General features: G+C 70.8%; 52 protein-coding genes, 2 tRNA genes and 2 pseudogenes (1 of these 56 only partly in view). 26 read left to right on the top strand and 30 right to left on the bottom strand.

The features are described from left to right. A protein-coding gene (locus ESP57_RS06030; RefSeq protein WP_022894322.1) for a response regulator transcription factor crosses the window boundary here: on the bottom strand, positions 1-372 show its 5' portion. 321 nt of this gene lie to the left of the window's left edge; 372 of the gene's 693 nt are visible here — the first part of the coding sequence; it begins with the start codon at positions 370-372; the stop codon falls past the left edge of the window. 118 nt (positions 373-490) lie between these two features. Here ESP57_RS06030 and folP point away from each other — a divergent pair, with 118 nt between their 5' ends. Continuing rightward, positions 491-1,363 (top strand): dihydropteroate synthase, encoded by an 873-nt coding sequence (gene folP / locus ESP57_RS06025; RefSeq protein ID WP_115962968.1) that lies wholly within the window; start codon positions 491-493, stop codon positions 1,361-1,363. Then, the gene (locus ESP57_RS06020; protein WP_158556789.1) at positions 1,360-2,082 is read left to right on the top strand and encodes a pyrimidine reductase family protein; all 723 of its coding nucleotides are present in this window, start codon (positions 1,360-1,362) and stop codon (positions 2,080-2,082) included. The genes folP and ESP57_RS06020 overlap by 4 nt, the downstream gene beginning before the upstream one ends. A gap of 24 nt (positions 2,083-2,106) precedes the next feature. Here the strand turns inward: ESP57_RS06020 and ESP57_RS06015 are convergent, their stop codons facing one another. The 3 genes from ESP57_RS06015 to ESP57_RS06005 form a co-directional block, all read right to left on the bottom strand. Further along, the gene (locus ESP57_RS06015; RefSeq protein ID WP_056004852.1) at positions 2,107-3,750 is read right to left on the bottom strand and encodes a DNA repair helicase XPB; all 1,644 of its coding nucleotides are present in this window, start codon (positions 3,748-3,750) and stop codon (positions 2,107-2,109) included. 162 nt (positions 3,751-3,912) lie between these two features. After that, positions 3,913-5,775 (bottom strand): helicase-associated domain-containing protein, encoded by a 1,863-nt coding sequence (locus tag ESP57_RS06010; RefSeq protein ID WP_115962962.1) that lies wholly within the window; start codon positions 5,773-5,775, stop codon positions 3,913-3,915. Positions 5,776-5,784: 9 nt separating this feature from the next. After that, positions 5,785-6,057 carry a multidrug ABC transporter ATPase gene (locus ESP57_RS06005; RefSeq protein WP_115962959.1) on the bottom strand — a complete coding sequence of 91 codons (273 nt, stop codon included), beginning with the start codon at positions 6,055-6,057 and terminating at the stop codon, positions 5,785-5,787. Between the two features lie 109 nt (positions 6,058-6,166). Here ESP57_RS06005 and ESP57_RS06000 point away from each other — a divergent pair, with 109 nt between their 5' ends. Further along, positions 6,167-6,547 carry a cold-shock protein gene (locus ESP57_RS06000; protein WP_056007446.1) on the top strand — a complete coding sequence of 127 codons (381 nt, stop codon included), beginning with the start codon at positions 6,167-6,169 and terminating at the stop codon, positions 6,545-6,547. Next, a complete protein-coding gene (locus tag ESP57_RS05995) occupies positions 6,540-7,355 on the top strand; it encodes a DUF3027 domain-containing protein (protein ID WP_129230918.1) in 816 nt (271 codons plus the stop codon). The genes ESP57_RS06000 and ESP57_RS05995 overlap by 8 nt, the downstream gene beginning before the upstream one ends. Here the strand turns inward: ESP57_RS05995 and ESP57_RS05990 are convergent. Both ESP57_RS05990 and serC read right to left on the bottom strand, forming a co-directional pair. Next, positions 7,331-7,594, bottom strand: coding sequence for a DUF2530 domain-containing protein (locus tag ESP57_RS05990; RefSeq protein ID WP_115962953.1), 264 nt, complete (start codon positions 7,592-7,594; stop codon positions 7,331-7,333). The genes ESP57_RS05995 and ESP57_RS05990 overlap by 25 nt on opposite strands. Positions 7,595-7,599: 5 nt before the next feature. Continuing rightward, entirely contained in the window at positions 7,600-8,715 is a 1,116-nt protein-coding gene (gene serC / locus ESP57_RS05985) for a phosphoserine transaminase (RefSeq protein ID WP_129230917.1), read from the bottom strand. Between the two features lie 70 nt (positions 8,716-8,785). Here serC and ESP57_RS05980 point away from each other — a divergent pair, with 70 nt between their 5' ends. The 5 genes from ESP57_RS05980 (at position 8,786) to ESP57_RS05960 (ending at position 13,693) form a co-directional block, all read left to right on the top strand. Beyond that, positions 8,786-9,478, top strand: coding sequence for an iron-dependent transcriptional repressor DtxR (locus tag ESP57_RS05980; protein ID WP_056004841.1), 693 nt, complete (start codon positions 8,786-8,788; stop codon positions 9,476-9,478). A 204-nt stretch (positions 9,479-9,682) separates the two neighbouring features. Next, a complete protein-coding gene (locus tag ESP57_RS18825) occupies positions 9,683-10,540 on the top strand; it encodes a C40 family peptidase (RefSeq protein ID WP_115962947.1) in 858 nt (285 codons plus the stop codon). 363 nt (positions 10,541-10,903) lie between these two features. Beyond that, positions 10,904-11,401, top strand: coding sequence for an HNH endonuclease (locus ESP57_RS05970; RefSeq protein ID WP_056004837.1), 498 nt, complete (start codon positions 10,904-10,906; stop codon positions 11,399-11,401). A 114-nt stretch (positions 11,402-11,515) separates the two neighbouring features. Beyond that, complete coding sequence (locus ESP57_RS05965; RefSeq protein WP_115962944.1) at positions 11,516-12,619, top strand: DUF998 domain-containing protein; 1,104 nt, start codon at positions 11,516-11,518, stop codon at positions 12,617-12,619. A 102-nt stretch (positions 12,620-12,721) separates the two neighbouring features. Beyond that, positions 12,722-13,693, top strand: a complete 972-nt coding sequence (locus tag ESP57_RS05960; RefSeq protein ID WP_129230916.1) for a CHAP domain-containing protein — start codon at positions 12,722-12,724, stop codon at positions 13,691-13,693. A 52-nt stretch (positions 13,694-13,745) separates the two neighbouring features. Here ESP57_RS05960 and ESP57_RS05955 read toward each other — a convergent pair whose 3' ends face one another. After that, positions 13,746-14,786, bottom strand: a complete 1,041-nt coding sequence (locus ESP57_RS05955) for a lactonase family protein (RefSeq protein ID WP_129230915.1) — start codon at positions 14,784-14,786, stop codon at positions 13,746-13,748. Positions 14,787-15,032: 246 nt separating this feature from the next. Here ESP57_RS05955 and ESP57_RS05950 point away from each other — a divergent pair. After that, a tRNA-Arg gene (locus tag ESP57_RS05950) sits at positions 15,033-15,107 on the top strand. Between the two features lie 7 nt (positions 15,108-15,114). Here the strand turns inward: ESP57_RS05950 and ESP57_RS05945 are convergent. The 4 genes from ESP57_RS05945 to ESP57_RS05930 all read right to left on the bottom strand — a co-directional run bounded on the left by ESP57_RS05945 (position 15,115) and on the right by ESP57_RS05930 (position 20,972). Next, positions 15,115-18,540 carry a DEAD/DEAH box helicase gene (locus ESP57_RS05945; RefSeq protein WP_129230914.1) on the bottom strand — a complete coding sequence of 1,142 codons (3,426 nt, stop codon included), beginning with the start codon at positions 18,538-18,540 and terminating at the stop codon, positions 15,115-15,117. Between the two features lie 79 nt (positions 18,541-18,619). After that, the gene (locus ESP57_RS05940) at positions 18,620-19,315 is read right to left on the bottom strand and encodes a TMEM175 family protein (RefSeq protein WP_165877389.1); all 696 of its coding nucleotides are present in this window, start codon (positions 19,313-19,315) and stop codon (positions 18,620-18,622) included. 15 nt (positions 19,316-19,330) lie between these two features. Next, positions 19,331-20,377: an ATP-dependent DNA ligase gene (locus tag ESP57_RS05935; RefSeq protein ID WP_165877388.1), complete on the bottom strand. Its 1,047-nt coding sequence runs from the start codon at positions 20,375-20,377 to the stop codon at positions 19,331-19,333. A 79-nt stretch (positions 20,378-20,456) separates the two neighbouring features. Then, entirely contained in the window at positions 20,457-20,972 is a 516-nt protein-coding gene (locus ESP57_RS05930; RefSeq protein WP_056004818.1) for an Lrp/AsnC family transcriptional regulator, read from the bottom strand. A 146-nt stretch (positions 20,973-21,118) separates the two neighbouring features. On the opposite strand from ESP57_RS05930, the gene ald reads away from it, so the two are divergent. Continuing rightward, complete coding sequence (gene ald / locus ESP57_RS05925; protein ID WP_056004816.1) at positions 21,119-22,216, top strand: alanine dehydrogenase; 1,098 nt, start codon at positions 21,119-21,121, stop codon at positions 22,214-22,216. A 65-nt stretch (positions 22,217-22,281) separates the two neighbouring features. On the opposite strand, the gene ESP57_RS05920 is transcribed toward ald, so the two are convergent. The 3 genes from ESP57_RS05920 to ESP57_RS05910 are packed head-to-tail and all read right to left on the bottom strand — an operon-like array spanning position 22,282 to position 24,643. Then, a complete protein-coding gene (locus ESP57_RS05920; RefSeq protein WP_129230912.1) occupies positions 22,282-22,572 on the bottom strand; it encodes a metal-sensitive transcriptional regulator in 291 nt (96 codons plus the stop codon). Beyond that, positions 22,569-22,877 (bottom strand): rhodanese-like domain-containing protein, encoded by a 309-nt coding sequence (locus ESP57_RS05915; RefSeq protein ID WP_056004812.1) that lies wholly within the window; start codon positions 22,875-22,877, stop codon positions 22,569-22,571. Before ESP57_RS05915 ends, ESP57_RS05920 begins: the two co-directional genes overlap by 4 nt. A gap of 44 nt (positions 22,878-22,921) precedes the next feature. Further along, positions 22,922-24,643, bottom strand: a complete 1,722-nt coding sequence (locus tag ESP57_RS05910; RefSeq protein WP_424219365.1) for an FAD-dependent oxidoreductase — start codon at positions 24,641-24,643, stop codon at positions 22,922-22,924. Between the two features lie 96 nt (positions 24,644-24,739). On the opposite strand from ESP57_RS05910, the gene ESP57_RS05905 reads away from it, so the two are divergent. Continuing rightward, a complete protein-coding gene (locus ESP57_RS05905) occupies positions 24,740-28,513 on the top strand; it encodes an AAA family ATPase (RefSeq protein ID WP_424219363.1) in 3,774 nt (1,257 codons plus the stop codon). After that, positions 28,510-28,719, top strand: coding sequence for a hypothetical protein (locus ESP57_RS05900; protein WP_056004805.1), 210 nt, complete (start codon positions 28,510-28,512; stop codon positions 28,717-28,719). The genes ESP57_RS05905 and ESP57_RS05900 overlap by 4 nt, the downstream gene beginning before the upstream one ends. Here ESP57_RS05900 and mscL read toward each other — a convergent pair whose 3' ends face one another. Continuing rightward, positions 28,720-29,142 (bottom strand): large conductance mechanosensitive channel protein MscL, encoded by a 423-nt coding sequence (gene mscL, locus ESP57_RS05895; protein ID WP_129230910.1) that lies wholly within the window; start codon positions 29,140-29,142, stop codon positions 28,720-28,722. It abuts the gene before it with no gap. 48 nt (positions 29,143-29,190) lie between these two features. Here mscL and ESP57_RS18880 point away from each other — a divergent pair, with 48 nt between their 5' ends. Beyond that, positions 29,191-29,433, top strand: coding sequence for a hypothetical protein (locus ESP57_RS18880; protein ID WP_341539086.1), 243 nt, complete (start codon positions 29,191-29,193; stop codon positions 29,431-29,433). A gap of 14 nt (positions 29,434-29,447) precedes the next feature. Here the strand turns inward: ESP57_RS18880 and ESP57_RS18875 are convergent. Continuing rightward, positions 29,448-29,588, bottom strand: a pseudogene (locus ESP57_RS18875) (FmdB family zinc ribbon protein); the annotation flags it as partial. A 42-nt stretch (positions 29,589-29,630) separates the two neighbouring features. After that, complete coding sequence (locus ESP57_RS05885; protein WP_056004799.1) at positions 29,631-30,209, bottom strand: 5-formyltetrahydrofolate cyclo-ligase; 579 nt, start codon at positions 30,207-30,209, stop codon at positions 29,631-29,633. 63 nt (positions 30,210-30,272) lie between these two features. Here ESP57_RS05885 and ESP57_RS05880 point away from each other — a divergent pair, with 63 nt between their 5' ends. The 4 genes from ESP57_RS05880 (at position 30,273) to ESP57_RS05865 (ending at position 33,068) form a co-directional block, all read left to right on the top strand. Next, positions 30,273-31,172, top strand: a complete 900-nt coding sequence (locus ESP57_RS05880; protein WP_056004797.1) for a UTP--glucose-1-phosphate uridylyltransferase — start codon at positions 30,273-30,275, stop codon at positions 31,170-31,172. Positions 31,173-31,174: 2 nt separating this feature from the next. Further along, positions 31,175-31,837, top strand: a complete 663-nt coding sequence (locus ESP57_RS05875) for a GNAT family N-acetyltransferase (protein WP_129230908.1) — start codon at positions 31,175-31,177, stop codon at positions 31,835-31,837. Positions 31,838-31,889: 52 nt separating this feature from the next. Beyond that, positions 31,890-32,933, top strand: a complete 1,044-nt coding sequence (locus ESP57_RS05870; RefSeq protein ID WP_129230907.1) for a hypothetical protein — start codon at positions 31,890-31,892, stop codon at positions 32,931-32,933. Between the two features lie 62 nt (positions 32,934-32,995). Next, positions 32,996-33,068, top strand: a tRNA-Ala gene (locus ESP57_RS05865). A gap of 86 nt (positions 33,069-33,154) precedes the next feature. Here ESP57_RS05865 and surE read toward each other — a convergent pair. Continuing rightward, positions 33,155-33,910: a 5'/3'-nucleotidase SurE gene (surE, locus tag ESP57_RS05860; protein WP_129230906.1), complete on the bottom strand. Its 756-nt coding sequence runs from the start codon at positions 33,908-33,910 to the stop codon at positions 33,155-33,157. Beyond that, the gene (locus ESP57_RS05855) at positions 33,907-34,887 is read right to left on the bottom strand and encodes a 1-phosphofructokinase family hexose kinase (protein WP_207904494.1); all 981 of its coding nucleotides are present in this window, start codon (positions 34,885-34,887) and stop codon (positions 33,907-33,909) included. Before ESP57_RS05855 ends, surE begins: the two co-directional genes overlap by 4 nt. A gap of 111 nt (positions 34,888-34,998) precedes the next feature. Here ESP57_RS05855 and ESP57_RS05850 point away from each other — a divergent pair, with 111 nt between their 5' ends. Then, positions 34,999-36,495 carry an MFS transporter gene (locus ESP57_RS05850; RefSeq protein WP_165877387.1) on the top strand — a complete coding sequence of 499 codons (1,497 nt, stop codon included), beginning with the start codon at positions 34,999-35,001 and terminating at the stop codon, positions 36,493-36,495. Between the two features lie 31 nt (positions 36,496-36,526). Here the strand turns inward: ESP57_RS05850 and ESP57_RS05845 are convergent, their stop codons facing one another. Together ESP57_RS05845 and ESP57_RS05840 are read right to left on the bottom strand one after the other, a co-directional pair. Continuing rightward, the gene (locus ESP57_RS05845) at positions 36,527-37,219 is read right to left on the bottom strand and encodes a DNA alkylation repair protein (protein WP_129230905.1); all 693 of its coding nucleotides are present in this window, start codon (positions 37,217-37,219) and stop codon (positions 36,527-36,529) included. 55 nt (positions 37,220-37,274) lie between these two features. Then, positions 37,275-37,928 (bottom strand): NADPH-dependent F420 reductase, encoded by a 654-nt coding sequence (locus ESP57_RS05840; RefSeq protein WP_165877386.1) that lies wholly within the window; start codon positions 37,926-37,928, stop codon positions 37,275-37,277. A gap of 179 nt (positions 37,929-38,107) precedes the next feature. Here ESP57_RS05840 and ESP57_RS05835 point away from each other — a divergent pair, with 179 nt between their 5' ends. Further along, entirely contained in the window at positions 38,108-39,253 is a 1,146-nt protein-coding gene (locus tag ESP57_RS05835) for an LLM class flavin-dependent oxidoreductase (protein ID WP_129230903.1), read from the top strand. Between the two features lie 15 nt (positions 39,254-39,268). Here the strand turns inward: ESP57_RS05835 and ESP57_RS05830 are convergent, their stop codons facing one another. From ESP57_RS05830 to ESP57_RS05800, 8 genes are all read right to left on the bottom strand, one after another. Next, on the bottom strand, positions 39,269-40,477 hold the full coding sequence (locus tag ESP57_RS05830; RefSeq protein WP_115962898.1) for a cation:proton antiporter: 1,209 nt from the start codon (positions 40,475-40,477) through the stop codon (positions 39,269-39,271). A gap of 10 nt (positions 40,478-40,487) precedes the next feature. Beyond that, positions 40,488-40,982, bottom strand: a complete 495-nt coding sequence (locus tag ESP57_RS05825) for a cation:proton antiporter regulatory subunit (RefSeq protein ID WP_056004782.1) — start codon at positions 40,980-40,982, stop codon at positions 40,488-40,490. A gap of 44 nt (positions 40,983-41,026) precedes the next feature. Beyond that, positions 41,027-41,905: an alanyl-tRNA editing protein gene (locus ESP57_RS05820; protein ID WP_129230902.1), complete on the bottom strand. Its 879-nt coding sequence runs from the start codon at positions 41,903-41,905 to the stop codon at positions 41,027-41,029. A gap of 8 nt (positions 41,906-41,913) precedes the next feature. After that, positions 41,914-42,090, bottom strand: a complete 177-nt coding sequence (locus tag ESP57_RS18390; RefSeq protein ID WP_157376953.1) for a hypothetical protein — start codon at positions 42,088-42,090, stop codon at positions 41,914-41,916. Positions 42,091-42,165: 75 nt separating this feature from the next. Continuing rightward, positions 42,166-43,326, bottom strand: a complete 1,161-nt coding sequence (locus ESP57_RS05815; RefSeq protein ID WP_129230901.1) for an acyl-CoA dehydrogenase family protein — start codon at positions 43,324-43,326, stop codon at positions 42,166-42,168. A 9-nt stretch (positions 43,327-43,335) separates the two neighbouring features. Beyond that, positions 43,336-44,280 carry a DUF4349 domain-containing protein gene (locus tag ESP57_RS05810; protein ID WP_129230900.1) on the bottom strand — a complete coding sequence of 315 codons (945 nt, stop codon included), beginning with the start codon at positions 44,278-44,280 and terminating at the stop codon, positions 43,336-43,338. 88 nt (positions 44,281-44,368) lie between these two features. Further along, positions 44,369-45,202 (bottom strand): aldo/keto reductase, encoded by an 834-nt coding sequence (locus tag ESP57_RS05805; protein WP_129230899.1) that lies wholly within the window; start codon positions 45,200-45,202, stop codon positions 44,369-44,371. Positions 45,203-45,222: 20 nt separating this feature from the next. Continuing rightward, positions 45,223-46,431: an MFS transporter gene (locus tag ESP57_RS05800; protein ID WP_129230898.1), complete on the bottom strand. Its 1,209-nt coding sequence runs from the start codon at positions 46,429-46,431 to the stop codon at positions 45,223-45,225. 144 nt (positions 46,432-46,575) lie between these two features. Here ESP57_RS05800 and ESP57_RS05795 point away from each other — a divergent pair, with 144 nt between their 5' ends. Genes ESP57_RS05795 through ESP57_RS05785 form a run of 3 tightly spaced genes read left to right on the top strand, consistent with a single transcriptional unit; the run spans position 46,576 to position 49,273 of the window. Continuing rightward, positions 46,576-47,469, top strand: a complete 894-nt coding sequence (locus tag ESP57_RS05795; protein WP_129230897.1) for an ABC transporter substrate-binding protein — start codon at positions 46,576-46,578, stop codon at positions 47,467-47,469. After that, positions 47,469-48,464: an amino acid ABC transporter permease gene (locus ESP57_RS05790; RefSeq protein ID WP_129230896.1), complete on the top strand. Its 996-nt coding sequence runs from the start codon at positions 47,469-47,471 to the stop codon at positions 48,462-48,464. Before ESP57_RS05795 ends, ESP57_RS05790 begins: the two co-directional genes overlap by 1 nt. Further along, positions 48,461-49,273: an amino acid ABC transporter ATP-binding protein gene (locus tag ESP57_RS05785; protein WP_129230895.1), complete on the top strand. Its 813-nt coding sequence runs from the start codon at positions 48,461-48,463 to the stop codon at positions 49,271-49,273. Before ESP57_RS05790 ends, ESP57_RS05785 begins: the two co-directional genes overlap by 4 nt. An 87-nt stretch (positions 49,274-49,360) precedes the next feature. On the opposite strand, the gene hrpA is transcribed toward ESP57_RS05785, so the two are convergent. After that, positions 49,361-53,326, bottom strand: a complete 3,966-nt coding sequence (hrpA, locus tag ESP57_RS05780) for an ATP-dependent RNA helicase HrpA (protein ID WP_129230894.1) — start codon at positions 53,324-53,326, stop codon at positions 49,361-49,363. Between the two features lie 84 nt (positions 53,327-53,410). Between hrpA and ESP57_RS05775 the strand changes: the two genes are divergently transcribed. From ESP57_RS05775 to ESP57_RS05765, 3 genes and pseudogenes are all read left to right on the top strand, one after another. After that, a complete protein-coding gene (locus ESP57_RS05775) occupies positions 53,411-54,223 on the top strand; it encodes a CPBP family intramembrane glutamic endopeptidase (protein ID WP_129230893.1) in 813 nt (270 codons plus the stop codon). Positions 54,224-54,270: 47 nt separating this feature from the next. Further along, positions 54,271-55,053 (top strand): DUF1684 domain-containing protein, encoded by a 783-nt coding sequence (locus ESP57_RS05770; protein WP_129230892.1) that lies wholly within the window; start codon positions 54,271-54,273, stop codon positions 55,051-55,053. A gap of 56 nt (positions 55,054-55,109) precedes the next feature. After that, positions 55,110-55,941, top strand: a pseudogene (locus ESP57_RS05765) (aldo/keto reductase). Positions 55,942-56,421 lie beyond the last annotated feature (480 nt).

The following is a 56,421-nucleotide window of genomic DNA, read 5'->3' as shown; positions in this document are numbered from 1 at the left end:
CATCGTGCGGCGCAGGATCGCCTTGATGCGCGCGACGATCTCGTCGAGGCTGAACGGCTTCGTGACGTAGTCGTCGCCGCCCACGGTGAGGCCGGTGATCTTGTCCTCGGTGTCGTCCTTCGCCGTGAGGAAGAGGATCGGGGCGGTGTAGCCCGCCGAGCGCAGGCGCTTGGTGACGCCGAAGCCGTTCATGTCGGGCAGCATGACGTCGAGGATGATGAGATCGGGCTCCTCCTCGAGTACCGCCGAGATGGTCTGCGCGCCGTTGCCGACCGCGCGCACCGCGAAGCCCGCGAACCGCAGGCTCGTCGTGAGGAGGTCGCGGATGTTGGGCTCGTCGTCGACGATGAGAATTCGTGGTCCGTCGCTCATGTGATGATTCTCTGCGCATCGGCTGGAACTTTCCTGAACATTCTTCGAGGGTCGCGGAACCGGTGTGTCGGCGTCATCCGGATTGGTGCCGTGCAGCAGGCGTGGAAGACTCGGCACCATGGCGACTCGAACCCCGGTGATCCGGCGCATCGGCCCCCGCGAGTTCGATTTCGCGCGAGAGGTCGCGGTCATGGCGATCGTGAATCGCACGCCTGATTCCTTCTACGACCGGGGGCGCACCGAGGCGCTCGACGCGGCGGTCGCCGCGGCGACCCTCGCGATCGAGCAGGGCGCCGACTGGATCGACGTCGGCGGCGCGAAGTTCGCGCCGGGGCCCGCGATCCCGGCCGAGGAGGAGATCGAGCGAGTCGTCCCCGTGGTCGCCGCACTCGCCGGCTCCGGTGCCGTCATCTCGGTCGACACGTTCCTGCCCGAGGTCGCCCGAGCGGCCATCGCCGCCGGTGCGCACGTGGTCAACGACACCACCGGCATCCACGACCCCGCCATGGCCGACGTCGTCGCCGAGACCGGTGCCATGATCGTCGTCACGCACAGCCTCGCGAAACCCCGTACGCCGTATCCCTCGCCGCGGTACGGCGATGTCGTGGCCGAGGTCTCTGCATTCCTCGCGGAGCGCGTGGCGCTCGCGGAGTCGCGAGGCGTGGCATCCGATCGCATCGTCGTCGACCCGGGCCACGACCTCAACAAGCACACGCTGCACTCGCTCGAGCTGACCCGGCGCCTGGGCGAGATCACGAGCCTCGGCTACCCGACCCTCGTGGCGCTCTCGAACAAGGACTTCGTCGGCGAGAGCCTCGGCCGCCCGCGCGAGCAGCGCATCGAGGGCTCGATCGCCGCCGCCGTCTACTGCGTCATGCAGGGGGCGCGCATCGTGCGCGTGCACAACGTGCGCGAGACCGTCGACGCGATGCGCATGGTCGAGGCGATCGAGGGATGGCGCGAGCCCGTCTTCCTGGAGCACAACCAGTGACCGCCGCGGCTCCGACCCCCGACCGCGACGCGCTGCTCGCCGCCTACGCGCTGCCCGATCGAGCGACCCGGCGGGTGCGGATGAACTTCGTCGCGAGCCTCGACGGCGCGGCCACGGTCGACGGCCGCAGCGGCGGCCTCGGCGATGCGAGCGACCGGCTCGCCATGCAGGTGCTGCGCACCCTCGCCGACGTCGTGCTGGTCGGCGCCGGCACGGTGCGGGTCGAGGGCTACGGCGGCCTCGCGGTGAGCGAAGCGGATGCCGCGTGGCGCGTGTCGAACGGCCTGGCCGAGCAGCCCCGGCTCGCCGTCGTCTCCTCGTCGCTCGCGCTCGACCCCGAGTCGCCGTTCTTCACGACCGCCGTGACGCGACCGATCGTCGTGACCCACGCCGCCGCGCCCGCGGCGCGCCGAGCCGCACTCGAAGCGGTCGCCGACGTCATCGTCGTGGGCGAACACGCGGTCGACGTGCGCGCGATGCTCGACGTGCTCGCCGAACGCGGGCTCCGGCAGGTGCTGTGCGAGGGCGGGCCGCACCTGTTCGGGAGCCTCCTCGAGGCCGACCTCGTCGACGAGCTCTGCCTTTCGCTCAGCCCGATGCTCGTCGCGGGCGACGCCGGGCGCATCGTGCGCGGTGCCCCCGAGCTCGAGCGCGGCATGCACCTCGTGCACGCGATGCCTGCAGGAGACCTGCTGTTGCTGCGCTACCAGCGTGGCTGAGAACCGTACGGGCCGATTCGGCGGTCAGGCCGCTTCGAGCGAGTGCGCGTCGAGGATCGTGTAGCTGTAGCCCTGCTCGGCGAGGAACCGCTGGCGGTTCTGCGCGAAGTCCTGGTCGACGGTGTCGCGCGAGACGAGCGTGTAGAAGTTCGCGCTGAGGCCCGACTCCTTCGGTCGCAGGAGCCGGCCGAGTCGCTGCGCCTCCTCCTGGCGGGAACCGAACGAACCCGACACCTGGATCGCCACCGTCGCCTCGGGCAGGTCGACCGAGAAGTTCGCGACCTTCGAGACGACGAGCACGGGGGTGCGGCCGTCGCGGAACTCCTGGAACAGCCGCTCGCGCTCGTCGACGGGCGTCGAGCCGGTCAGCTGCGGGGCGCCGAGCGCCGTGGCGAGCTCGTCGATCTGGTCGAGGTACTGGCCGATCACGAGGATGCGCTCGCCGGCGTGCTTGGCGACGAGGTCCTTGACGACGCCGAGCTTCGCCGGTGCGGTCGCCGCGAGGCGGTAGCGCTCGTCGTCGGCGGATGCCGCGTAGGTGAGCCGCTCGGACTGCGGCAGGTCGATGCGCACCTCGTAGCAGGCCGCGGGGGAGATGAAGCCCTGCGCCTCGATCTCCTTCCACGGGGCGTCGAAGCGCTTCGGTCCGATGAGACTGAAGACGTCGCCCTCGCGTCCGTCCTCGCGCACGAGCGTCGCGGTGAGGCCGAGCCGGCGCCTGGCCTGCAGCTCGGCGGTGAGCTTGAACACGGGCGCGGGCAGCAGGTGCACCTCGTCGTAGACCACGAGGCCCCAGTCGAGTGCGTCGAGGAGCGCGAGGTGCGCGTACTCGCCCTTCCGCTTCGCGGTGAGGATCTGGTAGGTCGCGATCGTGACGGGCTTGACCTCCTTGACCTGCCCCGAGTATTCGCCGATCTCGTCGGCGGTGAGGGTCGTGCGGCGGAGCAGCTCGTCGCGCCACTGGCGGGCGGAGACCGTGTTCGTCACGAGGATCAGCGTCGTGGTCTTGGCCGTCGCCATCGCCCCGGCTCCGACGAGGGTCTTGCCCGCGCCGCAGGGCAGCACGACGACGCCCGAGCCGCCGTCGAAGAAGTTGTCGATCGCCTGCTGCTGGTAGCCGCGCAGGTGCCAGCCGGCCTCCTCGAGGTCGATCTTGTGCGGCGTGCCGGGGGTGTACCCGGCGAGGTCCTCCGCCGGCCAGCCGAGCTTCACGAGCTCCTGCTTGAGCGCGCCGCGGGCCCACGCCTCGACGAGGAAGCTCCGGTCGTCGAGGCGCTCGGTGAGCAGCGGCGCGATGCGCTTGGCCGAGGCGACCTCGGTGAGCACCGCGATGTCGTCGCTGTGCAGGCGCAGGGCGCCCTCGTCGGTGCGGTCGACGACGAGCCGCCCGTAGCGGCCGACCGTCTCGCGCATGTCGACGGCGACGGTCTGCGGCACCGGGAACTTCGCGTAGCGCTCGAGCGTCGCGAGCATGTCGTCGGCGTCGTGCCCGGCGGCCCTCGCGTTCCAGAGGCCGAGCCGGGTGATGCGGTACGTGTGCATGTGCTCGGGCGCGCGCTCGAGCTCGGCGAACACCGCGAGGTCGTGGCGCGCGTCTTCGGCGAGCGGGTGCGCGACCTCGAGGAGGACGGTTCGGTCGCTCTGCACGATGAGTGGGCCGTCTGACATAGCGGTCGAGTCTACGCCCGCTTCGTGGGAGGTCGGCCGTTCGGCACCGGAACGGGCATCTGCACGCGATCGGATGTCGCGGGCCGATGCGGTCCGAAACCGTGCAGATGCCCGAGCGGACGGCGACGGCAGTGAGCCGAGGGCGACGGTCGACGCCAGCCGTCAGGCCCCGGCGGGCGCCGGCGAGACTGCGGCGATCGCCGACAGCGGCAGGGTGCGCTCGATGTCGGCCTTTCGGTCGCGCGCGCGGAGCCGCCCGTTGGCGACGCTCGCGGGGGCCAGCAGGTAGTCGGCGGTGTCTCCGCCCGGCATGCGCACCGTGACGGTGAGCGTCTCCTTCGAGCGGGCGGCGGCCTCGAGCTGCCGGGCGAGCCAGGCCTGCTCGGTCGCGCCGTCTTCACCCTCGGCGAGCACGACGTCGAGGAGCGTCTCGATGGGGTCGGCCTTCGGCGCCGGCTCGGGAACCGAGGCCAGGTGATGGCGGCTCAGCCGGATGATCTCGCCGGAGGCGTCTTCTGCGGCCACGGGGTACCGGGCGTCGGAGAGCGCCCAGAACACGACCTCGGGCGCGAACCGCGAGAGGAGCCGATGAGGCCCCGCCTGACGCAGGCCGATCGAGACGAGCGACTGGTCGACGGCGAGGGTGCGCACGAGCTGCTCGTCGTCGGAACGCACGCACGCCCGCGCCGGGGCATCCGCGGGGTCGGCCAGCGAGACCCTGAGCGAGCCGAACCGCGCCGCGGCCTCGCCGACGAGGTAGGCGAGCGGCTGCGGGATGCCGGTGAGCGAGAGCCCGCCGAGGAACTCGAGGATCGACTGAGCGGTCTCGCCGGCGGCGAGTCCGCGATTGACGGATGCCGCGCTGACGCGATACGTCGAGGCGAGGTCGCGCCCCTCGACGTCGGCGAAGCCGCGGAGACGCGCATCGAGCGTCGGCTCGAGCGGGCCGGGGGAGACGATCGAGAGGTCGTGCTGCAGATAGACCTGCTGGACCTGGGCGGGGAAGTACGCCGCCAACCGGGCCGCGGCCTGGTCGAGGTCGCCGGCGAGCACGAGGAGCGCCGTGGGCGCCGGCTCGCCCGCGACCGCGAGTCCGAGCGCCTCCGCCTCGCCGATGAGGCGTTCGAGGCCCTCGTCGATCCATCGTCCGCCGGCCGGATAGAACCAGCGCACGTCGTCGCCGAGGGTGCTCGCGGTGAGCGACTCGCTGCGCCGGGCGACGAGTTCGCGGAGCGCCTCGGGGATGCGGTCGCGCCAGCACTCGGCGAGGCGGCGCCACCGGCCGCTGGTCGACTCGAGCGACCACTCCGCCCCGCGCTCCGACTCGAGCCAGTACGCGCCTTCGCGCACGACGAGTCCGGCCTCGTCGGCTCGGTGGAAGAGCCGGGGCAGCGCGTCGAGCGGGATGCCGCTCGCCTCGGCGAGCCGCTTGGAATCGGGGAGTGCGAGGCCGCCCTTCGCGAGTTCGCGGGCAGGCTGGGTGCCGAGCGCCGCGAGCACCTCCGCCGTGGCGGCGACCGTCGCGTAGGCGGTCTCCGCGGCGCGGCGGTCGATGAGCGTGCGGTCGACGTCGTCGCCCGAGACGAGGACCGGCGGCGCGGGCGTCGCGAGTTCCGCCACGGTGGGCAGCTCGGCGCCGAGGCGGGGGGCGACCCTCGCGATGACGGCTGCCGGCACGTGCACCCGGTCGCCGATGCGCACCAGCAGCATGAGGCTGCTCAGCTCGTCGAGCAGTTCGCCGGCGGCGTCTGAGAGCTCAGCGGATGCCGCATGCCGTACCAGCTCGTCGCGCACCGCCTCGGCCGTGGTGTCGCCGTCGGCGACGAGCTCGACGGCCGCGGCGAGCACGGCGAGGTGGCGCCGATCGAGTCGGCCGACCGCGTGGTCGACCGAGTCGGGCGTGAGCACCGCCTCGGCGAGGTCGAAGAGGTCACGGACACCCGACGGCTCGAACTCGCGCGAGTGCAGTGCTGCTGCGAGGGAGTCTCGCGACAGCCCGCGGAGTCGTGCGGCGAGCTCGAGCATCGTCTCCGATCAGCTCGATCCGGATCGCGCCGCTCGGCCCCGCCGAACGCCGTTGACGATGAGGAGCACGATGAGCAGGACGAAGGCGATCGGCAGCCCGAACCAGGGCAGCATCGTGACGACCGCCCAGATGCCGGAGCTCATCTCGTCGACGGCGACGCCGGACATCGTGCCGATCATCACGGCGAAGAAACAGATGATGGAGAGACCGACGATGGCGGCGAACATGTACGCGAGGACGCGTTCGGCGCGATTGTCGGTGATGGGGCCGGAATCGCTCACCCTCCCAGAATAGGCCAGACGGCCCGCTCTCGGGTGTCCCGGCAATAGACTGGGCGGTGGACGGCGCTGTGGTTTCAGCGCGCCTGCAGACATGAGCGAGGTTCACACGATGCCCACCGGCAAGGTCAAGTTCTACGACGAGGAAAAGGGATTCGGCTTCATCAGCTCCGATGACGGCCAGGAGGTCTTCCTCCACGCTTCCGCCCTTCCCGCCGGCGCGACCGTCAAGGCGGGCAGCCGACTCGAGTTCGGTGTCGCCGAAGGCAAGCGCGGCGCGCAGGCGCTGTCGGTGCGGGTGCTCGACACCCCGGTGAGCCTCACCAAGATCAACCGCAAGCCGGCCGACGACATGGCGATCATCGTCGAAGACGTCGTGAAGGTGCTCGACGGCATCGGATCCGACCTCCGCCGCGGCCGCTACCCCGAGAAGTCCAAGGCGCGCACCGTCGCCGCGGTGCTGCGCAAGGTGGCAGACGATCTCGATGCCTGAGTCGACCGAGCCAGAGCAGCCGGAGGCCGAGACGGCCGAGGCTGCGACGACCGAGGCCGCTGAGGCGGCTGAAGCTGCAGAGTCCCCCGAGGCCGTCGTCATCGTCGCCGACGAGGTGCTCCTGTCGTCGGTGGACCTCGCCCGCCGCGCACTGCTCGAGGTCACCGCTCCCGAGACCGTGGGGTCCGTCGTCGGACACCTCGTCGAGGGCGAGCACGTGCTGACGCTGCTCTTCGCCTCCGACCTCAGCGGCTACCCGGGCTGGCACTGGAGCGTCACGCTGTCGCGGTTCGACGACACCGCCGAGCCGACCGTGCTCGAGACCGAGCTCATGCCCGGAGAGAGCGCCCTGCTCGCACCCGACTGGGTGCCGTGGTCGGAGCGGCTCGCCGACTACCGCGCGGCTCAAGAGGCGATCGCCGCGGCAAGCGCCGATGACGAGTCCGACGACGACGACGCCGACGACGCCGGTGGTGCCGTCGACGGTGACGAGCTCGACGAGGACGATCACGACGACGACGAGCACGACGTCGACGACGAGTTCGACGGCATCGACATCGATGCACTCGGCGCGGTCGACGACGACGACGAAGACGACGAGTCCGACGATGACGACGAATCGGACGATGACGACGAATCCGACGACGACGACGATTCAGACGACGACGAGTCAGATGATGACGAGTCGGAAGACGACGAGTCGGAAGACGACGAGTCGGAAGGCGACGAGTCGGAAGGCGACGAGTCAGATGATGACGAGTCGGAAGACGACGAGTCCGACGGTCAGTCGGAGCGCTCCGCCGACTGACCGGCCCGCCGCCGGATCACCTGCACGACCGCGAGGCCGATGAGGCCGAGCACGATGCCGGTGACGGCGGCTGCCGTGAACCATCCGAGCCCCGCCGATTCGAGCGGCTCGCGGAACACGAGGCACGCGACGAGCGCGACGCCCCAGCCGAGCGTGCCCGCGAGCACGGCCTTGCGGCCGTCGGCCCTCGCGGGCGCCGGGTCGGGGCGACGCTCGTCGTCGCTCAGCCAGAGCCGCATCGGGATCAGCCGATCTGCGACAGCACGTAGTCGATCGAGGCGGTGAGCGCCCGCACGTCGTCGGGTTCGATCGCGGTGAAGGTCGCGACGCGCAACTGGTTGCGTCCGAGCTTGCGGTACGGCTCGGTGTCGACGATGCCGTTCGCGCGGAGCACCGAGGCGAGCGCCGCGGCATCCGTCGACTCGTCGAAGTCGATCGTGACGACCACCTGCGAACGGTGGGCGGGGTCGGCGACGAACGGGGTCGCGATCGAGGTGCGCTCGGCCCAGTCGTAGAGCACCGACGAGGACTCGCGGGTGCGGGCGTCGGCCCAGGCGAGGCCGCCCGAGGCGTTCATCCACTCGAGCTGGTTCTCGAGCAGCAGCAGCGTCGCCAGCGCCGGCGTGTTCAGCGTCTGGTTCAGTCGCGAGTTGTCGACCGCGTTCTTCAGCGACAGGAACTCGGGGATGTACCGTCCGCTCGCCGCGACGCGCTCGACGCGCTCGATCGCGGCGGGGGAGAGGAGCGCGAACCAGATGCCGCCGTCGGAGGCGAAGTTCTTCTGGGGCGCGAAGTAGTAGACGTCGAACTGCGACGCGTCGACCTGGATGCCGCCCGCCGCGCTCGTGGCGTCGATGACGGTGAGCGCGCCCTCGTCGCCGGCGACCCGGGTGACCGGTGCCATCACGCCCGTGGAGGTCTCGTTCTGCGGCCAGGCGTAGACGTCGACGCCGGTGAGCGCCGACGGTTCGGCGCGTGACCCCGGCTCCGCCTTGCGCACATCGGGGGCCTGCAGCCACGGCGCCGCCGCAGCTGCCGCGAACTTCGCGCCGAACTCGCCGAAGGAGGCGAGCTGCGCGCGCTCCTCGATCAGGCCGAACGCCGCGGCATCCCAGAACGCGGTCGACCCGCCGTTGCCGAGCACGACCTCGTAGCCGTCGGGAAGCGTGAAGAGGTCGGAGAGGCCGCTGCGGACGCGCCCGACGAGCTGCTTGACCGGCGCCTGCCGGTGCGAGGTGCCGAGGATCGACGGGCCCACCGCGGCGAGGTGCGCGAGCTGCTCGGGCCGCACCTTGGAGGGGCCGCACCCGAAGCGTCCGTCGGCGGGCAGCAGGTCACTGGGAATCACGATGCTCGGCATGGGTCGAGTCTAGCGAGGGGGTGCCGCCCGGTAGGCTGGACGACGGGCTGTGACAACGGGAGGATGGCGCGTGACCGACTTGATCGACACCACGGAGATGTATCTCCGCACGATCCTCGACCTCGAGGAGGAGAACATCGTGCCGCTCCGCGCACGCATCTCCGAACGACTCGGTCACTCCGGGCCGACCGTCTCGCAGACGGTGGCTCGCATGGAGCGCGACGGGCTCGTCGTCGTCTCCGGCGACCGGCACCTCGAGCTCACCCCCGACGGCCGTTCGAAGGCCGTGCACGTCATGCGCAAGCACCGTCTCGCCGAGCGGCTGCTCTCCGACGTCATCGGACTCGAGTGGGAGTTCGTGCACGATGAGGCCTGCCGCTGGGAGCACGTGATGAGCGAGCAGGTCGAGCGCCGCCTGATCGAGATCCTCGGCGGCCCCCGCGAATCGCCGTACGGCAACCCGATCCCTGGACTCGAAGAGCTCGGGCTTCCGCCGGCAGACGCCTTCATGGAGGGCGTCGTCAATCTCGTCGATGCCGTCGAGGCGAGCGACGAACCCGTCCACGGCGTCCTGCGCCGCCTGGGCGAGCCCGTGCAGTTCGATCCCGAGCTCCTCAGCCAGATGAAGCAGGCCGGAGTCATGCCCGGCGCCCACGCGACGTTCAGTCGTGCAGGCGGCTACGTGCTCGTCGTCGTCGATGGCGTCGAGGGCGGCCTCGAGCTGCCGACCGAGGTCGCGAGCCACCTCTTCATCGCCAAATAGCCTGATCAGCGCCACGCCGTGATCAGAATGTGACATTCCGGCACTCCTCGCGTAGTCTCTTTCGAGTCCGCCGGCGAGAAGCCAGTCGGAGGACCAGGGTCGAGACGCCTCCCAAGCCCACCGCTCGATCAAGTACCCGTAGGCGCCCTCGTGCGCATCCGGTGGGGTGACATCCGATGTCGTGGGGCGACGGAGGTACACATCTTGGCTCGATTCTCACGGCGGCGGCTCACCAGGAACCCCGCCCGCGGAGCTGCGACGAAGGCGATCATCGCCGCGAAAGCACCCGTTTCCCCCAGCACTGCCCAGCCTGATGCCGCTGCTCGCGTCGCGTCGACGCTGCCGTCGACCCGTCGACTGCGCCGCGGCCCGCTCGCGAACGTGCTCGTGATGGCGGTCGCGGCCGGCATCGTCGGCACGCTCGCGATCCCCGCGTACGCCTTCGCGCCCGGCTCGACCGGCCCGCAGTTCGCCGAGACCGACGTGACGAAGCTCACCAAGGCGCAGGCGCAGTCGGTCGAGGTGACCGACGACGTCATCGCGGCTCCGGTCACGACCGACAGCTACGCCGCCGTCTCGGGCGCCGAGATCCAGGCCGCCGCCGAGGCCGCGGCGCAGGCCGAAGCGGCGCGAGTCGCCGCTGAGCAGGCCATGACGTCGTATGCGGCGTCGTACTCGGGTCCGTCCGTCGGCGACTTCCTCGCCAACCCGCCCTACCCGAACTTCGACCTCGGGAGCGTCTACAGCGTCGCCTCGCAGTACGTCGGCGTTCCCTACGTCTACGGCGGCGCCACCCCCGCCGGCTTCGACTGCTCGGGCTTCGTGATGTACGTCTACGCCCAGTTCGGCGTCGGCATGCCGCACTCCTCGGCCGGTCAGGGCGCCATGGGCACCCGCATCTCCGAGGCCGACGCGCAGCCCGGCGACCTCGTCATCATGCCGGGCCACGACGGGTTCTACGCCGGCAACGGCATGATCCTGCACGCGCCGTACGAAGGCGCATCGGTGCGGGTGCAGCCCATCTGGACGAGCGACTACTACATCGTGCGCATCGGCATCTGACCGATGAACATCGCGTGACACCACGCGTGGATGGCGCGCCGGAAGTTCCCGGCGCGCCATTCGTGTTCTAACCTGAGACCCTGACGATCCGAGAAACCGGGCAGGGGAAGCCGATGGTGAAGTCGTGCAGCATCCATTCCACGGATGCGCGCGCGCTCTTCGACCAACGGCGCAGCAGTCGAACGAGCACGAACCGGGCCGAGGCCTCGACGGGCACTGTCATCACGACGGTGCCCGTTCTCTGTTTTCAGGGGCCCTCGAGCCACGGCGCGCCGGCGCTGCCCGCCACCGCCCGACGTCCTCTCGGACCGCCGATCCGTTCACGCGGCTGGAAGCCATCCAGCACCGATCGAAAGGCACTCCATGCGCACCCTCGTGCTCAATGCGGGCTATGAGCCGCTCGCCGTCGTCTCCTTCAAGCGGGCGCTGCTCCTCGTCATGAATCACAAGGCCACCGTCATCCAGCACGACGTGGGCAATCCCGTCTGCGCCGCGAGCGGATCGTGGCAGCGGCCGAGCGTCATCCTGCTCACCCGCTACGTCCGCGCTCCACGCGTCAACCAAGCGCCGGTGAGCCGTCGGGGCGTGCTCCGCCGCGACGACCACGCCTGCGCGTACTGCGCCCGCCCGGCAGCCACGATCGACCACGTGCTTCCACGCTCGCGAGGCGGTCGTGACACGTGGGAGAACCTCGTCGCCTGCTGCCTGCGCTGCAACAACACGAAGAGCGATCGCACGCCGGCCGAGATGGGCTGGGAACTCCGGTTCACGCCCGGCCGGCCGAGCGGACGCAATTGGGTGGCGCGCGGGTTCGAGCGGCCGCTGCCGCAGTGGGACGAGTACCTCGTGACGGCGGCCTGACCGGGGCGCGAGGCGCGCTGGCCGCGAATCCTTCCCTCAGGGGCACCGCGGGTCTACGCTGCCGAACGGGAGCACATTTCGGCTCCGCTGTTGCGGAAGTGCAGGAGGATCCGAATGTCCGATTCGCCATCTCTCGCAGGGATGCTGCGGCATCCGTCACGGTCCGCTGAGGCCAAGGAGTCGTCGGCGCTGCTCGTGGGCGCGGCCGCCTTCGTGGTCGGGGCGCTCGTCGGCCTGTTCGTGTTCTGGGATCAGGACGTGCCGATCGCGGGCCGGGGATCGATCGGCATCTTCGCCGCGGTCGGCGGTGCCGTCTCCGCCATCGTCGCGTTCGTGTTCGGCTGCGCGGTGCGGCGCTCGCGCGCACGCACGGCGCCGGGGTACCGGCGGCGCCTGCACTGGTTCGACGTCGCGGCGCTGGCGCTCGCGCTCGGCGTGATCGCACTCCTCGCGTGGACCGGGCTGGCATCGCTCCTCAGCCAGAGCTTCGTCGGCGCCCTCGTCTACGGGTTCCCGGCCGCCGTCCTCGGCGGGGTCGCGATGGCGCTCTCCGCGTACATGGCGTACCTGTCGGCGGTGAACCTCACGCCCATGCTGCTCTCCCTCGTGCTCGCCATGTTCCTGGCGGTGGGGGCGCTCGCCAGCATGCTGAGCGCGACCGATCCGCTCTGGTGGCAGAAGAACCTCAGCACGCTCGGCATGAGCGACGACCTCTCGGCACTCGCCTTCAACCTGACGCTCATCATCGCGGGGGTGATGGTGACGACCATCGCGCACTACGCGACCGCGTTCCTTCCGGCCGACAGCGTCTCGGAGCGGCGGGGCCGCAACCTCGTGCGCCTCGGCCTCGTCGTGATCGGGATCCTGCTCGCGTGCGTCGGCATCTTCCCGGTCGACGAGTACCTCGGCGCGCACAATCTCGCGGCCACCGGCATGGCGATCGTGTACGTGGTGATGGTCCTGAGCCTCCACGCGCTGCTCCCGACGATGCCGAGGGTGTTCGTCGTGCTCGGCTACGTCTACGTCGGCATCATCGTGGTGCTCGCCGCCTTCTTCATCAGCGGGTACTACAACCTGACCGCGGTCGAACTGATCGTCGCCGTCCTGGTCTTCAGTTGGGTCATCGTGTTCCTCCGCAACACCGGTGCGGTCGAGCAGGCCGACGGCGACGCGCACGATGACGGACTGATCGTGACAAAGACGCAGGCCGTGCCCTAAGGTGAAACGAGTCCGGCGTCCCTCGAGGTCGCCGGCACCCGAGAAGCCACTCCGTTCCCGGGCTGCACTGCGGCCTCGGAGCGGTGCCCGGAGGTCCAACTGTTGAACGGTGACGAGACGAACGACGCATCGGAGCGCCCGCGCTCCTCGCGTCGATCGGCCGACCGAGGTCGCGCACGAGGCAATGCTCCAGCAGAGCGACGACGCTCCAAGCGGGCCAAGGGTCGTACGGATGCCGCGGCATCCGAGGCATCCGCACCGGCGGGCCCGGCGAGCGCCTCCAGCCCGGCCGGCGCATCGGATGTCGCCGCCGTCGTCGCCAGGGCGCCTCGCGGGGCCGCACGCCGCAACGGCCCGTTCCGCGTCTTCTCGACGATGCTCGTCGTTCCGGCGATCGTCGGCACCGTGGCGTTGCCCGCGTACGCGTTCATGCCGGGCGGCGAGACGTTCGGGGCATCCGGTACCTTCAGCCTCTCGAGGGCCGAGGCGCAAGATGTCGAGGTCTCGTCGCTCGTGAGCGGTGCCCCGCTGTCGAGCGAGGCCTACGCCGTCGAGACGAAGGCGGAGATCGAAGCCGCGCGCCTCGACCAGGAGGCGAAGGACAAGGCGGCCTGGGCGGCCAACCTCGCCTCGCGGGGCTCGGGCAGCTACGCGATATACACGGTCAAGGCCGAGGGCGACGACTACCCCTGGTGGGACCAGACCCCCGACGACTTCGGCGGAGGCCTGTCGCCGCTGCGGTACTACTACCGCGAGTGCGTCGACTTCGTGGCCTGGCGCATGAACCGCGATGCCGGCGTCACGAGCGCCCCCTGGAAGTGGGACTGGTCGAACCTCGCCTCAGGCAGCGCCTACGCGTGGGCCGATGCCTGGGCGAGCAAGGGGTGGCCCACGTCGAGCGAGCCCGTCATCGGCGCGGTCGCCTGGTTCCCGTACAACCACGTGGCGTACGTGCAGTCGATCAACGCCGACGGCAGTGTCAACATCGAGGAGTACAACCAGAACTCCGACCACTCGTACCACCGCCGCACCATCCCGGCGGGGTCCGCCCTGTACCTCTACCCGCCCGGCTGAGCCCGGGCGGCGCGGCCGCCGGCTCGGAGGGCGGCGTCTCGAGACCGCGGAGTCAGACCCGCGCGAGACAGGCCGGTGCCGGCGTCTCGACGACGCCGGCGACGCGCGTCGGAATGCCGATCGGGTCGAGCGCGATGACGGCGATCGAGTCCGAGCCCTGGTCGGCGACGAGTGCGAACCGCTCGTCGTGCGTCAGTTCGAGATCGCGCGGGTGGCGCCCGCCGGTCGCGACCGTCGCGACGAGTTCGAGCGTGCGTGCCTCGACGTCGAGGCGCAGGCCGCGCAGCGCGTCGGCGTCGCGATCCCCGATGAGCACGATGCCGCCGCGCGTCAACCGGATCGCCGAGCAGCCGAGGCCCCGCGGCTCGACGTCGTCGCCGATCGGGAACCACGCGATTTCGCGGCCCTCCGCGAGATCGATGACGCTCGCCGTGCGATCGAGCTCGTTGGCGGTGATCGCGAGGTCGCCGGCGATCACGAGGTGGCGGGGGCCCGCACCGGCGTGCACGACGATGTCGCGTGACCCGTCGTGGTCGAACGCCTCGGGAAGCGCGTCGAGCGCGAGCACGCGCACCCGGTCGGAACCGAGGTCGGGCACCAGCAGCTGATCGCGTGCCGAGTCGACGACGGCCTGATGCGGGTGCGACGACTCCTGACGCTCGTGGTTCGGGCCGGCTCCGGTGAAGTCGGCGGTCAGGGCGGCGTCGGCCGGGACATCCGGGGCTGCATGATGCACCGAGACCCTCGCGCCCGAGTAGTTCGCCGCGAAGATGAGGCCGCCGGCCTCGTCGAAGGCGAGGTGGCAGGGGTCGGCCGCCCCGGTCGAGCCGACCAGTCCGAAGGGCGTGACGGCGTCGCCCTCGAACGTCCACGTCGAGACGAGGCCGTCGGCGAGCTCGTGGACGATGCCGAGCACGCCGGTGGCGGGGGAGACCGCGAGGAACATTGGGTTCGGGCCGACGTCGACGGGGTCGCCGAGGGTCGCGGTGCCGTCGGCGGCAAGGTCGAGCGAGCGGATGCCTCGTGCCGCCGTGCCGAGCGCACCGACCGTCGACGCGCCCACCCAGAACCTCGTGCTCGTCGACTCGCTCATGCCGCCCCGTTCCGCGGCACCGCCGCTGTCGCCGGCGCTCGCGCGCCGCAGAACACGCTACCGCGCGGCGTGCGTGATGCCGCCCAACCCTCATCCCGGCGGAGCTCCCGCAATTCCGAGGAGATCGGCGATCCCGAGGATGATCGGGCCGCGATCGGACCTCAGAATCGCTGATCTCCTCACGTCGGCTCCTCGACGGTGCCGCAGAACACGCTGCCGCGCTCCGGGTAGACTCTGATGCGGCCAGCCTCTGTAGCTCAATGGAAGAGCAACTCCGTCCTAAGGAGCAGGTTGGGGGTTCGAGTCCCTCCAGGGGCACCAGATCGCGTCAGCTGCCGAGCAGCCCTCTGATGTCGTCGGCGGTGAGGGTCTCGCTGAAGAGCTCGCCGTCGTCCATGAGCGACGAGACGAGCTTCGCCTTGCGGGCCTTCAGCGCCATGACCTTCTCCTCGATCGTGCCCTCGGCGACCATGCGGTAGACGTTCACCGACTTCGACTGGCCGATGCGGTGCGCGCGGTCGACGGCCTGCGCCTCGCTCGCGGGGTTCCACCAGGGGTCGAGGAGGAACACGTAGTCGGCCTCGGTGAGATTCAGCCCGAAGCCGCCCGCCTTCAGGCTGATCAGGAACACGGGAGCATCGCCTTCGCGGAACTTCGCGATGACGTCGCCGCGCCGAGTGGTCGAGCCGTCGAGGTAGGCGTAGGGCACTCCCGCTGCATCCAGCCGTGCGGCCGCGATCTGCAGGAACGACGTGAACTGGCTGAAGACGAGCGCGCGGTGCCCCTCGGCGACCACCTCGTCGAGCTGGTCGAAGAGGGCGTCGAGCTTCGCCGACGGCACCTCTGCGTACTGCTCGGGGTCGATGAGCGCGGCGTGCAGGCTCAGCATGCGCAGCAGCGTGAGCGAGCGGAACACGGTGAACCGGTTGCGATCGAGGTCGTCGATGAGGCCGAGCAGCTTCTGCCGCTCGAGCTGCAGGAACGCGTCGTAGACCCGCTGGTGCTCGGGGTCGAGCTGCACGGTCAGCACCTGCTCCTGCTTCGGCGGCAGTTCGGGCGCGACGACGTCCTTCGTGCGGCGCAGCATGAACGGCCGGATGCGCCGGCGCAGGGTCGCCAGTCGCTCGGCGTGGTGGTCGTTCTCGATCGGCCTGGCGAACCGCTCCGCGAAGCCGCGGGCCGAGGGGAAGAGCCCGGGCGCGACGATCTTCAGCAGCGCCCACAGCTCCATCAGGTTGTTCTCGACGGGCGTGCCGGTGACGGCGAGGCGGAACGGCGCACGGATGTCGCGGGCCGCCGCGTTCGCCTTCGACGAGTGGTTCTTCACGAACTGCGCCTCGTCGAGCACGAGCCCGGCCCAGTCGAGGCCGGCGAACTCCGGGGCGTCGAGACGGAGGATCGCGTAGCTCGTCACGACGATGTCGGCGCGCGCCGCGACATCCGAGAGTCGGGTGCCGCTGGCCGCCCGCGTGGCGGTGACGGTCTCGACGCGCAGGCCCGGCACGAAGCGCGCGGCCTCCGCCGCCCAGTTCGAGACGACCGAGGTGGGCGCCACGACGAGGAACGGGCGCCGCTCGCCTTCGGGCGCGGTCTCGGCGGCGTGCGCGATGAGTGCGAGCGTCTGCGCGGTCTTGCCGAGACCCATGTCGTCGGCGAGGATGCCGCCGAGACCGTGCCGGTGCAGGAACGCGAGCCAGCGGAACCCGGCGAGCTGGTACGGACGGAGCTCCATCGCGAGCCCGGCCGGCGGGGCGACGTCCTCGACGCCGTCGGCCGCATGCAGCCCGGCGACGGTGTCGCGCCAGGCCACGGCCGTCTCCGACTGGTCGGCGAGGTCCTCGAACTCCGCCCAGAGACTCGTCTGGTAGCGGCTGATGGTGAGGCCGGCCTCCCACTCGCGGAGCGACCCGGCCTCCTCGATGAGCTCGCGCAGCGGATCGAACACCGGCTGCTTGAGCGAGAGGTAGCTGCCGTCGATGAGGAGGAGCTTCGCCCGGCCCTTCGCGAGCGCACTGAACAGCGGCCCGAACGGCACCTTCTTGCCCTCGACCGTGACGACGACGCCGAGGTCGAACCAGTCGGTGCGGTCGCTCTCGACCGTCGTGACGGTGAGCGTCGGCGCCTCGACGAGCTCGCGGTACGCGGGCGGGTCGCCGACGACATCGACGCGGAGCCGGTCGAGCTCCTGCAGTCGCGGCAGGAGCCTCGCGGTGAACTCGGCGCTCGCGAGCCCGCGCAGCTCCGCCTCGGGGCGCAGCCGCGGCTCGGTGCCGGGCGTGACAGCCGGCAGCCCGGCGGGGTCGCCGGCGAGCAGGGCGGCAGCGGATGTCGCGACGAGCCGCTCCCGTTCGGGATCATGGAACTCGGCATCTGGGGCGTCGAGCGTGAGCCGGCGGCCGCCGTCGGCCTCCCACTGCCACTCGAGGCGCACGACGTGGTTCGGCTCGTGGCGCATCGTGGCCACGAGCGTCGCGAGCGGCAACTCCGGCAGCGGGAAGCTGCCGTCGCCGCTCGCGAGGCGGAGCGACCGTGCGAGGGGTGCGTACTGCTCCTCGACGAAGGTCGGGATCTCGGCGGCGGGAACGATGATGGGCGAACGTCGGCGCACGGCGGCGCGGCCGGCCGTCGTGAGCGGCGCGGCGAGGGGAGCGAGCGTGATCGTGCCGGCGGCGAAGTCGAATGCGTAGACGCCGTGGTCGCCGATGAGCCGCACGAGCTCGGTCGGGTAGCTGCGGCCGCCGACGGTGACCGATGGAGTCAGCACGAGGTCGGTACCGGTCTCGAGAGCCGGCGCGGCGTCAGCCCCCGGTGCCGCGGTCGGGATCGCGTGCGCCCCGGACCCCTGTCCGTCGCCGGGCGCGGCCGGTGCGTGGCGGGCGTCGAGCCCGATCACCGCCGGCTTCGCGATGTCGATCACCGTGCGCGCAGTGCCGCCGACGAGGGCGATGCCGAGTCGCGGTGCCGCCTCGAGCAGCGCCCACAGGGTGCGGCTCTCGTACTCGTCGAGCGAGATCCACGCCGAGCCGTACTCGGCGAACGCGGAGTGCCTCGTGCCCTTCAGCAGCGAGAACTCGGCGAACCACCGCGCCTGCGCCGGGTCGAACCCGCCGGCGCGGCCCTGGAATCCGACGTTCTGCCACGTGAGGCTGCCCTTGATCCAGCCGCCGCGGGTGCCGCGCGTGACCGGGCGAACGGCGAGGCGGTCGACGGATGCCGCCGACGACGCGGGTTCGTCGCGGGCGGTCTGGCGGGCACTCGCCTTGCGGGAGACGCGCTCGCGCAGCTCGAACTGGAGCGCGAGCGGTTGGCGGACGGCCGAGTCATCCGCCGGCCCGTCGGACCCGTGCGCGGTGCCGGCGAGCGCTGCCAGTTCGCCGCGCCATCCGCTCGCCGCCGCGCTCGCCGCATCGCGGGTCTCGCTGTCGACGGCCTCGGCCTGCTCTCGCTTGTGGCGCTCGGCCGAGGCGATCAGGGTCGCCGCGACGTGCTTGCAGTTGCGCCCCACCGGGCACGTGCACGAGCCCGCGAGGATCGTCGCCCGCCCCGGCATGCCGAGGTCGAGCCTGACGGTCGAACGGTACGGGTCGGGCGCCGTGCCGCGCACGTCGGCGCTCAGCCGGAAATGGGCGGGATCCCAGTTCAACGAGACGACCGCCCCGGCGCGCTCGGCGGTGCGGCCGCGGCTCAGGTTCAACGGACCGACGAACCTCGCGATCGCGAGCTCCTCCACGAACGGGTACGTGTCGACGGGCATCCTTCAATCGTCGCACCCCGCGAGGGTCCGAATTGACGCGCTCGTCCGCGTGCACGGCCGAGGGGAGCCGACGAGCAGGTCAGTCGACGTCCCGGCCGGCGGGGTGCGACGCCGCCGATGCCCGGATGCGGGCGATGCGCCGGGCCGCCCAGCGTCCGCTGAGCGGTCCGATGACGATGAGGAGCGCCCACGTGTACCGCGCCCAGTCGGTGCCCACGAGGTAGGCGACCGGAATGGAGGCGAGGAAGACGATCGGCGTCGTGAGCGTGTCGATGAATTTCACGGTGTCCGCACGTCGCGGCAACGGGTCGCGGAGCACGCCGTCGTGGCGCGCAACGAAGAAGACCGCCGCCTGCGCCAGCACGGCGGCGCTGATGTTCAGCGCGTAGACCGTCACGGTGAGCGGCTCGTCGGCCAGCTCGACGTCGCTGACGCCCTGCGTCGAGAAGGGGATCAGCACGACGAAGGCGATCGCGACGAGGTTCGCGGTGATGGTCGACGGCGTGATCGCGCTGAAGCCCGCGACGATGCGGTGGTTCGTACGCCAGAACACGGCGATCACCGCGAAGCTGATGCCGAATCCGAGGAGCTGCCACCCGAGCCCGCTCGCGAGCAGCGTCGACAGGTTCCGCCAGGCGGATGCCTCGGGCGGATCGATGTTGACGACGAGCAGCGTGAGGGCGATCGCATACACGGCGTCGAGGAAGGCGAAGGTGCGCGCGAACTCGACGCTCTCGCGTTCGTAGCGGTGAGCGGTGCCAGTGGCCGTGGTCACGAGGATGCCGCCGCCTCAGCCGAGCACGTCGTCGAGGTCGTACGCCACCGGTCGCTCGATCTGCTCGAAGGTGCACGAGCGCGGCTCGCGGTCGGGTCGCCACCGCTCGAACTGCGCGGTGTGGCGGAACCGGTCGCCCTCGAGCTGGTCGTAGCGGACCTCGGCGACGAGCTCCGGTCGCAACTGCACGAACGACACGTCGCGGCCCGACGAGAAGCGACTGCGGTCCGTCTCGCCCGTGACCATCCCGCCGTCGTCGTCGCGAACGACATAAGGCTCGAGCTCGTCGATGAGCTCGAGCCGCCGGGCGTTGCTGAACGCCGACATGCCGCCGACGTTCCGGAGGCGCCCCTCGTCGTCGTACAGCCCGAGGAGGATCGAGCCGACGCCGTTGCCCGAAGCGTGGATGCGGTAGCCCAGCGCGACGACGTCGGCGGTGCGATGGTGCTTCGCCTTCAGCATCACGCGCTTCCCGGGAGAGTACGGCGCGGCGAGCGGCTTCGCCACGACCCCGTCGAGGCCGGCTCCCTCGAACTCCTCGAGCCACCGCCGCGCGAGCGCGACATCGGTCGTGATGCGGGTCAGCCGGATCGGGTCGCCGATGCCGCCGACGAGTCGTTCGAGCGCGGCGCGGCGCTCGGAGAACGGCCGGTCGAGCAGGGAGACGCCGTCGGCCTCGATGAGGTCGAACGCCACGAACATCGCGGGGGTCTCGCGTGCCAGGAGCTCGACCCGGCTCGCGGCCGGGTGGATGCGCTGCGAGAGCGCCTCCCAGTCGAGGCGCGCCTGCCCCGTGCGGGCGGTCGAGATGACGATCTCGCCGTCGAGCACGCAGGGCGCCGGCAGCAGGCGTGCGAACGCCTCGACGAGCTCTGGGAAGTAGCGGGTGAGCGGTTTCGCACCGCGGCTGCCGATCTCGACGTCGTGACCGTCGAACGACACGATGCCGCGGAATCCGTCCCACTTCGGCTCGTAGGCGAGGCCGCCCTCGACCGAGTCGGGATCGGGCACGCCGGGCACGGCCTTCGCGAGCATGGGGGCGACGATCTCGTTGGGCGCCATGCCGTCCACGATAGGGCGGGTCGGGCCGGCTGGCGAGGGTTCGCGGCATCCGCTCGCGACGCGGCCGCCCGCGCGAGCCTCAGATGACCGCGCGGAGCCCCGCCGACAGCGCCGTGTGGTGCTCGAAGACGAGGTTCGTCTCGGTGAGGGCGACCGCCGGGTTCGCCGAGAGGTTCTTCAGCACGAACTGGCGCACGTGCTCGCTGTCGCGCACGCGCACATGGATGAGGAAGTCCTCCGAGCCGCCGAGGAAGAAGAGCTGCGAGACCTCGGGTTGCGTGCGGAGCTCGTCGGAGATCTGCTCCATGAGGTGTCGGGCACCGGGCCGGATGCGCACGCTCACGAGCGCCTGGAGGTGGTAGCCGAGCGCCGCGGGATCGATCTCGGCGGTGTAGCGCACGATGACGCCGCGTTCACGGAGCGAGCGCACGCGGGCGAGGCAGGTCGAGGGGGAGACGCCGACGGCACGGGCGAGGTCCACGTTCGGGATGCGCGCGTTCTCGTGCAGTCGGGCGATGATCTGGCGGTCGATCGCGTCGAGCACGACGGGCGTGGGCTCAGCGCCGGGTGCGCTGATCTGCGGTGCATCGGGCATCGAGACATCCTTGATTCGAATGAGTGCAGCGGATGTCGCGATTCTATCGAATTCTGTGCGGTCGACCTGTCGGCGTGGCGAATAAGCGGCGAGAATAATGCCACTTGTCACCACGACATTCGAAACACAGCAACGGAGCAAACCCCATGCGCATCGGCGTGCCTGCAGAGATCAAGAACAACGAGTTCCGCGTCGCGATGACGCCCGCGGGCGTGCACGCGCTCGCGACCCGCGGCCACGAGGTCGCCATCCAGGCGGGTGCAGGCACCGGTGCCGGCTACGCCGACGCCGAGTACGCCGAGGCCGGCGCGACGATCGTGGCGACTGCCGACGAGGCGTGGTCGGCCGAACTCGTGCTGAAGGTCAAGGAGCCGATCGCGGCCGAGTACGGCTTCCTCCGCGACGACCTCACGCTCTTCACCTACCTCCACCTCGCGGCCGACCTGCCGCTGACCCGGGCGATCCTCGACTCGGGCGTCACCGCGATCGCCTACGAGACGGTGCAGCTCGCCGACCGCTCGCTGCCGCTGCTCACCCCCATGAGCGAGGTCGCGGGTCGTCTCGCCCCCCAGGTCGGCGCTGCCGAGCTGCTCGCCTCGAAGGGCGGCCGCGGCGTGCTGCTCGCGGGCGTGCCGGGCACCTCGCCCGCCAAGGTCGTCGTCATCGGCGGCGGCGTCGCGGGCGAGCAGGCCGCGGCGACCGCGCTGGGCCTCGGCGCCGACGTCACCGTCTTCGACATCTCGCTGCCGAAGCTGCGCGAGATCGACGCGCGCTACGACCACCGCATCCACACGCTCGCCTCATCGCCGTACGAGATCGCGCGCCAGCTGAAGGACGCCGACCTCGTCGTCGGCGCCGTGCTCGTGCCGGGCGCCGCCGCGCCGAAGGTCGTCAGCGACGCGATGGTGGCGGCCATGAAGCCGGGCTCCGTGCTCGTCGACATCGCGATCGACCAGGGCGGATGCTTCGAGGGCTCGCGCCCGACCACGCACGCCGAACCGACCTTCCGCGTGCACGACGCCATCTACTACTGCGTCGCCAACATGCCGGGCGCCGTGCCCGCGACGTCGACACCGGCGCTCACGAACGCGACGCTGCCGTACACGCTGAAGATCGCCGACCTCGGCTGGGAGGCCGCGCTCGCCGCGGACCCCGCGCTCGCCAAGGGCCTGAACGCGACCGCCGGCAAGCTCACGAACGAGGGCGTCGCCGCCGCGCACGGGCTCGAGCTCGCCTCGATCTGATCGGGCCACGCCGCGGCGGTGCCTCAGGCATCCGCCGCGGCGGCTCGGTCGGTCGGCCGACCGGCTCAGGAGAGCGTGAGGAAGAGCTTCTCGAGTTCGTCGACGCTGAGGCGGCCCGAGGCATCCGTCGTCTGCGGCTCGTCGGGCTCGGCGAGGCACTCGCGCATGGCCGTGGAGATGACCGCGAAGCCGGCCTTGTCGAGCGCGCTCGACACTGCTGAAAGCTGGGTGACGACCGTGCGGCAGTCGGCTCCCGACTCCACGGCGTCGATGACGGCGTTCAGCTGACCCCTCGCGCGCTTGAGGCGATTGGCGATGCGGCGCTGCGCGGCGGCCTTCGATTCTGTCGACGTCATGACGCGCCGCCGAGCGTGACGGGCAGCCCCGCCCGGTGCCACGCCACGATGCCGCCGTCGATGTTCACCGCGTCGACGCCGCGGCTCTCCAGGTACTGCACGGCCTGGGCGCTCCGACCGCCCACGTGGCAGAGCACGTAGACGGTCGTGTCGCTCGGCACCTCTTCGACTCGCTCGACGAGCTCGCCGAGCGGGATGTCGAGCGTGCCCTCGATGCGGGCCTGGGCGAGTTCGCCGGGTTCGCGCACATCGAGGATGACGGCGTCGGCGATCGCGTGGACGTCGTTCGGGGTGGTGGATCGCATCTGGGGCTCCTGTTTCGGTTCGGGCTGGGTGCAGGCTGGACGGATCAGGCCGCGAGCGGCAGTTCGGCGAGGGCGCGCGCGCGTCGGCCGTCGCGCCAGGTGAGGTAGCCGCCGTCGAGGTTCACGACGTCGTGGCCGAGCTCGGAGAGCAGGCGGGCCGCCGTGTGCGCGCCCTGTCCGACGCGGCACTGCACGACGATCCGCCGGCCGGTGAACTCCGCGTGGCGCTCTCGGAGCGACTCCACCGGGATCCACTGGGCGCCCGGGATACGCCCTTCGGCGAGCTGGGCCTCGGCCCGCACATCGACGAGCACCGCTCCCGCCGCGAGCTCCCGGTCGAGTTCGTGCCACTGGATGACGCGGTCCTCACCGCTCGCGAGGTTGCGCGCGACGTAGCCGAGCATGTTGATCGGGTCCTTCGCCGAGCCGTACTGCGGCGCGTAGGCGAGTTCGAGATCGGCGAGGGCGGATGCCGCGAGCCCGACGCTCATCGCGGTGGCGATGACGTCGATGCGCTTGTCGACGCCGTCGGTGCCGACCACCTGTGCGCCGAGGATGCGGTCGTCATGGGCGTCGACCACGAGCTTCATCGAGAGCGGCACCGCGCCGGGGTAGTAGCTCGCGTGCGAGAACGGGTGGGTGTGGATGACGCGGACCTCGCGACCGCGCCGGCGGGCGACGCGCTCCGACCAGCCGACGCTCGCCGCGGTGAGGCCGGCGGCATCGACGATCGACGTGCCGAGTGCGGGACGTGCCGGCGTGGCGCCTCCGGCGATCGCGTCGGCGACGGCGCGGCCGTGGCGGTTCGCGAGCCCGGCGAGGGTCGCGAGCGTTCCGCTGCCGTCGATCGCTTCCCGCTTCTCCGCTGCGTCGCCGATCGCGAAGATCGACGGGTCGCTCGTGCGGTGGAAGGCGTCGACCGCGATGCCTCCGCTCGCGCCGAGCTCGAGCCCGGCATCGGCGGCGAGGGATGCCTCGGGGGTGACGCCGATCGCGGCGATCACGAGTGCCGCGGGCAGCCGGCCGCCGTCGTCGAGCAGCACGTGGTCGACGCCGACCGCGGCGACGGCCCCGCCGAGGCGCACGTCGACGCCGAGACCGAGCAGGTGGTCGGCGATGGGCGAGGCCATCTCCTCGTCGAGCTCGGCGAGGAGATGGGTGCCGCGCTGCACGAGGGCGACGTCGAGTCCCCGCCGGTGCAGGTTGTCGGCCATCTCGATGCCGATGAAGCCGCCGCCGACGACCACGACGGAGCCGGCGGGCGGCACGTCGTCGAGGTCGGTCAAGATCCGGTCGAGGTCGTCGAGCGTGCGGAGGGTGCGCACCGGCGCGTCGGCGGCGGCATTCGCGAGCCGACGTGGTGCCGCGCCGGGGGAGAGCACGAGCTCGTCGTAGCCGATCTCCGCCGTCGCGCCGTCGTCGAGGCGGCGCACCGTCACGGTCTTCGCCGCGCGATCGATTGCCACGGCCTCGTGCCGCACCCGGGCGTCGATGCGGAACCGCGCGGCGAGGCGCTCGGGGCTCTGCAGCGAGAGTGCCTCCCGATCGGCGATCACGCCCGACACGTGGTAGGGCAGCCCGCAGTTGGCGAAGGAGACCTCGCTGCTGCGTTCGAGCACGATGATCTCGCGCTCCTCGTCGAGCCGGCGCAAGCGCGTCGCCGCGGACATGCCACCCGCGACACCGCCGATGATGACGGTCGTGCGCGGGGCGGTGGCGGGCGATTCGACGGCGGCGGCAGGGCGCTCGGGCAGTGCTGGACTCACCCGGGCGACGCTAGCACAATACCCTGGGGGTATCGAAAGCGCTCCGGATGCGGCGATGCTCCGAGGATTCCGCGTGATTCCACGTATGGTGTCCGTGTGCGGCGGCTCGATCGGAATCACGACGAGGAGGACATCCTCGACCCCGAGATCGATGCTGCCGCCGACGACCTCACCCCGGAACACATGCGACACGACATCACGAGCCCCGACGGATTGAGCCTCGGCGACCCCGACCTGGTCGCGGGCAACGTCGCCGAACCCGCCTGGCGGCGCTGGAACGCCGAGCTCGCCGCCGTCGGCGGACGCTCGCCGCTCGCCCGCTTCGTCGACACGCCTCACACACGCATCGAACTCTCCACGACGCACCCCGGCGGCCTGCCCCAGTTCATCACCGGCAAGTCGACCCTGCTCTCGAGCCTCATCCGCGACGAGCTGGCCCTCAGGAACGCGCGGCTCGCCGCAGCCGAGATCACGCAGAAGGGCATCGAACTGCGCTCGGTGCGCGGCATCGAGTCGGTGCACCTCGCGATCGGCCTCGCCTCGTGGCGCAACGCCGGCGAGGAGTTCCTGGCCCCGGTCCTCCTGCGTCCGCTCGCGATCCGTCGCTACGGCCGCGACTTCGAGCTGAAGCTCAAGGGGCAGCCGTTCCTGAACCCGGCGCTCGCCCGCGAGCTCCGCGAGCAGTTCCAGATCACGCTCGACGCCGACGCGTTCGTGGCGCTCGCGATCACGAACGGCGTGTTCAAGCCGCAGCCCGTCATCGACCGGCTTCGCGGCCTCACGAGCCACCTGCCCTGGTTCCACGTCGCGCCGCGCCTCGTCGTCTCCTCGTTCGCCGAAGTCGGCCCCGAGATGGCAGCGGATGCCGCGAAGCTCGAGCACCCCGTCATCGACGCGATCGCCGGCAACCCCGCGTCGCGCGCGTCGGTCGTCGCCGCCACAGGGGAGCGCGTGCGCGCGGTCTCGCAGGACGCGCGCCCGCCCTCGACCGACACGCTCCTCCTCGACGCCGACCCCGAGCAGGAACAGGCGGTCGCCGAGATCGAGGCTGGCACCTCGGTCGTCGTGAAGACGCTGCCCGGCACCGGCGGCACGCAGACCATCGTCAACGCGATCGGGGCGCTCGTCGCCAAGGACAAGCGCGTGCTCGTCGTCGGCGCGCGGCGAGCGAGCCTCGACGGCATCGCGCACCGCCTCGGGCAGGTCGGGCTCGGCGGCGCGGCCGTCACCACGGCCGGACTCCGTCGTGAACTGATCCAGTCGATCTCGCGCAACGAGAAGGCGGAGCGGCCGAGGGTCGCCGACGTCGACGACGCGCTCGTGCGCCTGCGCAAGGTGTTGCTCGACTACCGCTCCGCGCTCACCCGCAAGGACCCCGAGCTGCACGTCTCGGTGCTCGACGCGCTGGGCGAGCTCGCGAGCCTCGCGCTCGTGCCGAGCCCCCCGTCGACGACGGCGCGCCTCGACCATGCCGCGCTCGTGGCAGTCGCCGACCGTCGTGACGAGGTCGCCGGCGATCTCGCCCGAGCCGCCTCGCTCGGCGAGTTCCGCTACGGTCCCGGAGACTCGCCCTGGTACGGCGCCTCGTTCACCTCCTCCGAAGAGGCGACGGGTGCGCACGAGCTCGCGAAGCGACTCTCGCGCAGCGACCTGCCGCGACTGCTCGACCGTGGCCGAGCGCTCATCGCGCAGACCCGCCTGCGCGAGTTCGAGTCGGTCGCCGAGCTCGGCGTCTTCCTCCGACTGCTGCTCGACGTGCGCGAGACGCTCGACCGCTTCCAGCCCTCGGTCTTCGACCGGCCGCTCGGAGAGCTCATCGCGGCGACCTCGTCACGGCGCGACTCGCCCGGCATGTCCGGTGCGAACCGTCGGCGTCTGCGGCGGCACGCACTCGAGTTCGTGCGCCCCGGCGTGCACGTCTCCGACCTCAACTCGGCGCTCCGCGGCATCCAGCAGCAGCGCACGCTCTGGCAGCGGTACTCGGATGCCGGTGCGATCCCCGGCGTTCCCGTCGGCATCGACGACGTGCACGTCGCATACCAGCAGGTCGTCGCCGACCTCGGGGCGCTCGACGCGCCGCTCGGTGTCGTCGGCACCTCTCGCCAGCTCGCCTCCCGCCCGATTCGGGAACTCACGTCGGCGCTCGAAGGGCTCGCCGCCGAGTCCGAGGTGCTGACGAACCTGCAGGAGCGCACGGCGGTGCTCGGGCGCCTGCGCGACCTCGGCCTCGACCCGCTGCTGCTCGACCTCGCCAAGCGGCACGTGCCCGAGCGCGCGGTCGCGGCGGAACTCGAGCTCGCCTGGTGGCAGTCGGTGCTGGAATCGGTGCTCGCGAACGAGAAGGCGCTGCTCGGTGCCAACACCTCGGTGCTCGACCGCCTCGAGGGCGACTTCCGACTCGTCGACGAGGCCCACGCCTCCGCCGCCGGCCCGCTCCTCGCCTGGCGGCTCGCCGAGAACTGGAAGGTGGCCCTCGTCGACCACGCCGACGAGGCCGGGCGACTGAAGCGGATGCTCCGCGGCGACCGGGTGCGTCCGGCGACGCTGCAGGCGGAGACGCCCCATCTCTTCCGCGCCCTCGCTCCGATCTGGCTCGCCTCACCGTACGACGTCGCCGCGATCGACGACTCGATAGGCTTCGACACGGTGATCCTCGTCGATGCCGGCGCCACGAGCATCGCCGAGAACCTCGGTGCGATCCGCCGCGCGAAGCAGGTCGTCGCATTCGGCGACCCGGTCACCCAGACGCCGACCCTCTTCGAGACCGGCCTCGACGACGTCGAACAGCCTCGTACGTCGTCGACCGAGCACGGCGTCGACGCCCTGCACGCCGACTCGGCGCTGGCCCGGCTCGGTGAGCTCCTGCCGACCCTCACCCTGACCCGCAGCTACCGGGCGGGCGGCGAAGACCTCGCCGAGCTCGTGAACAACCGCTTCTACGCCGGGCGCATCGTCTCGCTGCCGTGGGCGGGGAGCTTCCTCGGCCACGGCAGCCTCGGCCTGCACTACGTCTCGGGCAACGGCCTGCCCGACACCGTCACCGGCACCGTCGAGTCGATCGACTCCGAGGTCGCGAAGGTGGTCGAGCTCGTCATGGAGCACGCGGTCAAGCGCCCTCGCGAGTCCCTCATGGTCATCACCGCGAGCACGAAGCATGCCGCACGCGTGCACCAGGCGGTGCTCGCGGCGTTCGCGAAGCGTACCGATCTCTCCGACTTCATCCTGAAGGACCGTGCCGAGCCGTTCACGGTGCTCACCCTCGAGCAGGCCGTCGCGCAGAGCCGCGACCGGGTGATCTTCTCGGTGGGGTACGGGCGCACCCCGCACGGCCGGCTGCTCTCGAACTTCGGATCGCTCGGCGAGCCAGGTGGCGACCGGCTCCTCGCCGTCGGCATGACCCGCGCACGGCGCTCGATGGACGTCGTCTCGGCGTTCCGCCCCGAGGACATCGACGAGGACCGCCAGAGCCACGGCGTGCTCGCCCTCGCCAACGTGCTCACGCAGACCGAGGAGCGCGCGGCCGGACCCAGCGCGACCGGGGAAGCCCCCTCGATGCTGCACGACCTCGCCGCGCGGCTCGAGCGCCGCGGCGTGCGGGTCAGCGTCGGCCACCGCGGACGCCTCGCGCTCGCCGCCGCGAACGCCGGCAAGGCGGTCGTCGTCGAGACCGATGACGCACTCGCCGGCCTCAGCCTTCGCGAATCGCTTCGCCTGCGCCCCGACGTGCTGCGCCGTCTCGGCTGGCACTACCTGCGCGTGCACAGCTTCGAGCTCTTCGGGAATCCCGAGGCGGTCGCCTCGCGGGTCGCGTCACTGCTCGGGAGGCCGGACGCCGAGCGAACGGCGGATGTCGCGGCCGAACGCCGATGACCGAGGAACCGCGTCAGCGGGTCGAACGCGCCACCGGGCGGGCGCGCCGCGCGAGGCTCACGCCTGCGCCCGGTTCCGATCCGTCACCCGAAGTGCCGGTCGACCGGCTCGAAGCCCCTGAGCCGCGCACGGGGAAGGCCGGCCCCGGGACATCCGACGACGAACGCCTGACCCGCGACCGGCCCCCGCACTGGAAGCAGACCTGATCACTCGCGATGCGCGCCAGTGCCGGCGTCGGTGCTGCGCTCGGCGAGCAGGTCGCGGATCTGCGCGAGCACGGTGAGCTCGGTCTCAGGCTCCTCGGGGTCGGGCCGGCCCGCCTTGCGCTTGGCCTCCGCCCGCTCCTTGAAGTGGTTCATCGGCATGACGAACACGAAGTAGACGACGGCGGCGACGGCGAGGAACGAGATGATCGCCCCGATGATCGATCCGTAGGCGAACGTCGCGGGGCCGAGCTTGAAGGTGAGGTCGTCGAGGCTGTCGGCCTTGAAGAGCAGGCTGATCAGGGGATTGATGAGCCCTTCGACGATCGCGTTCACGACCGAGGTGAATGCGGCGCCGATGACCACCGCGACGGCGAGGTCGATGACGTTGCCCCGCATGATGAATTCCTTGAAGCCCTTGATCACGGCTCGCCCTTCGTCGATGGGGGATCCGAGTGCTCGGATCCGGGTGTCGTGGTTTCGACGGCCACCACGCTAGCCGACGGTCACTTCGACGAGGAGCCGCCCGACGACGTGGAGGAACCGGACCCCGACGACCCGCCGGAGGAGCTCGACGAACCCGAGCTCGATGAACTCGAGCTCGACGAGCTCGAGCTCGAGCTCGAGCTCGACGAGCTCGACGAGCCCGATGACGAACCGGAACCGGAACCGGAACCCGAGGAGCCCGAGCCGCCGTTGCGGGAATCGGTGCGGTAGAAGCCGGAGCCGTTGAAGGTCACGCCGATCGTGTTGAAGAGCTTGCGCAGCTTGCCGCCGCACACCTCGCAGACCGTGAGCGTGTCGTCGGTGAATGCCTGGTGGATGTCGAAGGCGTTGTCGCACTCGGTGCAACGGTAGGAGTACGTGGGCATGGAGCTTCTTCCGATTTCGGGTTTTCGACGGCGGTTCGCCGGTCAGAACGCGATGATGCGCGTGGGCGTCACGATGCCGTTCACGGGCTGGTCGTGGACCTCACGCGGCACGGTCTCGACGAACTCGCTGTCGAAGACCACGGCGTACACCGGAGGACATTTTCCCATCGATCCGAGGGTCTTGTCGAAATAGCCCCTGCCCCAGCCGAGGCGCATGCCCGTCGCGTCGATGGCGGCGGCCGGCACGATGATGAGATCGACGTCGTTGATCGCCATCGGCCCGAGCAGCTCGCCGACCGCCTCTGGCGTGCCGTGGAGGCCGAGCGTCTCGGTCTCCTCCTCGCCGACCGTCCAGTCGAGCAGGCCGTCTTCGCGTGTCACCGGGAACAGCACGCGGATGCCGCGCGCCTCGGCCCAGTTCACGAAGGGCCGGGTGTTCGGTTCGGTCGGCATCGAGAGGTAGCAGGAGATCGATTCCGCCTGCGTCGAGCCGATCAGCTCCTCGAGCCGGGCGGTGAAGCCCTCGGTCGCGAGTTCGCGCTCGTGAGCCGGCATGTTGCGGCGTCGCTCTCGCAACTCGGCGCGGAGGATCCGCTTGTCCACATCCGGATCGTCGGGCATGCCACACATCCTAGGACGATGCGGCCGGAACGCCTCAGAGGGGCGACGGGTACGCTGAGTCGCATGACTCAACGGATCACGAAGGCCGTCATTCCCGCTGCAGGGCTCGGCACTCGCTTCCTGCCCGCGACGAAGGCGATGCCGAAGGAGATGCTCCCGGTCGTCGACCGGCCGGCCATCCAGTACGTCGTCGAAGAGGCCGTCGAGGCCGGCCTCACCGACGTGCTGATGGTGACCGGGCGGAACAAGAACGCCCTCGAGAACCACTTCGACCGCGTCGCCGAACTCGAGGCGACCCTCGAGGCCAAGGGCGACACGGTCAAGCTCGCGAAGGTCACCGAGTCGACCGACCTCGCCGACATGCACTACGTGCGCCAGGGCGACCCGCTCGGCCTCGGACACGCGGTCCTGCGTGCCCACATGCACGTCGGCGACCAGCCGTTCGCCGTGCTCCTCGGCGACGACATCATCGACGCCCGCGACCCCCTCCTGACGCGCATGCTCGACGAGCAGGTGGCGCGGGACGCCTCGATCGTCGCGCTCCTCGAGGTCGATCCCGACTCCATCCACCTCTACGGCGCCGCAGCGGTCGAGGCGACCGACGACCCCGACGTCGTGCGCGTCACCGGCCTCGTCGAGAAGCCGGCGAAAGACGTCGCACCGTCGAACTACGCGGTCATCGGCCGCTACGTGCTGAAGCCCGAGGTCTTCGGCATCCTCGAGCAGACGCCTCCCGGCAAGGGCGGGGAGATCCAGCTGACCGACGCGCTCATGACCATGGCGGGCGACGTCGAGGGCACCGGCGGCGTGTACGGCGTCGTCTTCCGGGGGCGCCGGTACGACACGGGCGACAAGCTCGACTACATCAAGGCGGTCATCCAGCTCGCCGCCGATCGCGACGACCTCGGGCCGGATCTCCGCCCGTGGCTCATCGAGTACGCGGCAGGACTCGATACAGTCTGAGAATGCCCGCAGTCGCCGTGCCCACCCTGCGAGACGGTGACGTCACGCTGCGACCCATCCGCGTCCGCGACGCCAAGCCACTCGAGCGCGTCCTGATCGCGAATCGCGGGTGGCTCCGGCAGTGGGAGGCGACGTACCCGGGCGGCGGCTCGATCATCGACACGCGCGGGAGCATCCGCAACCTGCTGGCGCACGCCCGCACCGGGCATGCGCTCCCGTTCGTCGTCGAGGTCGAAGGGCAGCTGGTCGGGCAGCTGAACGTCTCATCGATCGCGTACGGGTCGCTGTCGTCTGCGACGATCGGCTACTGGGTCGCACAGGATGTCGCGGGGCGGGGCATCACCCCGACGGCCGTCGCCCTCGCCACCGACTACTGCTTCGGCACCTTGAGGCTGCATCGCATGGAGATCTGCATCCGTCCCGAGAACGGGCCGTCGCTGCGCGTGGTCGAGAAGCTCGGCTTCCGCTACGAGGGGCTGCGGCGTCGATTCATCCACATCAACGGCATCTGGAGCGACCACTTCGCATTCGCCCTCGTGGCGGAGGAGGTGCCGCGCGGAGTGCTCCGCCGGTGGCGCGACGGGCTCGTGCCCGAGGGGCTCGCGCGGGTGAGCGATGCCGACCGCGAGGCATCCGCTCGGCCGCTGCGGCTGCCCGATCGGTGAACACGCGGGCGGCGAGTACGTCCGAAGGCATGCAGTGACCTAGCGTTGTCCCATGGACGTGATCGGTGGGGGACTGCTCGTGGCTGTGGCGGCCGCGCTGTGGATCGCGTACCTCCTGCCGAACTGGCTCCGTCGGCGCCAGTACCTGGCCACCGAACGCAACGCGGTACGGCTCCAGCAGACCCTCCGCATCCTGGCTGAGACCGCCGAGACGCCCGAGGCCGTGAGGGTCGAGGCGACGGCTCGCGAGGTCGCGGCGCAGCAGCGCATCCTGCAGCAGCGCGAGGCGACGGCCCGGCTGACGGCCGAGGCCGAGGAACGGGAGGCGCTCGCGGAGCGCTGGGCTGCCGAAGGCGCCGTCGATGCCGCGCGGCTCCGCGTGGGCGTCGTGCTCGCGGCCGCCGCAGCGGCGACCGAGCCGATCGCCATCATCGCCCCGGTCGACCCGGCGGCGCCCGCCCCCGTGGCGCGTCCTGCGGCCAGCGCCCTGGCACGCAAACGACTGCGCCGCGGCCGCGCCCTCTGCTCGCTCGTGCTGCTCGTCTCACTGCTCACGGTCGTCGGCGGCGGCATCGCGGCCGCGCTCGGCGGGTCGCTCATCGTGCCCGTGGTCGGTGCGCTCGGCATCGCCCTCGCCGTCTCCGGTCTCGTTCGACTCGCGCGTGTGCGCCCCGCGGTTCGCGTCGCCGCCCCGCCCGTGGCCGTCGTCGAGGCGCAACCGTTCGAGCCCATCGACCTCGTCGAGCCCGAATCGCAGGTCGACGGCTGGGTGCCCCAGCCGCTTCCCCGGCCGCTGCACCTCTCGCGGGGAACGATCGCCGCGATGGCGATGGCGTCCATCGATGCCGCTGCGGAACTCAAGCGCGCAGAGGTCGGCGACGACATCGCGCGACGTGCTGCGGAGCTCGAACCCGAGCTGCCCGTCATCGCGCCGGCGGCGCACGCCGCGGCATCCGGTGCTCGTGCGACGGCGACGCCCTCGGTACGCGACGACACGCCCGTCAGCCCGTACGCGCGCATGGGCATCATCGACGAGGCGCAGCCGGGATTCGACGACCTCGACGCCGTGCTGCGACGGCGGCGCCAAGCCGGTTGACCGGCCGAGCGGTGCGGATGGTCTGAACCACCAACTGCGGGATGATAAGCTTTTTCTCGCTCGGGCCCTTGGCGCAGCTGGTAGCGCGCCTCGTTCGCATCGAGGAGGTCAGGAGTTCGAATCTCCTAGGGTCCACCGAGAGAATGCCCCGCCGTCAGGCGGGGCATTTCTCGTTCTCGGGGCTGTGTCAACGTTTCGGGTCTGCGTCGACGAACCTCTGCTCACTCGACCGAGATCCCGGACGGCGGTGCCGTCTCGCCGATTCCGGTGATCGAGGTGAGCGTCGGGTGACCTGCGACCAGCAGGGCCGCGTCACTCCGGGGATCCTGTTCGCCGGTCAGGTCGGCGACGGTCAGCCGCACCTCGCCCTCGCCGTGCTCGGCGGCCGTCGTCTGCACGATGCCGAACGGGGCGAGGGTCGCAGCACGAAGCGGTCGGCTGCCCGCATCGGCGGCGTTCGGCACGTTGAGGTTCAGCACCGTGCCGGGCGGTGCGTCCAGCACACCTCGGAGGAGCGCTCGCGCAGCTTCGGCCGCCGCCGCCCAGTGACAGGTGTCGGGATCCATGCCGACGTCGAGCGAGACGGCCAGTCCGCGTGCACCGTTGGCCCCGGCGGTGAGTGCTGCCCCGACCGTGCCGGAATGCAGGATCGCCCGGCCGATGTTGGCGCCGCGATTCACTCCTGAGAGCACGAGATCGGGAGCCGAGCCGAACGCACCGTGCGACGCGATCAGCGCGATGAGTGCCGGCGCCGCGCGCACGGCGAAGCAGGGGATCTCGAGGCCTGCGATGGTGCGTGGCTCCATGTGGATGCGGCCGTCCGCCTCGGCACCGGTGATCGACGCGCTGCTGCCGCTCGACTGCGTCGACGGCGCCGCGACGACGACCTCGAGGCCCTCCTCGATCGCCACGGCGGCGAGTGCGTGCAGGCCCGGCGAGTCGATGCCGTCGTCGTTGGTGACGAGGAGGGCGCTCATCGCTCGTCCACCTCGAGCCGGCCGGCGAGTTCGTCGGGGGAGAGCTGCGCATGGGCTTCGCGATCGGCGCGGATGATCTCGACCTGCGTGCTCAGGCGGCGGATCGCCTCGGCATCGCCGGTGCCGAGGCCATGCCGGGTGACGTTGAGCGCACCGGCTGCCGCGGCGAGGGCGACGGCCCCGTGCAGCGAGTCGCCTTCGGCGAGCGAGGCCGCCAGTGCGGCGGTGAACGAGTCGCCTGCACCGCTCGGGTCGACCGCCTCCATGACCGGGGCATGCACGGTGGACACCTCATCGCCGTCGATGAGCACCGCGGGTCGGCCGGCCCTGGTCACGACGACGCTCCGTGCGCCGGCGTCCCGGAGACGGGTGGCCGAAGCGATCAGACCGGCCATGGACGCGCTGCTGGAGGCATCCACCGCTTCGAGCTCGGTCTCGCTCACCTTCGCGAGCCGGACTCCGCCTTCGAGCGCCGCGGCGAGGCGGCCACCGGCCAGGTCGACGACGACCGTTCGCTCCGCCGCGGTCAGGTCGGAGGCGAGCCGGCGGTACACATCGTCGGGCAGCACGCCGTCTCCGGCGGGACCGCTCAGCAGCACGAGGTCGGCCGACATCGCCTCGCGGATCGTCGTCGTGTACAACTCGTCGAGCTCGTGCCGTGAGAGCGGGTCGCCTGCGAGCTCGACGACCTCGACCCGCTCGCCGCTCCGGCGATCGTGCACGTAGGCGCCGCCCCGACCATCCCGGTGCACGGCGTGCACGGTGAGCCCGTCGTCTTCGAGCAGGTGCTGCACGACTCGTCCGGACTCACCCGTCAGGACCCCGCAGATCGAGACCTCCGCGCCGAGCGTCCGAAGCATCTTCGACTGCCAGACGCCCTGGCCTCCGGCGTGCACGTGCAGTTCGGTCCCCCTCGCGCCGCCCTCGATGGTCACCGTCAAGAGGGGTGAGGGGGCGAAGATCATCACCTTCGGCATGCGAGCACCTCCTCGACTCCGACGGTACGACCGCCCGAGGCGGGCCGCCACGGGGTTCACCTCGCCACGGCGAGCGATTATCATGGCGCGCCCGGGCGTATGGTGGAACGGATGTCAGACGCGCCGGCCACCCGATCGATCCCCGTCTCCGACGCCCACCGATGGCGCGCGTACTGGGTGTGCGTGGCCGTGGCGGGCCTCACGATCATGGATCTCTCGAAGGTCAACGTCGGGCTTCCCGCCATCGAGGACGCGTTCGACGCGGGCTCGACCGAGCTGCAGCTCATCGTCGCGGGGTACGTGCTCACCTTCGGCCTGACGCTCGTGCCGGCCGGACGCATCGGCGACCAGCGCTCGCGCAAGACGCTGTTCATCGTGGGCCTCAGCCTCTTCACCCTCACGAGCTGCATCGCCGCGCTCGCACCGAATGCGACGGTGCTCCTCATCGCGCGGCTCCTGCAGGGCGTTGCCGCCGGCATCCAGATGCCGCAGGTCCTCGGCCTCATCCAGGAGCTCTTCCACGGCAAGGAGCGCGGCAAGGCGTTCGGACTGTTCGGAGCGACCATCGGCCTCGCGACCGCGTTCGGTCCGACCCTCGGCGGGCTCATGATCGCGATCGGCGGCCCCGAAGACGGATGGCGCGGCATCTTCTGGATCAACGTGCCGCTCGCGCTCGCGGCCATCGTGCTGGCGATCTGGCTGCTCCCGCTGACGCGGCATCCGTCGGGCAAGCCCCTGTCGCTCGACCCCGTCGGCATCACGCTGTTCGGCATCAGCGTGGTGTCGCTCATGTGGCCGTTCCTCTTCACGACCGGCTCGCCCGACGACGACCCCGCCAGGTGGTGGGTGCTCGTGATCTTCGTGTTCGCGTTCACCGCATTCCTCGTGTGGGAGCGGCGCTACGCGGCGAGCGGGCGGCATCCGCTCGTGCCGCTCGCGCTCTTCGGCGTCAGCTCGTACCGCAACGGCACTGCGCTCTCGAGCGTGTACTTCGCGGCACTCCCGCCCATGTTCCTGCTCACGACGCTCTACCTGCAGCACGGCCTCGGCCTCGCGGCGGTCTACGCGGGCATGGTCACGATCGGGTTCGCGCTCGTGAGCGCGGTGACCTCGTACGTCGGCGGCAACCTGGTGAACCGGGTGGGCCGTCCGCTCGTCGTCTGGGGTCTCGTGCTGCTGCTCGTCGGCATCGGTCTCTCGGTGCTCGCCGTGTTCGCGACCTCGCCCGAGCTGACGCCGTGGGCGATCGCGGTCGCCATGATCTTCAGCGGCGCGGGCGGTGGCTTCGTCATCTCGCCCAACCAGACGCTCGCCCTCGCCGACGTCCCGGTGAAGCAGGGCGGTCTCGCCGGGTCGGTCGGGCAGCTCGGCCAGCGCATCGGCACGGCGATCGGCACGGCGATCACGCTCTCGCTCTTCTACTCCACGATCTATCGCGAGTCGAGCGGCGAGCCCGACCTGTCGGTCTATCGCGACGCGTACGCCATGGGGATGATCGCCGTCGCCGTGCTCGTCGCCGTCGCCTTCGGGATCGGCGTGCTCGACCTCGGGGAGCGCGGCCGTCGGCGGAGTGCGCTCGGCGATGCCCCCGCTGAGGACGCGGACTGAGCCACCCGCAGCCCGCCCGGTTCCCGGCACCTCAGCGGATCGCGAGGATGCGCGCCCGCTCGGGCCGGTCGTAGTGCTCGATGGCGGCGCGCAGCGCGGCGCGCGGCATCGTCGCGGCATGCCGCTCGACGAAGTCGGTGAGCCGGCCGCGATCGTGGTCGCCGGCGGCCCGCAGCACCCAGCCCAGCGCCTTCTGCACGAGGGGTTCGGGGTCCTCGGCGAGCGTCTCGGCGAGGCCGTAGGCGTCGTCGAGCTCGCCGCGACGGAGGAAGGCGAAGGTCGCCACGAGGGCGGTGCGGCGTTCGGGCCAGAACGCGGATGCCGCGAGCCCGGCGAGCGGCGAGCGGTCGCGCTCGAGCAGGTATCCGCCGACGACATCGCGTGCAGCGAGGTCGACGAGGTCCCACTGGTCGATGCGGTCGTGCCGGCGCAGGTAGAGCTCGTACAGCTCACCGCGTCGATCTTCGTGGGTCTTCGGCCGTGCGGCGCACTTGCCCATGATGCTGCAGGCGAGGGCGCGCACCTCGTGCGTCGGCTGCTCGAGCAGCGCCTCGAGCTCGCCGGCCGGCAGGTCGAGCGCCGTCTTGGCGAGGTCGAACACCGCGCCCATGCGCACGCCGATGAACGGGGCGTCGGGGTCGGGAGGGAAGTACCGGGTGTACTTCTCGCGCTCCTCGTCGCTCGCGAGCGACTCGAGGGCGGCGATGAGCTCTGCGGCGTCCACGCGTGCCTCCCGTCGTCGGGATCAGCGTAGCGACCGAAGGCGCGCGAGCGACGGCTCAGGCGGCCAGGTGCACCGCGGGGGTGAGGAGGGCCGCGAGCTCGCCGGCCGAGAGCTCTCGACCGAAGGCGGGGTGTCCGGGCTCGAGTGCGACGCCGTGCCGGAGCTCGCCGCCGTCGACCGGGTCGAAGCCCAGCTCGTCGATGATCTCGGCGACGACTGCCCGTGCGTCGGCGTCGTCGCCGACGACTGCGAGGGCGCGGCGCAGCGGGGAGCCGGCGGCCATGCTGTCGTCCTCCATCTCGTGGTAGCCGAGGTGGTTCAGCGACTTCACGACGCGGGCGCGCGGGTTCCGAGCGGCGTTGACCTCGCTCGTCGTGCGCGGGTCGTCGTCGATCTCGGCGATGTTGCCGTCGACCGGTGGCCAGTAGTTCATCGCATCGACGACGATGCGGTCGTCGAACGCGTGCCAGGGCACGGTACCGGCCTTGCCGAACGGCACGGCCACGATGATGACGTCGGCGGTCTCGGCGAGGTCGTCGGGGGAGGTGACCTCTGCGCCCGGGGCGACGACGCCGACGACCAGGTCGAGCGCGGTCTGACGGGGGGAGCCCGCGATGAGCACTCGGTGCCCGGATGCCACGAGCAGGCGGGCGAGGGCTGTGCCCACCTTGCCCGCGCCGTAGATTCCGATGACCGGCCGATCCGTCACGTCTTGATTCTCCCATCCCACGACGCACCGGAATCGATGCGTCCTCATGCAAATGAACGCCGTGAACCCGGCGGGCATTCCCGAGCCGGTGCGCTCGGCAACGGCGGGGAATAGTCTCAGGTCGACGGTGGTTCCGAACCATGCATGCACATGCATGGAAACGTGGGAGAGGGATCGGGATGTCTGAGCGGTACGAATTCGGGGTCGACACCTTCGGCGACGTGACGAGCGGTGCCGACGGCACCCTGCTGCCGCACGCCCAAGTGCTGCGCGATGTCGTAGAGGAGGCCGTGCTCGCCGACCGGCTCGGGCTCGACTTCTTCGGCCTCGGCGAGCACCATCGCGTGGACTTCGCGGTCTCAGCACCCGAGGTCGTGCTCGGCGCCATCGCCGGCCGCACGGAGCGCATCCACCTCGGCTCCGCGGTCACGGTGCTGAGCTCCGACGACCCCGTGCGCGTGTTCGAGCGCTTCGCGACGCTCGACGGGCTCTCGAACGGCCGCGCAGAGGTCATCCTCGGTCGTGGCTCCTTCATCGAGTCCTTCCCGCTGTTCGGCTTCGAGCTGAACCAGTACCAGGAGCTCTTCGAGGAGAAGCTCAACCTCTTCGCCGCGCTGCTCCCGCAGGAGCCCGTGACGTGGAGCGGCCAGCTCCGCTCCTCCCTGACCGACCAGCTCGTCTTCCCACCCGTCGAGCACGGCCGGCTGAAGACGTGGGTCGGCGTCGGCGGCAGCCCCGAATCCGTCGTGCGCGCCGCGCACTACGGCCTGCCGCTCGTGCTCGCGATCATCGGCGGCAGCCCCGCCCGATTCGCGCCGCTCGCCGACCTCTACCGGCGAGCCCTCGGCCAGTTCGGCCACCCGCTGCAGCCGATCGCGATCCACTCGCCCGGGTTCATCGCCGAGACCGACGCCGAGGCGCTCGACACGCTCTGGCCGCACTACAAGGTCAGCATCGACCGCATCGGCCGCGAGCGCGGGTGGGGCGCGGTCGATCGCGATCACTTCGAAGGCGAGGCAGGGCCGAACGGCGCCCTCTACGCCGGGTCGCCCGAGAGAGTCGCCGTGAAGATCGCCGACGCCATGCGCGCTGTCGGCGCCACCCGCTTCGACATGAAGTACTCCAACGGTGCGTTGCCGCACGAGGCGATGATGCGCAGCATCGAGCTCTACGCCACCGAGGTCGTGCCGCGGGTCAAGCAGCTGCTCGCCGCCGCCGATGCCGCCGACGCCGAGCTCGCGGCCGTCGCCGACCTCGGTGCCTCCGACCTCGCCGCGGCGGATCGGGCGGATGCCGCGGCATCCGCCGACCAGCAGGTCGACTGACCGGTCGCGTCCGGGCTACGCGGCGGGCGGCACCGGGCTCGCCCCCGAGGCCGCCGCCCGGCGCCGGCGCACCGCAGCCCGGAACCAGAGCGCGTCGGGCACGCGAGCGAGGAACGTGCCGGCGACGATCGTGATGAGCACGTAGCCCGTCGCGAGCGGCGCGAGTTCGGGGGCGACGACTCCCGAGCCGACCGCGAGCCCCGCGATGACGATCGAGAACTCGCCTCGAGGCGCGAGCGAGAGACCGGCACGCCACTGGCCGAGCGTGCCGACACCGGCGCGACGTGCGGCGTATGCGCCCGTGATGAGCTTCGTGATGATCGTCACGAGAGCCAGGGCGAGTGCAGCCGGCAGCATCGACAGCAGGGCCGAGGAGTCGGTCGTGAGCCCGAAGAAGACGAAGAAGATGGCGGCGAAGAGGTCGCGGAGCGGGGTGAGCACCTGACTCGCGTTCGCTGCGACCCGGCCAGAGAGCGCGATGCCCACGAGGAACGCCCCGACGGCGGCCGAGACGCTCACCTCGGCCGCGAGGCCGGCGACGAGCATGGTGAGGCCGAGCACGCCGAGGAGCAGGGGCTCGTAGTGATCGGCAGGGAAGAGCCGCGAGACGATGTGCCCGTGCCGCAGGGCCACGTAGAGGATGACGGCGACGACGCTCACCGCGATCGCGACGGAGACGGCGCCCTGCATGAGGCTCATGCCGACGACGAGCGCGGAGAGCACGGGCAGGTAGAACGCCATCGCGAGGTCCTCGATGACGAGCAGCGCGAGGATCGCCGGCGTCTCGCGGTTCGAGAGCCGGCCGAGGTCGCGCAGGAGCTTCGCGATGACGCCCGACGACGACACCCACGTGACGCCCGCCATCGCGACCGCGGCGACCGGACCCCATCCGAGGAGGAGCGCGAGCGCGGCACCCGGCAGGGCGTTGAGCGCGGCATCGATGAGCCCCGCGGTGCGCGCGGACTTGAGGCTGCCGAAGAGCTCCGAAGCGGTGTACTCGAGGCCGAGCAGCGCGAGCAGCAGGATCACGCCGATCTCGGCGCCGGTCTGGAAGAACTCCTCGCTCGCATCGAGGGCGATGAACCCGCCCTCGCCGAATGCCAGGCCGAGCACGAGGTAGAACGGGATCGGCGAGATGCCGAACGCGAGCGCGAGGCGCCCGAGCAGACTCATGCCGAGAAGCAGCGCGCCGACTTCGATGAGGAGCAGCGTGGTCTCGTGCATTCGCCCGGCCTCAGTCGGGGCCGTTGGCGAGCAGCCGGGCTACTCCGTCGAGTCCTTCACGTGTTCCGACGACGACGATGACGTCTCCCGCGCGCAGCGTCTCCGCTGGCGTGGGCGAGGGGATGATCGCTCCGTCGCGGACGATCGCCACGATCGAGGCGTGCGTGCGCGTGCGGGCCTTCGTGGCGCCGAGCGTGCGGTTCAAGTAGGGCGAGTCCGTCGGCAGGGCGATCTGCTCGGTGTAGAGGCCCGCCGTCTCGTCGGAGAGGCTCGTGAGCCGGCTCAGCATGACGGAGGCGCCGAGCACGTCGGCGAGGGCCGCGGCCTCGTCGTCGTTCAGGGGAATGGAGTCGCGGCAGGCGTCGGGGTCGTCCTGGTCGAAGACCCCGAGGTCGCGCTCGCCGTCACGGTGCGACACGACGCTGATGCGCCGGCCGCTCTCGGTGACGAGGTCGTGTCGAATGCCGATGCCGGGCAGGTCGACCTTCTCGATGCGTATACCCACGTCCGCAATCGTAACCCCGCGCGGGGGTGTCCCGGCCCTTGCGCTCAGCGTGCCGGGGCGGCGTGCGTGCGCATCGTCAGCACCGGGGTGCCCGAATCATCGCCGGCCTCGAACTCGACCCGCACGTCGCCGAGCTCGGCGAGCGAGCCGACGTGGGTTCCACCGCACGCGATGCTCGCGGTGCCGACGGGCAGTTCGGCGACCCAGTACCGGCGATCGGTGAGCCCGTCGCCGTCGCGGTCGATGCGCACGGTCGCCCCTGCGGCCGCCCATTCGGCGATCGTCGAGGTGACGGATGCCGCGAGCTCGCCGAGCCCGTCGGCCACGACCGAGGCCGTGTCGAACCCGGCGCGGCGCAGCGACTTGTTCAGGCGGTACACGTCGACCGAGCCGTTCGGCACGATGCGGCTCGACGCGATCGCGATGCCGTCGAAGTCGGGTGCCCCGAGCGCGTCTTCGCGAGCGGCCTTCGACCAGTGGCCGGCGAGTGCGGCGTTCAGTGCGAGCGCCGCCGCGTGGCAGGCGGTGTGGCCGATCGAGAGGGCGCGGCGCGCCGTGGCATCCGCTCGCACCTGCACGGCGTCGCCCTCGGCGATCGCTGCGTCGCCCGCGACGAGGTGGGCGACGAGGAACGACCACCCCTCGGTGCCCTTGCGCACGGGGATGTCGGCGCCGAGGAAGAGCTCGGTGCCGTCGGTCGCCGCGACGACGGCGTCGACGACGGGCAGCTCGACCGCGCCGGCGGTCAGCGTGCCGGTGTCGGCCGGCTGGTCGGGCCAGGCCGCGTCGACCGGGTGGAAGCTCGTCGCCTCGGTGACGACGGCGATGCGGCCGTCATCCGCCGGCGCGACGTGCAGCACCACCGTGTCCGCGTCGAGGGCGCCGTCGGGGTAGGTGACGAGCGTGTCGCGAGAGGGGAGCAACGCGGGGCTCAGACGCCGTCGCTGCGACCGAGGAGGTGGAACGGGATCGCGAGCGAGAGCGCCACGGCGATGATGCCGCCGAAGAACACGGGCGCCTGGAATTCGGTCATCACCGGGGCGGTGCCCATGAGCCACATGCCGAAGACGAAGAGTCCCAGGGAGATGAGGAAAGTGACGACGTTCATGGCGACCTCCAGAGTTCCGGTGGCGGTCCGCACCGCCCGGTCGAGTCTACCGGGCGGGCGCGCTCACCGGCGGGTTCACACGTCGATCGGACCGAGCCACGCGTTCGCGACGGTCGAGTGCGCCGACTCGTCGTCGGAGGGGTGGAAGATGCCGGCGAGCACGTCGCGGTAGAGGCGACCGAGTTCGGAGCCGGCGAAGTACGTCGATCCTCCCGACACCCGCACGGCCTGGTCGACGACGTGCTTGGCGGTCTCGGTCGCGCGCACCTTCACGCCGACGAGCTTCGCGAACCAGAAGGCGCCGTGGTCGACGAGTTCGTCGAGGTCCCGCGCGATCGCGAGGAGCTGCGGCGCGATGGCTTCCTGCGCGAGCGCGGCGTCGGCGATGCGCCACCGGATGTCGGGATCCTGGGAGAGCGGTGCGCCGCCGTTCTTCATCGAGGTGCGCCGCCGGGCGGCCGCCACCGCGAGGTCGAGGGCGCGGTCGCCGATCCCGGCGTAGACCGAGGCGAGCAGCAGTTCGAAGTTCGCGAAGATGCCGAAGATGAGGGGATCGGCGTTCGGCCCGGGGTCGAGCCGGCGCACGATGCGATCGGATGCCGCGAACGCGCCGTCGAGCACGGTCGTGCGGCTCTGGCTCGCCCGCATGCCCATCGTGTCCCAGTCGTCGAGGATGCGCACGTCGGGGTCCTCGCGGTCGATGAACCCGTAGACGAGCTTCGGCGCATCGGCCGAGACCGTGTCGAGGCCCATCGTGCCGAGCCGCGTCCACGCGGGTGAGAGCGAGGTGAAGATCTTCCGGCCCGTGTAGCGGTAGCCGCCGCCGGTCTGCGGCTCGGCGACGGTGCGCGACCCGAAGAGCATGAGGTCGTTGCCGGCCTCGCTGATGCCGAATCCGAAGATCTCGCCGCCACCCGCTTCGCGCAGCACGAACTCGAGCGAGTCGTCGCCGCGATCGCGCAGCACCTTGGCGACGCCGGTCCAGACGAGGTGCATGTTGACCGCGAGGGCCGTCGCCGGTGCCGCACTGGCAAGGCGCATCTGGCCGCGCACGGCGTCGGCGAACGTCCACCCGAGGCCGCCGAGCTCGACGGGCACGAGGGCCGTCAGATAGCCGGCCTCGCGGAGCTCGGCGAGGTCTTCGTCGAAGAAGACGTTGTCGCGGTCGTACCGGGCGGCGCGTTCGCGGAAGCGTTCGAGCAGCTCGTCGTGCAGCAGGGCCTCGGGCGTTGTCACGCCGCCAGACTACGCCTCGGGTGCCCGGTCGCGCGGGGGCGCGACCGGCGGTGCAGCTTCCGCCGGCAGCGACGCCGGCGGTACGACGGATGCCGCGGCATCCGCTTCACGTGCCCGTCGCTGCCGCGTCGACAGCAGGACGATGCCGACGATGATGGCGGCGATGACGGCCGCCGCAAGGAGCCAGGGCAGCAGCACGCCGATGGCGACGCTCAGCCACGCACCGAAGACGACGAGCGCGCCCCAGCCGGCGGCGAGGCCGCTCCAGAAGTCACCGGGCACGGCGGCGGGCGCCTGTGCCTCGGTGACGAGTTCGACGCTGAGGGTCGAGTAGTCGACCTGGTCGACGAGCGCATCGCGCTGCTGGGTCAGGCTGTCGAGCTCGGCCTGCCGGGTCGTGAGCTCGGATTCGATCGAGATGAGGTCGGCGATCGATGTCGCGGTGCCGAGGAGTTCCTGCAGGCGGTCGACCGAAGCGCTGAGCGCGTCGATGCGCGCGTCGAGGTCCTGACGCTGCGAGGTCACGTCGGTGGCGTCCATCGAGACGGAGTTGACCGTGCCGAGCTCGCGGAGCTCGGCGACCGCACCGTCGAGTTCGTCGGCCGGGATGCGCAAGGTGAGGCGTGCACTCGGCGTCTGGGTGTCGGTGCCGGGCGTCTCGTTTCGACTGTCGACGCGTCCGCCCGATGCATCGGCGATGTCGGCGGCGCTCTGCGCTGCGGCGATCGGGTCATCGACGGTGATCGAGATCCAGCCGGTCGTGATGACGCTGCGGTCGGCGTCCGCGTCGGTCGCGCCGTCGCCGCCCTCGATCGATTGCGGCGCGTCGGGCGCGACCTCCTCGACCATGCCCGGCTCGCCCGTCGACGCGCTCTGGCCGGCCGTGCATCCGGCGAGGAGGAGGACGGTGAGCGCGGCCGCAACGGCGGCCGTCGGTGCGAGTCGTCGTCTCATGCGCTCACTGTATTGCCGGGCCGGAGCGCGATGTCTGGAACCCGGCTGGGAGTCGGGTCACGATCGGATGTCGCTCCGAGACCCCGTCTCAGTCGTCGTCGGGGTCGCGCCCCGTGCGCTCGCCGCTCTCGAGCGAGGCGATCGCCGCGAGGTCGCCGGCATCGAGCTCGAAGCCGAAGACGTCGAGGTTCTCGCGGATGCGCTCGGGCGAGGACGCCTTCGGGATCACGACGTTGCCGAGCTGCACGTGCCAGCGCAGCACGATCTGCGCAGGGCTGCGCCCGTGCTTCACGGCGAGCTCGTCGAGGAGCGGCGTGCCGAGCACGCGACCGCGGGCCAGCGGCGACCACGCCTCGGTTCGGATGCCGCGGCTCGCGTCGTACTCGCGCAGCTCCGTCTGCGGCAGCCACGGATGCAGCTCGACCTGGTTCACGACGGGCGCCTCACCGGTCTCGGCGACGAGCCGTTCGATGTGATGGGCGTGGAAGTTCGAGACGCCGATCGAGCGCACCCGTCCTTCGTCGCGGAGACGGATGAGCGCTCGCCACGTCTCGACGTACCGGTCCGTCGACGGCACCGGCCAGTGGATCAGGAAGAGGTCGAGCCGATCGAGCCCGAAGCGCTGCATCGACTCGTCGAAGGCGCGCAGCGCCAGGTCGTAGCCGTTGTCGTCCTTCCATACCTTGCTCGTCACGAACAGCTCGTCGCGGGCGAGGCCCGATGCTCGCACCGCGTCGCCGACCTCTCGCTCGTTGTCGTAGAACGCCGCGGTGTCGAGATGCCGGTACCCCGCGTCGATCGCGTCGAGGCAGAGCGCCGTGGCATCCGCGGCCGGAACCTTGTAGAGGCCGAATCCGAGCTGGGGGATGCTCGCGCCGTCGGCGAGCGGCAGGCGGGGCGCTGCGGGGAGTGGTCGTGACATGCGGTCCTCTCGGCGGGGCGTCAGCTCGGCTGGGTGGCTACCGGCTCGGTGTCGGGGATCGGACTTGCGTCGCGACCGCGCAGGTCGGGATGCCAGCGTCGGCCGAGCAGCGGAACGAGGAATCCGAGGAAGGCGAGCCCCGTGGCCGCCCAGAACGCACCCTGCGCCCCGTTGCCGTCGATGAGGAATCCCGCGAGCGCGGAGCCGAGTGCGGCGCCGATGAGCTGCCCGGTGCCGACCCAGCCGTACGCCTCGGCGGTGTCCGAGAACTTCACGCTCGCCGACACGATCGCGAAGAGCACGGCGAGGGCGGGGGCGATGCCGATGCCCGCGATGAAGAGGGTGATCGAGAGCCACCAGAAGTCCATGAGCCCGGCCGCGAGCGCCGTTCCCGCGAACACGATGAACATGCGGCGCGCCGTCGACCACGGTCCGATGGGCACGTGCCCGAGGAAGAGGCCGCCGGCGAGCGAGCCGACCGAGAAGATCGCGAGCACGATGCCCGCCTCGGCGCCGTCGTGGCCGAACGCGGCGACGACGCCCGCTTCGATCGCCGCGCATGCGCCGATCAGGAGAAAGCCGACGATCGTCGCGAGCATCACCGGGGGGCGCCCGAGCACGGTGCCGAAGCGCCGCTTCGACCGGGGGATGCGGACCCGGCCGAGTTCGGGCGAGGAGATGAACCAGATGCCGCCGACGACCATGAGCACGGCGGCCAGGAGGATCGCCCACACGGTGCCGACCTGGGTCGCGACGAAGGTCGTCACGACCGGGCCGACCACCCAGATGATCTCCTGCGCCGAGGCGTCGAGCGAGAAGAGCGGGGTGAGCTGGCGGGAGTTCACCATCTTCGGATAGATCGTGCGCACCGCCGGCTGCACCGGGGGGTTCGCGAGCCCGGCGACGAGTCCTACCGCCATGTAGAGCGGCACCGTGAGCGGCAGCACCGCGATCGCGACGACGGCCGTGACGCAGACGGCGAGGGTCGCGATGAGCACCGGCCGCATGCCGAGCCGGCCCATCAGGCGGCTCGTGAGCGGGCCGGCGATGGCCTGGCCGATGGAGGTCGCGGCGAGCACGAGCCCTGCCGATCCGTAGGAGCCCGTCTGCTGCTCGACGTGCAGGAGGAACGCGAGCGAGAGCATGCCCGACGGGAAGCGCGCGGTCAGCTGGGCGGCGATGATGCGAGCGACGCCCGAGGTTCTGAGCAGTTCGGAGTAGCTTCCCACGGTGCGATCAACTCTATCGACGCCCGGATCGTGATCTCGGTGCCCGATCCCGCGCGCCGCGGGTGACATATGCTCTCTCTGTAACGGCGCCGTGGCCAGAGACCTTCGGCGTCGCCGATCCACGCAACGACAGAGGTTCCACTCATGCACTCCCGACGCCTGCTCATCCCGACCGTGGCTGCGGCCGCGGCGCTCTTCCTCACCGGCTGTGTCGACAACACGACCGGCGGCGACGAGCCGACCACTGACGCCTCGGCTCCCACGATCGCGGTCGACGAGGCCGCCGCGGCCCTGCTGCCCGCCGAGATCGCCGACTCCGGCACGCTCGTCGTCGGCACCGACGCCGCGTACCCGCCCAACGAGTACAAGGACGACGACGGCAACCCGATCGGGTGGGACGTCGACCTCGTCGACGCGCTCGGCGCCAAGCTCGGCCTCGAGGTCGAGTACGAGATCGCGAGCTTCGACAAGATCATCCCGTCGATCACCGGCGGCACCATGGACATGGGCATGTCGAGCTTCACCGACAACGCCGAGCGCCAGGAGCAGGTCGACTTCGTCGACTACTACGAAGCCGGCATCCTCTGGGCGGCACCCGCAGGCGCGACCGTCGACCCCGACAATGCGTGCGGCCTGAAGGTCGCCGTGCAGGCCACGACGTACGAGCACACCGACGAACTGCCCGCGAAGAGCCAGGCGTGCACCGACGCCGGCAAGCCCGCGATCGAGATCACCCCGTTCGACACCCAGGACGCCGCGGCGAACGCCGTGGTGCTCGGCCAGGCCGACGCCATGAGCGCCGACTCGCCCGTCACCGGATATGCGATCGCGCAGACCGACGGCAAGCTCGAGGCGGCCGGCGACGTGTTCGACTCCGCGCCGTACGGCTTCCCGGTGGCGAAGGGCTCCGAGCTCGCCGCAGCGGTCCAGGCGGCCATGCAGTCGCTCGTCGACGACGGCACCTACGGCGACATCCTCGCCGAATGGGGCGTCGAGTCGGGCGCCGTCGACACGATCGAGATCAACGCGGGCACCTGATGAACGACGCGTCCTCCGGCCGGGCGACGACGCCCGCGCCGGCGGGCGGCCCAGGTGCCGCCCCGGTCCCGACGAAGGTCGTGCGGTTGCGGCATCCGTGGCGCATCGTCGTCGCCGTGCTGCTGCTCGCCGTCGTCGCCGTCTTCATCATCGACGCCGCGCAGCGGGAGGCCTTCGACTGGCCGAACGTCGGCAAGTACGTCTTCGACCAGCGGGTCTCGCAGGCGGCGGGATTCACCCTGCTGCTCACCGTGCTCTCGATGATCATCGGCGTCGTGCTCGGCGTCATCCTCGCCGTCATGCGGCAGTCCCCGAACCCGGTGCTGAAGTCGATCGCCTGGGTCTGGCTCTGGGTTTTCCGCGGCACCCCGGTGTACGTGCAGCTCGTCTTCTGGGGCCTGCTGTCGACCATCTACACCTCGATCGACCTCGGCGTACCGTTCATGGAGCCGTGGGTCTCGTACCCGACGACGGCCCTGCTGAACACGTTCTGGCTCGCCGTCATCGGCCTCGCGCTCAACGAATCGGCGTACATGGCCGAGATCGTGCGCGCCGGACTGCTGTCGGTCGACCCTGGCCAGAGCGAAGCCGCCACCGCGCTCGGCATGAGCTGGGGCAAGTCGATGCGCCGGGTCGTGCTGCCGCAGGCGATGCGCGTGATCATCCCGCCGACCGGCAACGAGGTCATCTCGATGCTGAAGACGACCTCGCTCGTCACGGCGGTTCCGTTCACCCTCGAGCTGTACACGCGCACCCGCGACATCTCCGCCGCGATCTTCACACCGATTCCGCTCCTCATCGTCGCGTCGATCTGGTACCTCGCGATCACCTCGGTGCTCATGGTCGGCCAGTACTTCCTCGAGAAGCGCTACGCCCGAGGTGTCGGCGCACGGCCCGACACCGGTCCCGGCCCGGTCACCGGTGCGATGAGCGCCGTCGACGCCGAGATCGCCGAGACCGCGATCGCCGCCAAGCACGGAGGAGACGCTCGATGAGCGAACAGACCACGACGCCTGCGGGCGTCGACGAGTCCGCGGCATCCTCGACACCGATGGTGCTCGCCGAGCATGTCTCGAAGAGCTTCGGCTCCAACGAGGTGTTGAAGGACATCTCACTCGAAGTCCGGCGTGGTGAGGTGCTCTGCCTCGTCGGCCCGTCGGGATCCGGCAAGTCGACGTTCCTGCGCTGCATCAACCACCTCGAGCAGGTCTCCTCGGGTCGTCTCTCGGTCGACGGCACACCCGTCGGCTACCGCGAGGTCGGCGACAAGCTGTACGAGATGCACCCGAAGGATGCCGCGAAGCAGCGCCGTGACATCGGCATGGTGTTCCAGCGGTTCAACCTGTTCCCGCACATGACCGCTCTCGAGAACGTCATGGAGGCGCCCACCCAGGTCAAGCGCGTCTCGAAGGCCAAGGCGAAGGCCCGTGCCCTCGAGCTGCTCGCGCGCGTCGGCCTCGCCGAGCGCGCCGACTACTATCCCGCCCACCTCTCGGGCGGGCAGCAGCAGCGGGTGGCGATCGCCCGGGCGCTCGCGATGGATCCGAAGCTCATGCTCTTCGACGAGCCCACGTCGGCGCTCGACCCCGAGCTCGTCGGCGAGGTGCTCGACGTCATGAAGGAGCTCGCGAAGACCGGCATGACGATGATCGTCGTCACGCACGAGATGGGCTTCGCCCGCGAGGTCGCCGACACGCTCGTCTTCATGGACGGCGGGGTCGTCGTCGAGACGGGCGATCCGCGCGAGGTGCTCGCGAACCCGCAGCACGCGCGCACGCAGGCCTTCCTCTCGAAGGTGCTGTGATCCCGCTGGTCGAGTAGCGAGCGAAGCGAAGCGTATCGAGGCCATCCGCCGTGGTCTCGATGCGCTTCGCTCTTCGACCGGCGGGGCTCAGCCCTGCAGCAGCTTCGTGATGCGCTGGAGCGACACGCTCTCGGCCGCGCGCAGCTCCTGCGCGAAGAGGCTGATGCGCAGCTCCTCGATGAGCCAGCGCGCCCGCACGAGGTTCGCCGGGGCATCCGGTGCCAGCGGAATCGTGCCGCCCGCGTCGGAGAACCGTGCGAGCGCTGCCTGCACCTCGTTCATCCACACCCGGTCGCGTCCGGGGTTGTCCGCGAGCTTCCCCACGCGCATCGTGACCCCCTCGAGGTACCGCGGCACGTGCCGGAGCCGCTCGAGGCCGGTCCGCGAGACGAACCCGGGGAAGACGAGACCGGCGAGCTGCTCCTTGGCGTCGCTCAGCGCGGGCAGCAGCGCCATGCTCGTCGTCGACTTCAGGGTCTTCTCAGCCGTGCGGAGCGCGGTGAGCGTGCGGGCGACGAGACCGACGGTCTCGAACATCGTGTCCATGACGACCCCCGACACGCGGTCGCGCACGGTGTCGAACTCGAGCTTCGTGAAGAGCATGCCGTCGTCCTTCACGCGATAGAGCACGTCGTTGACGCAGGCCACGAGGCAGTCGGCGAAGAGCGCGGTGGTGCTCGGGTACGGGCTCGTCGCGAGGATGAGCTTCTCATTGCCGGTCAGGTGCTGCTGCACGTAGTTGACGGGTGACGGCGTCGCGAGCATGAGCAGGCGACGGATGCCGCCGGGCATCGCCCGCGCCTGCTCCTCGGGAGTCGCGAGCAGTCTGATGTTCACGGCCGTGCCGTCGTCGATGAGCGCGGGGTAGGCGCGTACGCGGTTGCCGCCGACGGTCGTGTCGACGAAGCGGGGGAGCTCGGCGAAGTCCCAGCTCGTCAGACCGGTGCGCTCGATGCCGGCGCCCGGCGCCTCGGCGGCCGCGGCGATCGATCCGGGGGTGACGGGGCCGTCGACCTGACGCGGTCCTCTGGGGCCGCGCTCGCCGCGAGCGGGTGCCGCGAAGGTGTCGGCGACGGCGTCGCGCGCCCGGTCGGCGAGCTGCGCCTGGAGTGCCCGCAGGTCCTTGCCGACGGCGAGCTGCTTGCCGCGCCCGTCGACGACGCGGAACGACATCAGCAGGTGCGGGGGAATCCGGTCCATCGCGAAGTCGGCGCCCGTGACGGGCGTGTGCGTGAGGCGCTTGATGACGCCGGCGACCTCGTCGGCGAACGACATGCCCGCCGGGGCATCCGCTTCGCCGAGCTCGGCGACGATCTTCGCAGCCCAGTCGTTCGCCGGCACGACGTTGCGGCGGATCACCTTCGGCAACGCCTTGATCATCGCGGTGACGAGCTCGGTGCGGAGGCCGGGCACCTGACGGTCGAAGCCCTCGGGGCGGAGACGCGCGAGGAGCACGAGCGGCACCTGCACGGTGACGCCGTCGTCGGCTGCCCCGGGCTCGAAGCGGTACCGCAGCGAGAGCGTCTGGTCGTCCTGCTGCCAGTTGGGCGGGAACGCGCCCTCGTCGATCGCCGGCGCATCCTCGGGGGCGAGCGCCTCCGCCGTCATCGTCAGCAGCTCGGGCGACTCCTGCTTCGTGCCGCGCCACCAGGTCTCGAAGAGCCTGGTCGACGTGACGTCGGCGGGGATCCGCGAGTCGTAGAACTCGAAGACGGCCTCGTCGTCGAAGAGGATGTCGCGGCGACGGCTGCGCTCTTCGACGGCCTCGAGCTCTGCACGGAGCTTGCGGTTCCGCCGGTCGAAGTCGAAGAGCCGGTCGCGGCGGATGTCGTTCGGCCAATCGCCGTCGACGAGCGCGTGGCGGAGGAAGAGTTCGCGCGCATACGCCTGGTCGACGCGGGAGAGCTGGATGCGCCGGCGCGCGATGATCGGCACCCCGTAGAGCGTGACCTTCTCATAGGCGACCGCCGCGCCCTGCCGCTTCTCCCAGTGCGGCTCGCTGTAACTGCGCTTGAGGAGCGAACCCGCCAGCGGCTCGGCCCATGCCGGGTCGATCGCCGCGTTCATGCGTGCGAAGAGCCGGCTCGTCTCGACGAGCTCGGCGCTCATGATGGCGTCGGGCTGCTTCTTCGCGAGCGCGGAGCCCGGGAAGATCAGGAATCGCGACTGCCGGGCGCCGAGGTACTCGCCCTTGGGCTTGCGCCCACCGGATGCCGCGGCCCCGCGAGTGCCCGACTGGGTCGTGCTCGCGGGGGAGTCCTTCAGGCCGATGTGACTGAGGAGGCCCGCGAGCAGCGACTTGTGGATGAGGTCGGCGTCGGGCGCCGCGCCGCCGCCGGGGGTCTTGTCGTCGATCTCGAGTCCGAGCGGCCGGCTCATCTGGCGGAGCTGCCGGTAGACGTCGTTCCACTCGCGCACGCGCAGGTAGTTCAGGAACTCGTTCTTGCACATGCGCCGGAAGGCGCTCGACCCGAGCTCGCGCTGCTGCGTCTCGAGGTGGTTCCAGAGGTTCAGCAGGGTGATGAAGTCGCTCGTCGGATCGGCGAAGCGGGCGTGCTGCTCGTCGGCCTGCTGGCGTCGCTCGAGCGGGCGCTCGCGCGGATCCTGGATCGTGAGGCCGGCGACGATCGCGAGCACCTCGCGGCTCACGCCGTGCTGCTTCGACTCGACGACCATCCGGCCGAACCGTGGTTCGATCGGCAGTTTCGCGAGTGCACGGCCCACCTTGGTCAGCCGGTTACCGTCTTCGACGGCCCCGAGCTCCCGCAGCAGCTCGACGCCGTCCTTCACGCCGCGCGCGTCGGGCGGGGTGAGGAACGGGAACGCCTCGATGTCGCCGAGGCCGAGCGAGATCATCTGCAGGATGACCGCGGCGAGGTTCGTGCGCAGCACCTCGGGCTCGGTGAACTCCGGACGCCGTCCGAAGTCGTCTTCGGAGTACAGGCGCATCGCGATGCCGTCGCTCGTACGGCCCGATCGTCCGGAGCGCTGGTTGGCCGAGGCCTGGGAGATCGCCTCGATCGGCAGCCGCTGCACCTTCGAGCGCACGGAGTACCGGCTGATGCGCGCGGTGCCGGCGTCGATCACGTACTTGATGCCCGGCACGGTGAGGCTCGTCTCGGCGACGTTCGTCGCGAGCACGACCCGGCGGCGAACGCCGGCGACCGTCGAGGGCTGGAACACGCGGTGCTGGTCGGCGGCTGAGAGGCGCCCGTACAGCGGCAGCACCTCGGTGACGGATGCCCCGCGCCCCGAGTAGTGCCCGCGCACGGCCTCCTCGGCGTCGCGGATCTCGTTCTCGCCCGAGAGGAACACCAGCACGTCCCCGCGCGACTCCCGATCGAGTTCGTCGAGGGCCTCGATGATGCCCTGCAGGTAGTCCTTGTCGTCGGCGGGCGCCCGCCCGCCCGCCGACGGCGATTCGTCGGGGTCGTCGCTCGCCGCATCCTCAGCCACGAGCGGGCGATACCGGATCTCGACGGGGTACGTGCGACCCGACACCTCGATGACCGGGGCCGGCTCGCCGGATGCATCGGCGAAGTGCCGGGCGAAGCTCTCGGGGTCGATCGTCGCGCTCGTGACGATGACCTTCAGGTCGGGCCGCTTCGGCAGCAGCTGCTTGAGGTAGCCGAGCAGGAAGTCGATGTTGAGGCTGCGCTCGTGGGCTTCGTCGATGATGATCGTGTCGTACCGGCGCAGCATCCGGTCATGGTGCATCTCGTTCAGCAGGATGCCGTCGGTCATCAGCTTGATGCGGGTCGATGCGCTCGCCTTGTCGGTGAAGCGCACCTGGTAGCCGACGACCCCGCCGACCTCCTCGCCGAGCTCGTCGGCGATGCGCTCGGCGATCGTGCGCGCGGCGAGCCGCCGCGGCTGGGTGTGGCCGATCGACTCGCGGCCGAGCTCGAGGCAGATCTTCGGCAGCTGCGTGGTCTTGCCCGAGCCGGTCGCGCCCGCGACGATGACGACCTGGTTCTCGCGGATGGCGCGCGCGATCTCCTCACGCTGCCGGGAGACGGGCAGCTCGGCGGGGTAGGTGATCGCGGCAAGCACAGCCCTCCATCGTATGCGGCGAAGCGGGAGAGTGGGAGAACTCGCTCGAATGCGGCGCGAGCGGGGCCGTGGTAGAACACCCTCATGTCGACCGAGGTCGAGGCACCCGCGAGCCCTCCGCTGTCCCGCGAGTCGGGCACCATGGCCCTCGTCGGGCTGCCGCTCATCAGGGTCGCCCTCGTCGGACTCGCCGCCCTCCTCACGTGGGCCGCGCTCGCGCTCACGTCGGAACCAGGGCCGTTCCCGCCCGGCATGCTCTTCGCGGCGGCCACGATGCTGCCGGTCAACGTGCTGTCGATCGTGCTCGTGCGCCGGGCGCTGCACCGTTCGGGTCAGCGTGCACGCGACCTCATCGACTTCTCGTGGCGACGGCTGGGGCGCGACGTGCTGTGGGGTCTGCTCTGGCTCGCGGTGCTCTGGCTGCCGTTCATCCTCGCGGTCTTCGGCGTGATGTTCGCCCTCCACGGCGGCGCCGCGCTCGAGCACTTCGACACGGTCTTCCACGACGCGGATGCCGCGCCGCCGCTGAACCGCGCCTGGCTCACGGTGCTCGCGGTCGTCTCGGTCGTGACGTTCGCCCCGCTGAACGCGCCCGCTGAGGAACTCATCTATCGCGGCTACTCGCAGTGGGGACTCGAGAAGCGGTGGCCGGCGTTCTGGGCGATCGTCGTGCCGTCCGCGATCTTCGCGTTGCAGCACGTCTTCTACGCGGCGACCGCCGATGCGGTGCTCGTCTACCTCGCGGCGTTCTTCGTGTGGGGCCTCGGCTCGGGACTCATCGTCCATCGCCAGCGCCGCCTGATGCCGATCCTCATCGCCCATCTGCTCGTCAACCTCATGACGAGCGCACCGGCGCTCGTGCTGCTGTTCCTCCCCGACTCGGCGATCGCCACCTGAGACCGCGCGATTCGGATCGGACCGGCTCCGGCGGTTACGGTGTCGGCATGGGTGAGCACGAGTTCGAGGCAGCGTTCCGCGAGTGGCGCGAGTCGCGCTGGCAGGCCGTCTCGGCGCCGCACGGCACGGCGGCACTGCGTCACACCCACTGGCTCGCGGCCGAGCCGGCCGAATTCGCCGGTGCGCCGGGACGTTGGCACGCGGAGCCGACGGCGCTCGTCGGGGTGCTGGCCAACGGCGACGTGATCCGGCTCGCCCCCGGCGAGGAGCGCGACCTCGACGGTGTGCGGTTGCGCGGGTTCCAGCGCGACGGCGCACTCGCGCTGCGCGTCATCGATCCGGATGCTCCGAGCCGCACCTCGCTCATCGGTATCGAGGTGTACCCGCCGTCGCGAGAACGTGTCGTGACCGGCCGATTCGTTCCCGCGGGCGATGGGGCGACGCTCGACGTGACCTCCGTCGACGGACATGAATCGACCGACCGGCTCGGCGGTACGATCGAGCTCGAGATCGACGGCGTGCCCCTCGTGCTCACCGTCACGCGCGACGATCACGGCCTCTCCGCCGTGTTGGCCGATGCCACGAGCGGCGGCGAGAGCTATCGCTTCCGGTTCCTCCGCGTGCCCGAGCCCGCCGTCGACGGCACGGTCGCGGTCGACTTCAACCGCGCCTACCTTCCGCCGTGCGCATTCTCCGACGAGTACGTCTGTCCGTTGCCTCCGCTCGGCAACCGCTGGCCGGTCGCGCTTCGGGCGGGGGAGCGCGTCGCCGCGCGGCATCCGCTGGCCGAGGCCGACGCGACGGTCGACGCCGAGGTCGACGCCGCCTGATTCGCGGGCAGCGAACCCCACTGTCCACGAGTGGTGCGCCCGTGGTGGGATGAAGCATGACCTCCGTTCCCCGCATCCAGCTCAACGACGGCCATTCGATCCCGCAGCTCGGCTTCGGCGTCTTCAAGGTCGACCCCGCCGAGACGGTGCGCATCGTCAGCGACGCCCTCGAGGTGGGCTACCGCCACATCGACACCGCGCGCATCTACGGCAACGAGGCGGGAGTGGGTGCCGCGCTCGCCGAATCCGGCATCCGGCGTGAAGAGCTCTTCATCACCACGAAGCTCTGGAACGACGACCACGGCACGCAGTCGGCGTTCGACGCCTTCGACGCGAGCCTCGATCGGCTCGGCCTCGAGTACGTCGACCTGTACCTGATCCACTGGCCCTCGCCGAAGCGCGACCGGTACGTCGAGGCGTGGAAGGCGCTCGAGCAGATCCGCGAGAGCGGGCGGGCGCGTTCGATCGGCGTCTCGAACTTCCTGGTGCCGCACCTCGAACGGCTGCTCGCCGAGACCGACGTGGTGCCGGCGGTCGACCAGATCGAACTCCACCCGGCGCATCAGCAGCCGGCCACGACCGGCCTTCGCCGAGGAGCACGGCATCGCGATCGAGGCGTGGGGCCCGCTCGGCCAGGGCAAGTACCCGCTCTTCGACGTGCCCGAGATCGCGGATGCCGCGGAGGCTCATGGCAAGAGCCCGGCGCAGGTCGTCATCCGCTGGCATCTGCAGCGCGGCCACATCGTCTTCCCGAAGTCGAATCGGCGCGAGCGCATGGCCGAGAACTTCGACGTGCTCGACTTCGAGCTGAGCGAGGCTGAAGTGCAGGCGATCACCGACCTCGAACGCGAGGGCCGGGTCGGTTCGCACCCCGACGACGTCGACTGACGGATGGCGCGGATCCGCGCGTTTCGGCGCGACACGCCCGGACTGCGGGTCGGATTTGCCCGGGTGTCGGGATCCGCGTAAATTCTTACTCATCGCCACGGCGGTGCGGAAAGCGACTGAGAGATCAGGGCTTCCGACCGAGTCGGCGAGATTCTTAGCCAAATAGCCTCGTAGTCGCATTGCGACTCGGTGATTTCAAGCCTAAGATGAAACCCCCACTTCAGAACGAACATGATCTTCGGGTCGTGTTCTTGTTGTGTCAACAACGGCCGTGTGACTTCGAGAGATCGAAGCCGGCAAAGAAGTGGTACGGTAGGTAGGTTGCCCTGAGGGCAGGCCGATACGGCTGAAACTCGGGTGCGTCCGTTCCTTGAGAACTCAACAGCGTGCACTATGTTCAATGCCAATTTTATTGAACCCCAGCTTGTCCCTTTTTGGGGTGGGTATGGATTCCTTTGATTGATGGACAATTTGATTTTG

It is taken from the genome of Agromyces fucosus, from assembly GCF_004134865.1.
In the GTDB taxonomy this organism is placed as follows: Bacteria; Actinomycetota; Actinomycetes; order Actinomycetales; family Microbacteriaceae; genus Agromyces; species Agromyces fucosus.
Note: the sequence above shows the minus strand (reverse complement) of the source record. Positions and strands in the feature narration are given on the sequence as shown.

Bases quoted from the DNA above. Each gene is read 5' to 3' on its own strand.
- ESP57_RS06015 (WP_056004852.1), bottom strand. From the start codon at position 3,750: ATGTCAGACGGCCCACTCATCGTGCAGAGCGACCGAACCGTCCTCCTC.
- ESP57_RS05930 (WP_056004818.1), bottom strand. From the start codon at position 20,972: ATGCCCGATGCACCGCAGATCAGCGCACCCGGCGCTGAGCCCACGCCC.
- ESP57_RS05775 (WP_129230893.1), top strand. From the start codon at position 53,411: ATGTCGACCGAGGTCGAGGCACCCGCGAGCCCTCCGCTGTCCCGCGAG.
- ESP57_RS05855 (WP_207904494.1), bottom strand. From the start codon at position 34,887: ATGCCGAAGGTGATGATCTTCGCCCCCTCACCCCTCTTGACGGTGACC.
- ESP57_RS06010 (WP_115962962.1), bottom strand. From the start codon at position 5,775: ATGCTCGAGCTCGCCGCACGACTCCGCGGGCTGTCGCGAGACTCCCTC.
- ESP57_RS05900 (WP_056004805.1), top strand. From the start codon at position 28,510: ATGACCGAGGAACCGCGTCAGCGGGTCGAACGCGCCACCGGGCGGGCG.
- ESP57_RS05790 (WP_129230896.1), top strand. From the start codon at position 47,469: ATGAACGACGCGTCCTCCGGCCGGGCGACGACGCCCGCGCCGGCGGGC.
- ESP57_RS05995 (WP_129230918.1), top strand. From the start codon at position 6,540: ATGCCTGAGTCGACCGAGCCAGAGCAGCCGGAGGCCGAGACGGCCGAG.
- ESP57_RS05955 (WP_129230915.1), bottom strand. From the start codon at position 14,786: ATGAGCGAGTCGACGAGCACGAGGTTCTGGGTGGGCGCGTCGACGGTC.
- ESP57_RS05990 (WP_115962953.1), bottom strand. From the start codon at position 7,594: ATGCGGCTCTGGCTGAGCGACGACGAGCGTCGCCCCGACCCGGCGCCC.
- ESP57_RS05770 (WP_129230892.1), top strand. From the start codon at position 54,271: ATGGGTGAGCACGAGTTCGAGGCAGCGTTCCGCGAGTGGCGCGAGTCG.
- ESP57_RS05920 (WP_129230912.1), bottom strand. From the start codon at position 22,572: ATGACGTCGACAGAATCGAAGGCCGCCGCGCAGCGCCGCATCGCCAAT.
- ESP57_RS05835 (WP_129230903.1), top strand. From the start codon at position 38,108: ATGTCTGAGCGGTACGAATTCGGGGTCGACACCTTCGGCGACGTGACG.
- ESP57_RS05785 (WP_129230895.1), top strand. From the start codon at position 48,461: ATGAGCGAACAGACCACGACGCCTGCGGGCGTCGACGAGTCCGCGGCA.
- ESP57_RS05875 (WP_129230908.1), top strand. From the start codon at position 31,175: ATGCCCGCAGTCGCCGTGCCCACCCTGCGAGACGGTGACGTCACGCTG.
- ESP57_RS06000 (WP_056007446.1), top strand. From the start codon at position 6,167: ATGCCCACCGGCAAGGTCAAGTTCTACGACGAGGAAAAGGGATTCGGC.
- ESP57_RS05965 (WP_115962944.1), top strand. From the start codon at position 11,516: ATGTCCGATTCGCCATCTCTCGCAGGGATGCTGCGGCATCCGTCACGG.
- ESP57_RS05850 (WP_165877387.1), top strand. From the start codon at position 34,999: ATGTCAGACGCGCCGGCCACCCGATCGATCCCCGTCTCCGACGCCCAC.
- ESP57_RS05870 (WP_129230907.1), top strand. From the start codon at position 31,890: ATGGACGTGATCGGTGGGGGACTGCTCGTGGCTGTGGCGGCCGCGCTG.
- ESP57_RS05830 (WP_115962898.1), bottom strand. From the start codon at position 40,477: ATGCACGAGACCACGCTGCTCCTCATCGAAGTCGGCGCGCTGCTTCTC.
- ESP57_RS05810 (WP_129230900.1), bottom strand. From the start codon at position 44,280: ATGAGACGACGACTCGCACCGACGGCCGCCGTTGCGGCCGCGCTCACC.
- ald (WP_056004816.1), top strand. From the start codon at position 21,119: ATGCGCATCGGCGTGCCTGCAGAGATCAAGAACAACGAGTTCCGCGTC.
- ESP57_RS05970 (WP_056004837.1), top strand. From the start codon at position 10,904: ATGCGCACCCTCGTGCTCAATGCGGGCTATGAGCCGCTCGCCGTCGTC.
- ESP57_RS05885 (WP_056004799.1), bottom strand. From the start codon at position 30,209: ATGCCCGACGATCCGGATGTGGACAAGCGGATCCTCCGCGCCGAGTTG.
- ESP57_RS05805 (WP_129230899.1), bottom strand. From the start codon at position 45,202: ATGTCACGACCACTCCCCGCAGCGCCCCGCCTGCCGCTCGCCGACGGC.
- ESP57_RS18390 (WP_157376953.1), bottom strand. From the start codon at position 42,090: ATGAACGTCGTCACTTTCCTCATCTCCCTGGGACTCTTCGTCTTCGGC.
- ESP57_RS05945 (WP_129230914.1), bottom strand. From the start codon at position 18,540: ATGCCCGTCGACACGTACCCGTTCGTGGAGGAGCTCGCGATCGCGAGG.
- ESP57_RS05915 (WP_056004812.1), bottom strand. From the start codon at position 22,877: ATGCGATCCACCACCCCGAACGACGTCCACGCGATCGCCGACGCCGTC.
- ESP57_RS05935 (WP_165877388.1), bottom strand. From the start codon at position 20,377: ATGGCGCCCAACGAGATCGTCGCCCCCATGCTCGCGAAGGCCGTGCCC.
- surE (WP_129230906.1), bottom strand. From the start codon at position 33,910: ATGAGCGCCCTCCTCGTCACCAACGACGACGGCATCGACTCGCCGGGC.
- serC (WP_129230917.1), bottom strand. From the start codon at position 8,715: ATGCCGAGCATCGTGATTCCCAGTGACCTGCTGCCCGCCGACGGACGC.
- ESP57_RS05795 (WP_129230897.1), top strand. From the start codon at position 46,576: ATGCACTCCCGACGCCTGCTCATCCCGACCGTGGCTGCGGCCGCGGCG.
- folP (WP_115962968.1), top strand. From the start codon at position 491: ATGGCGACTCGAACCCCGGTGATCCGGCGCATCGGCCCCCGCGAGTTC.
- ESP57_RS05880 (WP_056004797.1), top strand. From the start codon at position 30,273: ATGACTCAACGGATCACGAAGGCCGTCATTCCCGCTGCAGGGCTCGGC.